The 48,584-nt window shown below is 68.6% G+C and carries 48 protein-coding genes; 22 read left to right on the plus strand and 26 right to left on the minus strand.

The genetic code is table 11. The annotated features are described in order from the left end of the window. Positions 1–168: 168 nt before the first annotated feature. Positions 169–963, plus strand: a complete 795-nt coding sequence (locus AADR41_RS20715; RefSeq protein ID WP_446751081.1) for a TetR/AcrR family transcriptional regulator — start codon at positions 169–171, stop codon at positions 961–963. Here the strand turns inward: AADR41_RS20715 and AADR41_RS20720 are convergent. Next, positions 924–1,514: a cysteine hydrolase family protein gene (locus tag AADR41_RS20720; protein ID WP_342282877.1), complete on the minus strand. Its 591-nt coding sequence runs from the start codon at positions 1,512–1,514 to the stop codon at positions 924–926. The two genes, AADR41_RS20715 and AADR41_RS20720, sit on opposite strands and share 40 nt — an antisense overlap. 235 nt (positions 1,515–1,749) lie before the next feature. Between AADR41_RS20720 and AADR41_RS20725 the strand changes: the two genes are divergently transcribed. Together AADR41_RS20725 and AADR41_RS20730 are read left to right on the plus strand one after the other, a co-directional pair. Continuing rightward, positions 1,750–2,778 (plus strand): GlxA family transcriptional regulator, encoded by a 1,029-nt coding sequence (locus AADR41_RS20725; protein WP_342282878.1) that lies wholly within the window; start codon positions 1,750–1,752, stop codon positions 2,776–2,778. Between the two features lie 37 nt (positions 2,779–2,815). Then, positions 2,816–3,568 (plus strand): hypothetical protein, encoded by a 753-nt coding sequence (locus AADR41_RS20730; protein ID WP_342282879.1) that lies wholly within the window; start codon positions 2,816–2,818, stop codon positions 3,566–3,568. Positions 3,569–3,683: 115 nt separating this feature from the next. On the opposite strand, the gene AADR41_RS20735 is transcribed toward AADR41_RS20730, so the two are convergent. From AADR41_RS20735 to AADR41_RS20745, 3 genes are all read right to left on the minus strand, one after another. Then, on the minus strand, positions 3,684–4,388 hold the full coding sequence (locus tag AADR41_RS20735; protein WP_446751082.1) for a GntR family transcriptional regulator: 705 nt from the start codon (positions 4,386–4,388) through the stop codon (positions 3,684–3,686). Between the two features lie 197 nt (positions 4,389–4,585). Continuing rightward, positions 4,586–5,254 carry a class I SAM-dependent methyltransferase gene (locus AADR41_RS20740; protein WP_342282880.1) on the minus strand — a complete coding sequence of 223 codons (669 nt, stop codon included), beginning with the start codon at positions 5,252–5,254 and terminating at the stop codon, positions 4,586–4,588. Positions 5,255–5,435: 181 nt separating this feature from the next. After that, entirely contained in the window at positions 5,436–6,752 is a 1,317-nt protein-coding gene (locus AADR41_RS20745; protein ID WP_342282881.1) for an amidohydrolase, read from the minus strand. Positions 6,753–7,009: 257 nt separating this feature from the next. Here AADR41_RS20745 and AADR41_RS20750 point away from each other — a divergent pair, with 257 nt between their 5' ends. The 3 genes from AADR41_RS20750 (at position 7,010) to AADR41_RS20760 (ending at position 9,722) form a co-directional block, all read left to right on the plus strand. After that, positions 7,010–7,588 (plus strand): chloramphenicol phosphotransferase CPT family protein, encoded by a 579-nt coding sequence (locus AADR41_RS20750; RefSeq protein ID WP_342282882.1) that lies wholly within the window; start codon positions 7,010–7,012, stop codon positions 7,586–7,588. A gap of 288 nt (positions 7,589–7,876) precedes the next feature. Beyond that, positions 7,877–8,623: a DUF4232 domain-containing protein gene (locus AADR41_RS20755; RefSeq protein ID WP_342282883.1), complete on the plus strand. Its 747-nt coding sequence runs from the start codon at positions 7,877–7,879 to the stop codon at positions 8,621–8,623. A 325-nt stretch (positions 8,624–8,948) separates the two neighbouring features. Then, the gene (locus AADR41_RS20760; RefSeq protein WP_342282884.1) at positions 8,949–9,722 is read left to right on the plus strand and encodes an SAM-dependent methyltransferase; all 774 of its coding nucleotides are present in this window, start codon (positions 8,949–8,951) and stop codon (positions 9,720–9,722) included. Positions 9,723–9,773: 51 nt separating this feature from the next. Here the strand turns inward: AADR41_RS20760 and AADR41_RS20765 are convergent, their stop codons facing one another. The 3 genes from AADR41_RS20765 to AADR41_RS20775 are packed head-to-tail and all read right to left on the minus strand — an operon-like array spanning position 9,774 to position 12,419. Then, on the minus strand, positions 9,774–10,343 hold the full coding sequence (locus AADR41_RS20765) for a transcriptional regulator (protein ID WP_342282885.1): 570 nt from the start codon (positions 10,341–10,343) through the stop codon (positions 9,774–9,776). Continuing rightward, positions 10,344–12,026, minus strand: coding sequence for a helix-turn-helix transcriptional regulator (locus AADR41_RS20770; protein WP_342282886.1), 1,683 nt, complete (start codon positions 12,024–12,026; stop codon positions 10,344–10,346). 60 nt (positions 12,027–12,086) lie between these two features. Then, positions 12,087–12,419: a hypothetical protein gene (locus AADR41_RS20775; protein ID WP_342282887.1), complete on the minus strand. Its 333-nt coding sequence runs from the start codon at positions 12,417–12,419 to the stop codon at positions 12,087–12,089. Positions 12,420–12,555: 136 nt separating this feature from the next. On the opposite strand from AADR41_RS20775, the gene AADR41_RS20780 reads away from it, so the two are divergent. Continuing rightward, positions 12,556–12,768, plus strand: a complete 213-nt coding sequence (locus AADR41_RS20780) for a DUF5988 family protein (RefSeq protein ID WP_342282888.1) — start codon at positions 12,556–12,558, stop codon at positions 12,766–12,768. Positions 12,769–12,780: 12 nt separating this feature from the next. On the opposite strand, the gene AADR41_RS20785 is transcribed toward AADR41_RS20780, so the two are convergent. From AADR41_RS20785 to AADR41_RS20810, 6 genes are all read right to left on the minus strand, one after another. Next, on the minus strand, positions 12,781–13,368 hold the full coding sequence (locus AADR41_RS20785) for a TetR/AcrR family transcriptional regulator (RefSeq protein ID WP_342282889.1): 588 nt from the start codon (positions 13,366–13,368) through the stop codon (positions 12,781–12,783). Between the two features lie 312 nt (positions 13,369–13,680). Then, positions 13,681–13,830, minus strand: a complete 150-nt coding sequence (locus AADR41_RS20790; RefSeq protein WP_342282890.1) for a hypothetical protein — start codon at positions 13,828–13,830, stop codon at positions 13,681–13,683. A 41-nt stretch (positions 13,831–13,871) separates the two neighbouring features. Further along, positions 13,872–14,870: an AraC family transcriptional regulator gene (locus tag AADR41_RS20795; RefSeq protein WP_342282920.1), complete on the minus strand. Its 999-nt coding sequence runs from the start codon at positions 14,868–14,870 to the stop codon at positions 13,872–13,874. Positions 14,871–15,038: 168 nt separating this feature from the next. Then, positions 15,039–15,905 (minus strand): NmrA family NAD(P)-binding protein, encoded by an 867-nt coding sequence (locus AADR41_RS20800; protein WP_342282891.1) that lies wholly within the window; start codon positions 15,903–15,905, stop codon positions 15,039–15,041. A 140-nt stretch (positions 15,906–16,045) separates the two neighbouring features. Further along, positions 16,046–16,927, minus strand: coding sequence for a 3-hydroxyacyl-CoA dehydrogenase family protein (locus tag AADR41_RS20805; RefSeq protein ID WP_342282892.1), 882 nt, complete (start codon positions 16,925–16,927; stop codon positions 16,046–16,048). 155 nt (positions 16,928–17,082) lie between these two features. After that, positions 17,083–17,706: a sigma-70 family RNA polymerase sigma factor gene (locus AADR41_RS20810; protein WP_342282893.1), complete on the minus strand. Its 624-nt coding sequence runs from the start codon at positions 17,704–17,706 to the stop codon at positions 17,083–17,085. A 78-nt stretch (positions 17,707–17,784) separates the two neighbouring features. Here AADR41_RS20810 and AADR41_RS20815 point away from each other — a divergent pair, with 78 nt between their 5' ends. Continuing rightward, positions 17,785–18,654 carry an alpha/beta fold hydrolase gene (locus tag AADR41_RS20815; protein ID WP_342282894.1) on the plus strand — a complete coding sequence of 290 codons (870 nt, stop codon included), beginning with the start codon at positions 17,785–17,787 and terminating at the stop codon, positions 18,652–18,654. 45 nt (positions 18,655–18,699) lie between these two features. Here the strand turns inward: AADR41_RS20815 and pip are convergent, their stop codons facing one another. Then, positions 18,700–19,659: a prolyl aminopeptidase gene (gene pip, locus AADR41_RS20820; RefSeq protein ID WP_342282895.1), complete on the minus strand. Its 960-nt coding sequence runs from the start codon at positions 19,657–19,659 to the stop codon at positions 18,700–18,702. A gap of 193 nt (positions 19,660–19,852) precedes the next feature. On the opposite strand from pip, the gene AADR41_RS20825 reads away from it, so the two are divergent. From AADR41_RS20825 to AADR41_RS20855, 7 genes are all read left to right on the plus strand, one after another. Then, on the plus strand, positions 19,853–20,914 hold the full coding sequence (locus AADR41_RS20825) for an alpha/beta fold hydrolase (RefSeq protein WP_342282896.1): 1,062 nt from the start codon (positions 19,853–19,855) through the stop codon (positions 20,912–20,914). Positions 20,915–21,023: 109 nt separating this feature from the next. Further along, positions 21,024–21,287, plus strand: coding sequence for a hypothetical protein (locus AADR41_RS20830; RefSeq protein ID WP_342282897.1), 264 nt, complete (start codon positions 21,024–21,026; stop codon positions 21,285–21,287). Between the two features lie 341 nt (positions 21,288–21,628). Next, a complete protein-coding gene (gene abc-f, locus AADR41_RS20835) occupies positions 21,629–23,338 on the plus strand; it encodes a ribosomal protection-like ABC-F family protein (RefSeq protein WP_342282898.1) in 1,710 nt (569 codons plus the stop codon). Positions 23,339–23,422: 84 nt separating this feature from the next. Further along, positions 23,423–25,240, plus strand: a complete 1,818-nt coding sequence (locus tag AADR41_RS20840) for an ABC-F family ATP-binding cassette domain-containing protein (protein ID WP_342282899.1) — start codon at positions 23,423–23,425, stop codon at positions 25,238–25,240. A 1-nt stretch (position 25,241) separates the two neighbouring features. Further along, positions 25,242–25,805, plus strand: a complete 564-nt coding sequence (locus tag AADR41_RS20845) for a CGNR zinc finger domain-containing protein (RefSeq protein ID WP_342282900.1) — start codon at positions 25,242–25,244, stop codon at positions 25,803–25,805. A 365-nt stretch (positions 25,806–26,170) separates the two neighbouring features. Beyond that, positions 26,171–27,151 carry an ABC transporter ATP-binding protein gene (locus AADR41_RS20850; RefSeq protein ID WP_342282901.1) on the plus strand — a complete coding sequence of 327 codons (981 nt, stop codon included), beginning with the start codon at positions 26,171–26,173 and terminating at the stop codon, positions 27,149–27,151. Next, positions 27,151–27,897: an ABC transporter permease gene (locus tag AADR41_RS20855; protein WP_342282902.1), complete on the plus strand. Its 747-nt coding sequence runs from the start codon at positions 27,151–27,153 to the stop codon at positions 27,895–27,897. The genes AADR41_RS20850 and AADR41_RS20855 overlap by 1 nt, the downstream gene beginning before the upstream one ends. 534 nt (positions 27,898–28,431) lie before the next feature. Here AADR41_RS20855 and AADR41_RS20860 read toward each other — a convergent pair. Further along, positions 28,432–29,067: a ScbR family autoregulator-binding transcription factor gene (locus AADR41_RS20860; RefSeq protein WP_342282903.1), complete on the minus strand. Its 636-nt coding sequence runs from the start codon at positions 29,065–29,067 to the stop codon at positions 28,432–28,434. 456 nt (positions 29,068–29,523) lie between these two features. On the opposite strand from AADR41_RS20860, the gene AADR41_RS20865 reads away from it, so the two are divergent. After that, the gene (locus AADR41_RS20865) at positions 29,524–30,414 is read left to right on the plus strand and encodes a ScbA/BarX family gamma-butyrolactone biosynthesis protein (protein ID WP_342282904.1); all 891 of its coding nucleotides are present in this window, start codon (positions 29,524–29,526) and stop codon (positions 30,412–30,414) included. 85 nt (positions 30,415–30,499) lie between these two features. On the opposite strand, the gene AADR41_RS20870 is transcribed toward AADR41_RS20865, so the two are convergent. Continuing rightward, a complete protein-coding gene (locus AADR41_RS20870; protein ID WP_342282905.1) occupies positions 30,500–31,351 on the minus strand; it encodes an SDR family oxidoreductase in 852 nt (283 codons plus the stop codon). A 128-nt stretch (positions 31,352–31,479) separates the two neighbouring features. Between AADR41_RS20870 and AADR41_RS20875 the strand changes: the two genes are divergently transcribed. Further along, positions 31,480–32,151, plus strand: a complete 672-nt coding sequence (locus tag AADR41_RS20875) for a ScbR family autoregulator-binding transcription factor (protein WP_342282906.1) — start codon at positions 31,480–31,482, stop codon at positions 32,149–32,151. Between the two features lie 26 nt (positions 32,152–32,177). On the opposite strand, the gene AADR41_RS20880 is transcribed toward AADR41_RS20875, so the two are convergent. The 6 genes from AADR41_RS20880 to AADR41_RS20905 form a co-directional block, all read right to left on the minus strand. After that, positions 32,178–33,710, minus strand: coding sequence for an FAD-dependent monooxygenase (locus AADR41_RS20880; RefSeq protein ID WP_342282907.1), 1,533 nt, complete (start codon positions 33,708–33,710; stop codon positions 32,178–32,180). 141 nt (positions 33,711–33,851) lie between these two features. Further along, positions 33,852–34,241 (minus strand): DUF6009 family protein, encoded by a 390-nt coding sequence (locus AADR41_RS20885; RefSeq protein ID WP_124723573.1) that lies wholly within the window; start codon positions 34,239–34,241, stop codon positions 33,852–33,854. Next, complete coding sequence (locus tag AADR41_RS20890; RefSeq protein WP_342282908.1) at positions 34,238–35,767, minus strand: DNA primase family protein; 1,530 nt, start codon at positions 35,765–35,767, stop codon at positions 34,238–34,240. The genes AADR41_RS20885 and AADR41_RS20890 overlap by 4 nt, the downstream gene beginning before the upstream one ends. Further along, the gene (locus tag AADR41_RS20895; protein WP_342282909.1) at positions 35,764–36,876 is read right to left on the minus strand and encodes a bifunctional DNA primase/polymerase; all 1,113 of its coding nucleotides are present in this window, start codon (positions 36,874–36,876) and stop codon (positions 35,764–35,766) included. Before AADR41_RS20895 ends, AADR41_RS20890 begins: the two co-directional genes overlap by 4 nt. Positions 36,877–37,602: 726 nt before the next feature. Beyond that, positions 37,603–38,871, minus strand: coding sequence for a ParB/RepB/Spo0J family partition protein (locus AADR41_RS20900; RefSeq protein ID WP_342282910.1), 1,269 nt, complete (start codon positions 38,869–38,871; stop codon positions 37,603–37,605). Then, positions 38,868–40,118 carry a ParA family protein gene (locus tag AADR41_RS20905; protein ID WP_342282911.1) on the minus strand — a complete coding sequence of 417 codons (1,251 nt, stop codon included), beginning with the start codon at positions 40,116–40,118 and terminating at the stop codon, positions 38,868–38,870. The genes AADR41_RS20900 and AADR41_RS20905 overlap by 4 nt, the downstream gene beginning before the upstream one ends. Before the next feature lie 1,039 nt (positions 40,119–41,157). Between AADR41_RS20905 and AADR41_RS20910 the strand changes: the two genes are divergently transcribed. The 3 genes from AADR41_RS20910 (at position 41,158) to AADR41_RS20920 (ending at position 44,017) form a co-directional block, all read left to right on the plus strand. Continuing rightward, complete coding sequence (locus tag AADR41_RS20910) at positions 41,158–41,793, plus strand: hypothetical protein (protein WP_342282912.1); 636 nt, start codon at positions 41,158–41,160, stop codon at positions 41,791–41,793. Positions 41,794–41,838: 45 nt separating this feature from the next. Beyond that, complete coding sequence (locus AADR41_RS20915; protein ID WP_124723568.1) at positions 41,839–42,252, plus strand: hypothetical protein; 414 nt, start codon at positions 41,839–41,841, stop codon at positions 42,250–42,252. Positions 42,253–42,496: 244 nt separating this feature from the next. Further along, on the plus strand, positions 42,497–44,017 hold the full coding sequence (locus AADR41_RS20920; protein WP_342282913.1) for an alpha/beta hydrolase: 1,521 nt from the start codon (positions 42,497–42,499) through the stop codon (positions 44,015–44,017). Between the two features lie 169 nt (positions 44,018–44,186). On the opposite strand, the gene AADR41_RS20925 is transcribed toward AADR41_RS20920, so the two are convergent. Continuing rightward, positions 44,187–44,735 (minus strand): DUF1062 domain-containing protein, encoded by a 549-nt coding sequence (locus AADR41_RS20925; RefSeq protein WP_342282914.1) that lies wholly within the window; start codon positions 44,733–44,735, stop codon positions 44,187–44,189. A gap of 231 nt (positions 44,736–44,966) precedes the next feature. Here AADR41_RS20925 and AADR41_RS20930 point away from each other — a divergent pair, with 231 nt between their 5' ends. Next, on the plus strand, positions 44,967–45,815 hold the full coding sequence (locus AADR41_RS20930; protein WP_342282915.1) for a class I SAM-dependent methyltransferase: 849 nt from the start codon (positions 44,967–44,969) through the stop codon (positions 45,813–45,815). Positions 45,816–45,878: 63 nt separating this feature from the next. Beyond that, positions 45,879–47,237 carry a hypothetical protein gene (locus AADR41_RS20935; protein WP_342282916.1) on the plus strand — a complete coding sequence of 453 codons (1,359 nt, stop codon included), beginning with the start codon at positions 45,879–45,881 and terminating at the stop codon, positions 47,235–47,237. Between the two features lie 4 nt (positions 47,238–47,241). Here AADR41_RS20935 and AADR41_RS20940 read toward each other — a convergent pair whose 3' ends face one another. The 3 genes from AADR41_RS20940 to AADR41_RS20950 form a co-directional block, all read right to left on the minus strand. Then, positions 47,242–47,685 (minus strand): hypothetical protein, encoded by a 444-nt coding sequence (locus AADR41_RS20940; RefSeq protein WP_342282917.1) that lies wholly within the window; start codon positions 47,683–47,685, stop codon positions 47,242–47,244. 123 nt (positions 47,686–47,808) lie between these two features. Beyond that, complete coding sequence (locus tag AADR41_RS20945) at positions 47,809–47,904, minus strand: hypothetical protein (RefSeq protein ID WP_342282921.1); 96 nt, start codon at positions 47,902–47,904, stop codon at positions 47,809–47,811. Between the two features lie 12 nt (positions 47,905–47,916). Then, positions 47,917–48,045, minus strand: coding sequence for a hypothetical protein (locus tag AADR41_RS20950; protein WP_342282918.1), 129 nt, complete (start codon positions 48,043–48,045; stop codon positions 47,917–47,919). Positions 48,046–48,584 lie beyond the last annotated feature (539 nt).

Raw genomic sequence — 48,584 nt, forward strand, 5'->3', positions numbered from 1 at the left:
CTCTCCGCCCGTCGGCCCCCGCTCCCTCCCGGGTCGTGTCCGGTGAGGTGGCGGCCTGTTGGTTCGTCTACGCCGAGGACTGCGATGCGCATGATGTCGGGCCATCCCTTCGTGTGGTTCGCGGAACGCCCTTGACTGTCCCGGTCACCGAACGCAGGCTCAACGCTGATGAATAACGCCCAGCCCGCCTCCGCCCGCACCCGAGGCCGCCCCCGTGGCAACCCGCCGACGCGCGAGTCGATCGTCTCCGCGGCCGGGACGCTGTTCCTGGAGCGCGGCTACCGGCGCACGACGCTGCGCGCGGTGGCCGGGGCGGCCGGGGTCGACCCGGCACTGATCGCGTACCACTTCGGCTCGAAGAAGGGCCTGTTCGCGGACGTGATGCAGGTCCAGTGCGCCAACGCGCTGGCGGTGGACGATGTCCTCGGCGGCGATCCGGCCACCCTCCCCGACCGCCTGATCGACGCGGTGACCGCTCTGTGGGAGGACTCCGACTTCCGACAGCTCAGCACCCGGGGCGACGAGGCCGCCGAGGTGATCCGCGAATACCTGGAACACGAGTTGCTGGCCCGGCTTGTTGAATTTATCGGCGGCCGGAACGCGACCGCACGCGCCACGGCCGTGGTGACGATCCTCGGCGGCCTTATCTACACCCGCTACCTCAATCCCCTCCCCACCCCATCGGCCCTCACCCCGTCCGAGACCCGTCGCGTCCTCGCCCCGGCGCTGCGCGCGGCGCTGGGCGCGCGGCACGAAGCAGGGCGGAACACCGGAGTGCCCCCGAAGACCGGTCCCGGCAGATCGGTCCCGGCGGGTTGGAGAGGTCAGACAGGTCGGACGGATCAGTCAGGTCAGGCGGATCAGCCAGCTCAGACGGGCCGGACGGGCCAGACGGGCCAGACGGGCCGGACGGGCCAGACAGGTCAGGTCAGGGACTTCCCGGAATCGACGACGACCCCGTAGAGGTCGGAGATCGTGGCGAGCGCGCTGCGATGGATCTGGTCGGCGGTCAGCTCGGTGCCCATCGAACGCAGCGGGCGCGTCGCGCAGGCATCGGCCACCACCGTGGGCCGGTTCCCGCGCAGGAACGCGCCCTCCGTGGTGAACGTGACACACATGTGCGTCATGAAGCCCGCGACGACGACGTCCTTGTTGCCGGCGGCGTCGACGTGCTCGGCCAGGTCGGTGTCGACGAAGGCGTTCGGGGCTTTCTTCACGACGACGGGCTCGCCCTCGACCGGCGCCACGCTCGGGTGGATCCGGCCGATCTCCGCCCGGATGTCGTACGGGGTGCCCTCGCCGCCGTCGTTGATGACGTGGATGACCTTCGTACCCGCCTCACGGGCCCGGCCCAGCAACGCGGCGGCGGAGTCGAGCGCGGCCTGCCAGCCCTCCAGCTCCATCACGCCACCGACGTAGGTGTTCTGGTAGTCGACCAGGATCAGGGTCGAATCGGCGAGCGACGCGGGCGTCTCGTCGAAGCCGTTGAGTTCGCGCAGAGTCGTCGTAGCCATGGAATTACCGCCTCGTGTCGAGCCAGGATTTTTCGCCCACCCACTCGGTGAGCCGCATCCAGAACGCTAAGGTCGGCCCAGGCGTGTCTGCAATGCCATCTAACATGCAGATACAGACATCACGGGTACCGCCATCGCTGGTGCCGACAACGCTGGTGCCGACATCGCGGATACCGACCGGCGATACCCACATCGCAGTCGGCGACATCGCAGGTACCGACCGGACGGAGACCGCATGAGCACCATCGAACGACTCGTCGTCATCGTTCTCTTCGAGGGCGTCGACCTGCTCGACGTCACCGGCCCCCCGGAGGTGTTCGCCCTCCTGCGGCGCGAGACGGACGACGAGACGGGCTACACCGTGCTCCTCGCCGCCGAGACACTGGACCCCGTCACCACCTCCGCCGGCGTGCGCATCCTCCCCGACATCACCTTCGAAGAGGCGGCCACGCGAAGCATCGACACCCTCCTGGTGCCCGGATCGGTGGAAGTGGACGACCGGCGCCGCGTACACGCCCTCACCGACCCCACCGTGGTCGACCGCGTGCGGGCACTCGCCGCCAGGACGCGGAGAGTCACATCGGTCTGCGTCGGAGCACACATCCTCGCCGCCGCCGGGCTGCTCGACGGCAAGCGCGCCACCACCCACTGGTCGACCGCGCAACAACTCGCCGCCGACCATCCCGCGGTCGAGGTCGACGCGGACCCGATCTTCATCCGCGAAGGCGACGTGTGGACCGGAGCGGGCATCAGCGCCTGTCTCGATCTCTCGCTCGCCCTCGTCGCCGACGACTTCGGCGAGACCGTCGCGCTGCGTGTCGCCCGGCAACTCGTGATGTATTTGAAACGGCCGAGCGGGCAGAGCCAGTTCAGCGTCCCCCTCGAACCCCTCTCCACAACACGGCGCATCGAGGACCTCCGCCACCACATCATGGGCAACGTCGGCGCACCGCTCACCGTCGCGGACCTCGCCGCGTACGCCCATGTCGGCGAGCGGCAGCTCACCAGGATCTTCAAGGCCGAGCTCGGCATGACCCCGAGTGCGTACGTCGAGTCGGTACGTGTCGAGAGGGCGCGCAACCAGCTCGAATCCACCGACGCCACGCTCGAACGCATCGCGTCCACCTGCGGGTTCGGTACCACCGACACCCTCGTCCGGGCGTTCCGCCGGAGACTCGACACAACACCGACGGAGTACCGGCAGCGCTTCCGGGCCGGCCCCGACGTTCCGTCGTCACGGGGTGGCCGACGGCGGAAGGACTGAGAGAACCGTCCCGTACAGCCCCTATAGGTTGACGCGCATGACGCACAACGTGGACGAGTCGCAGGACGCCGCCGCCGTCGTGGCGGCGTGGAACCGGATAGACACATGGCTGATGGCGCACGTCCCGATGTCACGCGCGACGTTGCGTCCACCCGCGACCGCCGTGCGGCTGGCCGCTGCCGAGCAGAACACCGGTCATGCCCTGCCCGCCGGGCTGAAGGCGTTGTGGCTGCTGCACGACGGCACGCATGAGATGCCCGCGCATCTGGCGACGTTCGAGATGATGGCCGGCTACCAGGAGACGCTCGCCCTTCCGCTGCCCCTCAAGCTGCGGTGGCTGTGGGACATGGGGGCGGGCAGCGAGCTGTACCCGCAGGCACCGGACCCTGCCGAATTCGAGCGGGAGCCCGGCTACGCGGAGATGCTCGGGCGCCCGCTGCCCGAGCAGATCCGGTGGCTGTGGGAACGCGGCGGCCGGCCGCTGCCCGCGCTGCTGGTCGGTGACAAGGAGGCCGAGGAGGACCTGAACACCTTCCTGCACGGGGAAGGGCTGCTGCGGATCGACCGGGCCACGGATCTGCACGCCATGATGGTCTCGACCGGCGAGTGGCCCGGCAGCTGGCTGCCGTTCACCGCGGACGACCCGGACGATCCGTACGCGGGAACGTTCCTCGACACCGGGACCGGGAAGGTCGGCCGCTGGGGGCTGATGGACGTGCCCTCCCCCGGCAAGGAGACCCTCGCCCAATACCTGGCGCGCGCGGCCGACACGCTGGACCGAAGGGCATAGGGAACAGTCCCGCTTCGTCGAGAAGTGTTGCCATGTGCGGCATCGCATCACGGACGTTCGGCCGGTCTGTCATGTGGTGCCACTGTCGCGGGGGTACGCCTGCTCCCGAGCCCCGCTAGGGGGTGTCCGTCACCGAGCGCAGTGCGAGCTCCCGGCTCTTGCGTACGTGAAGGAGAGTGATCGCCGCGGCGGCGTCGCAGTCTCCCGCGGCGATGCGTTCGTACATCTCACCGTGTTGGGCACGCATCGGGGCGGGTTCCGTGTTCAGGCCGAAGAGCAGGCGCAGTTGGCCGTTCAGCCGCTGCATGAGCTGGGCCAGCAGCGGATTGTCGGCGAGCGCCACGATCCCGTCGTGGAAGGCGGTCCCGGCGCCGTTCTCCCGCGTCCGGTCCCCCGCCGCGGCCGCCGCCTCCGCCCGTTCCAGGACCGCCCGCAGCTCAGCCAGCCCGCCGGGCTCGTCCGGTGCGGCCAGGGCCACGCGGCGGGCGGCGAGGCGTGAGGCCTGGATGGCCAGCGGCTCCCACACGTCGTACAGGTGCTCCACCTCGGCGCGCTCCAGCCGGCGCACCCGTACGCCGCTGTGCGGCAGCAGGTCGAGCAGCCCTTCCTCCACCAGGGCCCGCAGCGCCTCGCGCACCGGCACCCGCGACATCTGGAGGTCCTGGGCGATCTCTCGCTCCACCACCCGGCTGCCCTGGGCGTAGCTGCCGTCGATGATGCGATCCCTGACGGCCCGGCGCGCGACCTCGCTCAGCGGGATGCGCGTCGCCGGGGCGGACGGCTGTTCCCCGTCGCCCTTCCGGCCGGTGCCTGCCGTCACGTGTGCCGTCCTCCCTGTGCCTTCCCGGCCTGTCCCGGCCGCCCGGACCTCGTCCGGGGCCGTCCCGTCACCTTATGCGCGTACGGGGGCGACGGGACGCCACCGGGATCGGCGGGGGCAGAGGGACCGGCGGGGGCAGAGGGCAAACAGGCAGGCGGGCGTTGGGGCCGGGGAGCCGGTCAGCACCCGTCCGGTGTTCAGGCGGGGCGCTCGGCCATGATGACCAGGCCCGGCCCGGTCTGCTCATCCGCAGGGAGCCGGAGTTCGGCGACCGGGCGAAGTCCGGCCTGCTCGATCAGGTCCATGAACTGTTCCGGCCGCCATTTGTGCGTGGTCCAGCGAACGGGCACTCCTCCGTATGCGTCGGTGCGTACGAAGTCCTCGTCGCCGACGTGCGTCGCGGTGATGAAGTGACCGCCCGGCTTCAGGGCACGCGCGAACATGGCGAAAACCTGAGGAAGGATGTCGCGGGGGAGGTTGAAGAGGGACCACCACCCGAGCACGCCGCCGAGGGAGGCCTCCGCAAGGTCGAGGTCGGTGGCGGAGGAAACGCTGAAGCGGCATTGCGGATGGAGACGGCGCGCGTTTTCGATCATGCCGGGCGAGAGGTCGACCCCGGACACGTCGAGTCCACGCTCTGCGAGGTAGGCGGTCACCGTGCCGGGCCCGCAGCCGACGTCGAGGACGGGCCCGAGATCACTCACCGTGTCGGCGAAGGCATCGATCGACGCCTTGAGCCATGGATGGCGGCGAATGTCACCCATTCCCGTCGTCACCACCATGTTGGCGTAGTTGTCAGCCACCCGGTCATAGGACTCACGGACCGTGTCGAGGTCTGCCGGACGGTCAATCTGGTGTGAACGCATCGGCCCACAATAGGGCGACGGCCTCGAAGAGCATCGGCTTACGGCCATTGGCACCGGGAGGCCCGGAATCCTCCCGGCGCCAACGGCCGTTGAGTCCTTCAACGGCCCTTGGACCGTCCAACGGCATCGGAGCGTCCAACGGCGTCGAGCCGTTCGGCGAGAGGCTCCGGGCCGAGAGTCGTCAGACCAGTCGGCCGTCGCGGGCGACCACGCGTCCGGCGTGCACCACCATGTCGCGTGCCGGCATGTCCACCACGACCTGCGGCAGGCATTCGGCGCGCAGCAGCACGAAGTCGGCCGGCGAGCCCGGGGAGAGGTCGGCGCGGGGCAGCCGCATGACATCGGCACCGCCGTGCGCACCGGCTTCGAAACAGGCGGACAGTTCCTTGTCGAGGCGCACGTCCGTGACCCAGCCGAGCAGGTGGGTCCGGTGGAACATGTCCGCGTTGCCGAAGGGGCTCCAGGAGTCGCGCACCCCGTCCGAGCCGAGCCCGACCCGTACGCCGTGTTCGCGCAGCTTCTCGATCGGCAGGACCAGCGACGCGCTCGGCGCCACCGTGGTCAGAGCGATGTCCAGATCGCTCAGGTCCGCGGCCGTCTTCGCCAGTTCGGCGTCGGAGAGGCCGGGCAGGCAGAAGACGTGACTGACGGTCACCCTGCCCTTCAGGGACAGTGCCCGGGTGCGGTCGATGATGCCGCGCAGCACCGTCAGGCCGGTCTCGCCCCGGTCGTGGAGGTGGATGTCGACGCCGACGCCGTACCGGTCCGCGAGGCCGAAGAGCAGGTCCAGTTGCTCGTCCAGGGCGTGGTCGAAGCTGATCGGGTCGAGCCCGCCGACCATGTCCACGATCCCGCTGCGGGCGGCCTCCCTGAGCAGCTCCGCGGTGCCGGGGGTACGGATGACGCCGTGCTGCGGGAAGGCCACGATCTGTACGTCGAGCGCGTGCTTGAGCCGTTCGCGTGCCTGTCCCAGACCTTCCACACAGGCCAGGCCGTAGGCCGGGGCGATGTCGGCGTGCGCCCGCATCGCCCTCGTACCCCGGGTCACGGCGTGCGCCATGAGCCCGTACGCCCGCTCGGCCACCGGTCGCCGCTGGCTGCGGAACAACTCGGCGTCCTGTTGGGCGAGTTCGGCGATGCTGTCGGCCGGCTTGCGCGACACCCAGTCGCCGCCCCACGTCGTCTTGTCGGGGTGGATGTGCGCGTCGACCAGGGCCGGCAGGGCGATGCGCCCGCCGCCGTCGATCACCTTGGCGCCCCTGGGGGCCCGGTCACGGGTGATACGGCCGCCGACGACCGTGAGGTCCACCGGCTTCGCCGCGCCCATGGGCCGCACGTCGCGGAAGACCACCGCGTCGCGGGACTCACGGCGTGATTCACCGCGGGAGTCGGCCACGGCCGACGAGACACCCGCGGACATGGCGACACCGGTACCCGCCAGTGATGCGGCACCCGCGAGGACACCGCGTCGGGACGGCGGGAAGGGAGGGGGCGTCATGGGACTCCTTCGGCTCTGTCTGAGACATCGGGGCCGCGCCCCTTGTCCGTTCCTTGTCCATCAGATGCGGACCGGAATCCAGTTTGTATACCAAGGCGAGATTCCAGACAAGAGCCCCCGGGATCGTCGCAGCATTTACCCCAAATGATCCCTACAGAATCCCCCGCTTCGCACATATTGGTATACGAAGACCGGTGAAGCAGCGGACGTATGCACTTGATCCAATGAACGATCCGAACGGCGAAAGGAGTTGGGCAATGCATCGGAACCCGCAGACGGCCGACGGGCTGATCATCTTTCTGAACGGCACGTCCAGTTCGGGCAAGTCGAGCATCGCCAGGGAGCTCGCAGCGATCCTCGGTGAACCGTGCTTCCACATGCCCGTGGACGCGTTCCATGCCATGCGGTCGACGCCCGAAATGCCCCCGGACCAGCTGAGCAGCACGCTCAAGCGCACGTGGATGGGGTACCACCGCGCGGTCGCGGGCATGGCCGCCGCGGGCAACACCGTCGTCGTGGACCACGTCCTGAGCGAGCCCTGGCGTCTCCAGGACTGCCTGGCCCTGTTCCCCCCTCAGAACGTCGTCCTCGTCGCGGTGCGCTGTCCACTGCCGGAGCTGGAGCGGCGGGAGCAGGCGCGCGGTGACCGTCCGGCCGGGCTGGCAGCCCGCCAGTTCGACCAGGTCCATTCCCACGGTGTCCACGACTTCGAGTGCGACACCAGCAGTGCGAGCCCGGCCGAGTGTGCCCGGGACATCAAGGAGTTCCTCCGCCGACGGACCACACCCACCGCGTTCGAACGCATGCGGCCGGTGAACTCCGGGTTCGGCACATGAGGTTCGGCACAGCCACCGACGCGGAGCGGGTCGGCGAACTCGTCGCGGCACACGCGGCACACGCGGCACACGCGGCACACGCGGTGCCGGAGCAGGAGGTGATCCGTACCCACGCATCTCTGGAAGAGACATGCATGCAGTCGCTGAGCACGTCGGCGAGTGCGTCAGTGGTTCATCAGCCGGACGTCAGCAGAACGGCAGGAAGGGGGCCAAAGCTATGAGCAGACCAGCCGCCGCACCCGGCAGCAACTGCACATCGCACCGACCTCATCACACGGGGAGCCCCACATGCGCACGTCCATCCGCCGCCCTGCCGTACTCGCCGCGACCGCCGTGGCCGCCCTCAGCCTGACGCTCACCGCATGCGGCGGCGAGGACGGCTCGAAGGACAACGGGGCCGCCGCGTCCGTCTCCGCCGAGCAGGGTACGAGCGGCAGCAGCAACGACGTCGTGCGCACGACGAGCTCGGCCACCACCACCTCCGGCACCGTCGTTCAGGCCGTCGCAGAGAAGAAGGCCGCCGCCAACGAGACGGCCGTCGTCGAGAAGAAGGCCACCGCCAAGAAGAAGACCGTCGCCAAGAAGAAGGCCGGTGCAAAGGCCCCGGCCTGCACCGTCAACGACGTGAAGATCTCCGCGGCCAAGCAGCCGGGCCTGCCCACCACGCACATCACACTGACCGCGACCAACGTCTCGGGCCACGCCTGCACCCTGCTCCAGTACCCGCTGCTCGGGTTCGGCGACCTCCCCCAGACCTCCAAGGACGTCCCGGCGGTCGCCAAGAGCAGGCCCGGCACCCCCATCGTGCTGAACGCCGGCACCCCGGCCTACGCGGCCGTGCGGATCAACAACGGCGGTGTCGACGAGAAGAACCACGCCGTCAGCTCCTTCTACGTGAACCTCTTCGCCGCCGACGGCCCGGCCGAGGGCAGCAGGACCGTCGCCGCGCCCAAGGGCGGAATCGCGGTCGACGACGCGGCCGCGAAGACCGGCTACTGGACGTACGAGCTGCGCAACGGCGCCGACGAGTTCTGAGACGGCGTCCCGCGCGGTACGCGTTCGTAGCGGCAGCGCCGCTTACACGCAGGAGCCGCGCACCACATGCAGCAGCGCCCCGGACACTCCCCCGTCCGGGGCGCTGCGCCGTCAGCAGGAGCGCGAGGGCGTGCATCGGAGACAGCACGCGATGACGAGGTCCGGGTCGAACGGGAGAGCGTCGGTCTGTGGCCGTACCGGCTCCGCCCCGGGTCCGTCACGGCTCCGCCCCGGGTCCGACCAGGTCCAGGACGGCGGACCAGGTGACTCGGCAGGGCGATAACTCGGTGTCGTGGGCAGGTTTGACGGCGCTACTCTGCGCCGCATGACCGAAACCGATCTTCCGCCGCGTCTGACCCGGCTCACCTTCCACGGTCCGCTCTCCGAGGCGCGAGCCGCGCGGATCGTCGAGCGGCTCGGCCGGGCCGCCCCGGCCCGGGTTCTGGACATCGGCTGTGGCTGGGGAGAGTTGATGCTCCGCGTGCTCGACGCGGTGCCGGGGACGACCGGGATCGGCATCGACCTCAACGGCAAGGACCTGGCCCGGGGACGCGCGAATGCCGCGGCCCGTGCGCTGTCCGGCCGCGTGGAGTTCGTCGAGGGGTCCGCCGTGGATACGTCCCACGGGCCCGCCGACCTCGTCCTGTGTCTCGGGGCCAGTCACGCCCTCAGTGACGAGGAGCCGCCCCGGCACACGGCCGACGCGCTGCGTGCGCTGCGCCGGATCGTCACGCCCGGCGGACGGGTCCTGCTCGCCGAGGCCTTCTGGCAGCGCTCCCCCACCTCCGCCGAACTGGCCGCGATGTGGCCGGACGCCCGTGCCGACGAGCACCACGATCTGGCAGGCCTCGTCGATGTGGCGGTGGCCGCCGGATTCCGGCCCCTCTGGATCGAGACGGCCGACGAGGACGAGTGGGAGGACTTCGAGTCCGGCTACCAGTCGGACGTGGAGGAGTGGCTGGCCACTCACCCGGACCATCCGCTGGCACAGGAGACGCGCGAGCGCGTCGACCAGCACCGGGCGAGCTGGCTGAGGGGCTACCGCGGAGTGCTCGGGATGGCCTACCTCACGCTGATCCCGGTGGACGGAACGGCCTGAGGGCGTCGGGCCGCTCCTCCAACGGGCGCCGGAAGAGATTGGCCGGGCCGGCTACGCGGCGAAGCCGATGTTGGTGACGTACTCGTACTGACCCCACTGCGACCCCAGGTCGACGATGGTGTCCTCCCAGGCGTCGTCCAGCCCCTGGTCGTCGCCTGACGCCCAGGCCTCGACGATGCGGTCCCAGCGGCGGACGTTCATCGTGCGGTACTCCACCATCCGCTGGAGCGGTCGCGGCACCTGCGACTGGTTGAGCGGATGGATCTCCACCCGTGTCCCGCCGTTGGCGTTCAGGCGCCGGAGGAGGTGGCGGGCGACGTTCTGGCGGCGCACCTGGCGGTAGGCGGCCTCAATGCGTTCCAGGTTGGCCTTCGTCGGACTGCGCCTCTCGTCCAGCCATGCCTTCAGCGTGCGGTCGGTCACCGTCAGTCCGGCGTCCCTGGCCGCCCGACGGCTGTGTTCCGTCCTCGTGAGGTAGTGCAGACGCGCCATCAGACCACGCTTCACCGTCACCGGAGTGACGATGCCGCCCGACAGCTCGTCGAGTTTGCGCGCGACGGCGTCGCTGCCCTTGATGCCCCGGGCGCCGAACTTCCCGAAGTCGATGGTCCTCTCGGGCATCTACTTCTCCTCCCCCGACATGTTCCCGGCGTCCTCGTCCGTGTCGGCACCGGTGTCCGTGTCCGTACCAGCACCAGCACCAGTGACAGCACCAGTGACATCGACACCATCGACTGCATCGGTGCCCGCGGTGTAGACGTCCTTCATCTTGACCTCGGTCACACCGCGGCCCTCGGGAAAGACATGGTGCCAGTCGCCGATGACGTGGAGCTCGTCGGTGCCCATCGCTCGTACGACGGTGAGTCCCTCGTCGTGGGCCTTGAGTGCCTTCATCCAGAGGTTGGAGAACGCCTGGCTGCGGATGATGTGCATCCAGTCCGGGCGGTAGAGCTCCCGGTTGTAGTTCGACTCCCCCATCGTGGAGACGAACTTCGAGTACATCGCCTTCACGTACTCCAGCGTCACTTCGTCGCCGGCGGCGATCGCCGTGTCCCTGGCCTCCTTGAGGGCGACGCGGAACTTCTCCAGCAGGTTCTCCGTCGCCCCGGACGTGTACGACTCATGGATCTCCGGGGGCTCGCACAGGGCGTGCTTCGGGCCGGAGAGGCGCAGCAGGAGGCGCAGAGTCGGTTCGGTGACCCACAGCGGGCCGGGCTCGTCCCGGTTGCCGATCGGGTTGGGCAGCACGGCTTCGTGCTCCCACGCGGGCGGGGTGATGAGGTGAACGCCGGCGCGACGGCGGTCGTGGGCGAATCCGGCGCTGTGTTCCAGCTGGCCGAGCGGGAGATGGGTCTTCAGGGCGGAGAGGTAGGCGCCGTTGATGTCGAGCGCGGTCACCTCGTGGCGGCCGGGCGGCAGTTCACGACGGGTCCACTTCGGTCGTGCCTCCCAGATCCGGTCCGCGCCCTTGGAGGTCTGCTTACGGAGGATGTCCGGGATCCACGGGTGCGCGACGATGTCGTACCGCGCGCCCTTACGGGTCTCGTCGAGCAGCCGCATCGCGTCCGGGATCGCCCGCTTCAGCAGCGCCGCGAGAGCTGCCTCGACGTCGCCCCGGTGCTCGGCGAGCGCCGCCTGAACGGTCTGCCCGATCAGGTCCGCGGGCCCGGACTGCTCCTGGAACGCGCGCTTGGCCGGGCTCCGGGGGCGCTGGACGGGACGCGGAGTGGTTACGGGGGCCGAACCGGTGGGCTTCGTGCCGGTGGGCTTCGTTCGGGTGGGCCGCGCACCGGCAGGCCGCCCATCGTCCGACTGCCCACCGGCCGACTGCGTACCGGTGGCGTTCAGGGGGCAGCAGTCGGACGGGTCCAGGTGCTGGGCGAAGCCTGCCACCCGGTGCGTGGCCGGTGCTCCGCACAGCACGCACGCCTCGGGAACGACGAGGGATTCCACCTCGTCGCCGGCTTCGTCCCCGGCCTCGTTCTCGTTACCGCTCTCGTCCCCGCCCTCGCCCTCGTCCTCGTTCTCGTTCTCCGCGGGCGGCACTTCCGGTGTCGGCCCGGTGGGGAACTTGGCGGCCAGCCCGTCCAGCAGATACGCGTACTTGGTGCGGATCTCGTCCGACGGATCGCGGCCGCCCTCCCACGCACCGACCGTGCCGGGGCTCACGCCGAGCGCTCGGGCCACCTGGGCCTTGGAGAGCCTGGCCTGCTCCCGCAGCTCGCGCCGGACGTCCGCCGGCGGGAGTTCGGCCTGCGGGCCGACGTCCGCGAGCAGCGCGTCAATGGCGTCGAAGTCACTCACCGGAGCGCTCCCTTCGCGGCGGCTGAAGTGTCATGGGGCCCGTCAGTGTCATGAGGCCCGTCAGATGTAGGTGACGGGGTTACGGGACAGATGCGGACTACCGGTCGGGCGGCCGACGCGGGGGTCGTCACGCAAGAGCTCGCCCTCAAGAGCGTAACGGTCACCGTGCTTGGAGATCCCGATGATCCTCGCGACCGCCAGGACCGTGCCCTCGGTGTTGATGATCTGCACCTCGTCCTGCGACAGGGCCCGGTCCGCGTTGAACTTCCAGATGCCGCGGCCGGCTTCCCACGCCTCGTCCTCGCTCATGCCCCGGCGCCACCCGAGGGTGGTCCGCATCAGACGGTCTTCCGGGTCCGCCGCGCGCTCGGCACCGATCTGGATCTGCAGCACCCGCGCACCTCCCGGAATACTATTCAACTTGTTACGAAGTTATCATGCGCGCCGTCGGAGTGGGGCGCGGCCGGCGACGGTGGATCTTTCGGCGCGTCATGGAGGAGCCGGGCCACCACCCGGAGAAACTCTCGCCATGACCGACGCACCGAAAGCAGTACTCGAAGGCGGCCCCGACGATCTCCCCGACCGGATCGTCCCCCTCACCGCACCCGGATCCGGGCCCGATATCAAGATCCCGTTCCGTGGCGGGTACGAACACTTCAGGGCCACCGCACGCCACCGCGAGACGGCCGAGGGGCAGTTGCCCGTCTACGAATGGTGGGAGCGCACGGAGATCCCCGGGTAGGACCACCTCCGCTCAGGCATTCTCGGCCGCGTCGCGGGGCAGGAGACGCCGGCACAGCTCGTCGATCAGTTCGCCGGCAGAACCCGCGAGGACGTCGGGCACGGTGAGGTCGTCCACGATCATGCCGTACACGGCGAGGTACAGCAGGGTCACATCGACCCGGTCGCCGGGCAGCCCCGCGTCCAGATGGAAGCGGATGTTCTCCTCCAGCGCCACGCGGAAGATCCTGTTGAGCTCGGCGCCCAGTTCGGGGCGGCGGACGCCCTCCAGGCGCAGCTCCAACATGGCGAGGTAGCTGCTGCGATCGGCGTCCATGCGCCGGTAGACGTCGCGCAGAAACTGCGCGACCAGTTCGGGGGACGACGGGGCGGCCAGAGCCTCGGCGACCTCCGCCGGGTCCGGCGTCAGTCGCTCGCCGGCGCGTTCCATGATCTGCCGCAACAGTTCGGCGCGGTTGGCGAAGTAGTTGGAGCAGGTGCCGACGGGCACCTGCGCCTTGGCGTCCACCGCCCGCAGGGTCAGCCCGCGCGAGCCCTCGGCGGCCAGCACCTCGATGGCCGCGTCGAGCAACGCGGCACGGCGGGCCGGGTTCTGACGCATGAGATCCTCCAAAGACGTTGACACCACTTCAAGTGAAGTACTACATTCAAAGCACTCCAAACGGAGGGTACATCGCAGTCACACACAGGAGTCAACTTGCGAGTTCGTTTCACCGCCCGACACGGCGCCGGCACCTTCACCGAGTTCAACCTCGGCGGCCGCGGCCCCCAGCCGCTGAAGCCCCGTTCGGTCCCCCGTCCCCGACCGCTCCCCAAGCCCGGCACCCGGCGGTGACCGGGGCGGGAAGCCCAGCACAGCGCAACCAGGCCGCGGATGGCCGGTGTCGGTCGGCACAACACGACCACCGGACGATCAGTCCGGAACACCGGCCGCTCCGCGGCCGTTCGGTTTCAGGCAGTACGCCAGGCAGTACGCCGAGCAGCCCGGGGCGGCGGTGCACAGCGGGGTGCGCATGATGCCGGTCGCCTCCCGGACCCCCTTGAACGGTCCGCCGCCGTCCATCACCTCGTTGAAGTCGACTGACGTGAGCGGACCCCGTGCCGTCAGCCGCCGCTGCCCAGCACCACGGTCCGGGACGGTGTCGCCGCGGGCAGGACGACCCGCGAAGCACCACTCCTGCGGTACTCCTGCGGGCTGACCCCCCGCACCCTCTTGAAGGCCGAGCTCAGCGCGAACGCGCTGCTGTAGCCCACCTGATGCGCCGCCGTGGCCACCGTGACGTCCGATTCGCGCAGCAGGTCGGCGGCCATGGCCAGCCGCAAGGAGGCCAGGTACGTCATCGGCGGCTCCCCCACGACCTCGGTGAAGCGGCGGGCGAGGCCCGCCCGGGAGACGCCGACCTTGCGGGCCAGCGAATCCACCGTCCACGCATGGGCCGGATCACCGTGCAGAAGCCGAAGCGCGGGCCCCACCCTGGGGTCGGACCGGGCGTGGTACCAGGCCGGCGCACCGGCGTCCGGCTCGGCGAGCCAGGTGCGCAGCACACTGACGAAGAGCAGGTCGAGAAGACGGTCGAGGACCAGCTCCTGTCCCGGCTCGTCGCGGCCGATCTCCTCGGCCAGCAGGCCGACGAGCGGGGTTTCGCCGAGGGCGGCGGGCCGCACCAGGAGTGTGGGCAGGGCTCCCAGCAGCCGGCGGCCGATCTCGCCGGGCGCCTGATACGTACCGCTGAGCATCACGGACGAGCCCTGCCCGAGCGGGTCGCCCCAGGTCCGCACCCCCAGCGCCATCGTGTCGGTGACGTCCTCGCCGACGGTGGTGTTGCAGCGCTGGTCGGGGCCGACGGTGATCTGGACGGGGGTGTCCTGCGCGTCGGCGATCGTGTACGGGTCGGGGCCCCGCAGCACGGCGATGTCGCCGGGACCGATGAGGGCCGGCACCCCACCGTCCGGCATCACCCAGGCACTGCCCTGGACCATGGTGGCCAGGGAGATCGGAGCGCGGTCCTCGACACGGAGCGACCAGGGCGGGTCGAAGACGGACTTGAGCAGAAAGGCTCCGCGCGCCTTCGGCCCGTCCAGGAGTCCGGTGAGCACGTCCATGTGGTGATCTCCCATTCGGCCTGCGATACGGCACCGGTCCGGATCCGTACCGACGATCCGTACCGACGATCCGGACCGGGCGACCCGTATCGACGATCCATGCCGACGATTCCTGCCGGCGATCCGTACCGGCGCTCTCAAATGGTGCCAGGCCGCTGCCGGGCGTCGTCAGACGCTCCAGACACCGGTGGCGGCGGCATCCTTCGCGAACGCCGAGAAGTCGCGCGGCTTGCGGCCGAGTACCTCCTCCACACCGTTGACGACATCGGCGTTGCGCCCGTCGAGGATCAGGGAGAACAGGTCGGCGAACTCGACCGGCAGCCCGTTCTCCCGCAGGAACGCCCGGTAGTCGTCGAGGGTGACCGGGGTGTACGCGATCTCCCGGCCGGTGATCTGCGACAGCTCGGCGGCCACATCGCGGAAGCTCAGCGACCGGGGCCCGGACAGCTCGTACGTCCTGCCGATGTGCCTGTCGTCGGTGAGGGCGGCGGTGACGACATCGGCGATGTCCTCGACATCCACGAACGGCTCCACGGCATCGGCGGTCGGCAGTATCAGCTCGCTGGCGAGTACGGGCTCCAGGAAGAAGCTCTCGCTGAAGTTCTGGTTGAACCAGCTGGCCCGTACGACGGTCCAGTCGGCGCCCGATTCCTTGAGCTTGTTCTCGCTGTTGACCGCGCCGTCCTCACCGCGTCCGGAGAGCAGCACCAGCCGGCGCGCGCCCTTCTTCACGGCGAGCTCGGAGAAGGCTCCGACGGCTTCGGCCGCCCCCGGGAACCCGAGGTCGGGGTAGTAGGTGACGTATACGGATCCGACGCCGTCGAGCGCCGCCTCCCAGGTGTCGGGGTCATCCCACACGAAGGGCGGCTCACCGTTGCGGGATCCCACACGCACCGGCAGCCCCTGTGCGGTGAGCCGCTCCGCCACCCGGCTCCCGGTCTTGCCGGTGCCGCCGATCACCAGGATCGTCTTCGGGACGGCCTGCTCGGTGTTCTGCTGGGTGCTGCTCTGCTGAATGTTCTGTTCGTTCGTCATGCAGATCAGTCAACTCCGACGCGGCGAGACGAACCATAGCCACAACGCTCAACTACATACGCGTGCGTCTACGCACGGCAGTCAACGGAAGTCAGCGGCGTTTCAGCAACGGTCAGGCGTTGTCGGCGTTTCAGCAACGGTCAGGCGTTGTCGGCGTTGTCGGCGTAGTCGTCGTAGAAGCCCTGGCCGGTCTTGACCCCGAGATGCCCGGCGTCCACGTACTTCTTCAGCAGTTCGCGCGGTCCGGCGGGCAGGTCGGGGCGCTCGACGGCGTAGTGGTTCTCGATGTCCAGAACGACGTCGAGGCCGACATGGTCCATCATGCGGAACGGGCCCGCGGGCGTGCCCATGTTGATCTGCCACATCTCGTCGACGTCCTGCGGAGTGGAGACGCCCTCGGCGACCACCGCCAGGGACTCGCGCTTGATGGCGGCCCAGATGCGGTTGAAGATGAAGCCCGTCGACTCCTGATGCGCCTCGAAGGGGTACACGCCGTAGCGCGGCAGTTCGCGCTCCAGCAGGTCGATGATCGCCCGGTCCGTGTGGCCGTCGGACATGATGTCGATCGCGTTCTGCTTGGGCGGCATGTAGAAGTGCATGTTCAGCACCCGCTCGGGGTGCCTGACCTCGTCGATGAACTGGCTGGTCGGGTACGAGGAGGAGTTGCTGGCCAGGATGGCGTCGGGGTCGGCGAGACGGTCCAGCTCGCCGTAGACGCTCTTCTTCAGATCGAGGCGCTCGGGGACGGCCTCGACCACGAGCCAGGCTCCGGCGAGCGCCTCCGCCATGTCGTCCGTGACACTGGCCCGCCCCGGGGAGCCGCCCTCGATCCCGGCGGCGACCTCGGCCACGTTCTCCGCCACGTAGGCGCGTGCCGCCTCGCCCGCTTCCTTCGACTTGTCGTAGATACGGACCTCACCACCGCGGGTGGCGAACATCAGGGCGATTCTGCGGCCCAGGGTGCCGGATCCGATGACGGCGACCGGACGGTTCTCGACATCGGTAGGAGCGGTGAAGGCCATGTTCTTCCTGCTCTCGGGCAGACAGCGTGCGTCCCCGGTGTGCGGCCGCCGGGCTCCTCGACAGTCTCGGCAGCTCCCCCGGCAGCAGCAACCGATGTAGCCCCGATGTAGCCCCGACGGATGAACGGTGTACGTGGACGGCCGCGCCCGAAGGGTCAGGCCCCGCCCCTGAGCCGGTCGCGCTGGATCCGGTGCGCGAGGGTGCGGCGCACGGAGGCCGACACGGTGGCGGCGGCAGACGTGGTGGCGGTGGGCTTCGAGGGGATGTCGAGACCGCGGCTGATCCTGTCGTACGCGTCCTGGTACCCGGCGGGCAGCGCCGCCCGGTGCAGTCGCAGGTCCTCCTCGACGAGGCGTCGCAGCTCGTCGACGTTCTCGGGGGTGAAGCGCTTCTTCCCACGCGCGACGGCATTGACGTGACGGGTGCAGCGGGCGGTGTCGGAAAGGGTCTCCGAGATCTCCTCGGCGAGGGCCCACAGCCGCCCTTCGAGCCATGGGGTGTCGTACTGGTCGAGAGAGAGCTCCATCGGGGGCGTCGATTCGTCGTCCGGCCGGTGCTTCGCCATCTGCTTGGACACGGCGGGCTGACTCATCGCCGCGAGCCGGGCGATCCTGTCCTGCGTCCAGCCGAAGCCGATGAACAGCTTGATCATCTCGGCGCGCAGCTTCCGCATCTCCTCGCCCGCGCGGATGACCTCGTTCATGTCGGCGAGCATCCGCCCGGCCTGTTCCTCGGTCAGCGTCCCGGGGATCCGGTGAGTGCTCTCTTCGCCTGCCATGAGTCGGTTATACACCGCGCGGAACCGACACCATAACCGGGTTGTACAACCTGGTTATGACTGGCATGGTTCCCTGCCATGCCCACCTTCTTCGCACCTGACGGAACCCGGCTCGCCTACCGCGTACACGGAAACGGCGGCAGTAATGGCGACGGCCACGGCCGTGACGACGGCCACGACGCCCCGGTCGTCTGTGTCCCCGGAGGACCTGCCGACTCCCGCTACCTCGGCGATCTCGGCGGCCTGTCGGCGCACCGCCGGCTCGTCGTCCTGGACCTTCGCGGCACCGGACGGTCCGCCATTCCCGACGACGCCTCCTCCTACCGCTGCGACCGCCTCGTCGCGGACATCGAGGCCCTGCGCACCCACCTGGGACTCTCCCGGATCGACCTGCTCGCCCACTCCGCCGGAGCGAACCTCGCAACGCGGTACGCGGCGCGCCACCCGAAGCGCATCGGCAGGCTCGTCCTGATCGCGCCGGGCACCCGGGCTCTCGGCATCACGATCAGCGGGGAGGCCAGGCGTGAACTCGCACGACTTCGCGGGGCGGAACCCTGGTTCCCGGCGGCGTTCGCCGCGCTGGAGGCGATCACCGGGGGAACCGGCAGCGACTGGGAGGCCATCGGCCCCTTCTTCTACGGGCGGTGGGACGCCGCGGCACGGCAGCACCTGACGGCGAGCCGACCGGAGAACGACGAGGCCGTCGCGCATTTCGCGGCCGAGGGCGCCTTCGCGCCGGATGCCACCCGCGCGGCACTCGCCGGACTCGGGGCTCCCGTCCTGCTGCTCGCCGGGGAGTTCGACGTGAACAGCCCGCCCGGGTCGGTGGCCGAGGCGGCCGGATCGTTCCCCGATGCCGCACTCGTCGTACAGCCAGGGGCAGGCCACTACCCCTGGCTCGACGACGCGGACCGGTTCGTGGCAACGGTCGCGGCGTTCCTGGAGTGACGCGCGGGTACGCACGCGCTCGCGCACCCGGCTGTCGCGACCGTTCTACCGTTGCGCGAACCGGTCGAACGCCGCGTACAGGGCCTCGCTCATGGCGGCGCTTCCCTTGTGGCCGGAGTCCTCGATGACCACGAGCTCCGAGCCGGGCCAGGCGTGGGCGAGTTGCCAGGCCGTGTCGAGCGGTCCACTGATGTCGAGGCGGCCGTGGATCAGGACGCCGGGGATGCCGGCCAGGCGGCCCGCGTCGCGGATCAGCTGCCCCTCCTCCAGCCAGGCCCCGTGAGAGAAGTAGTGCGAACAGATCCGTACCAGCGCCAGCATGGCCCGGGGCGGCCTGCCGCCATACGGGTTGGGGCTTCCGTTCGGCTCCGCGGAGAGGACCGCGTCCTCCCAGGCGCACCAGTCGGTCGCGGCCTTGGCCCGTACCTCCGGGTCGGGGTCGCCCATGAGACGCGCGTACGCGCCGAGGAGGTCGCCGCCGCGGTCGGCCTCGGGGACACCGTCCCGGAATCGCTCCCACGCCTCCGGGAAGAACCGGCCGGCGCCCCGGTAGAGCCAGTCGATCTCACTGCGGCGGGTGCTGGTGACAGCGGCAAGGACGATCTCCGACACCCGCTCCGGGTACTGCTCGGCGTACGCGAGTGCGAGCGTGGAACCCCAGGAGCTGCCGAACAACAACCACCGGTCGACACCGAGATGTTCGCGCAGCTGCTCCATGTCGGCAATCAGGTGCTCGGTGGTGTTGAGCGTCATGTCGGTGGTGTGGTCGGCGGCGTGGGGCGTGCTCCGGCCGCAGCCCCGCTGATCGAACAGGATGATCCGGTAGCGCTCCGGGTCGAAGGACCGGCGCGGGACCGCCGAGCAGCCCGAACCGGGACCTCCGTGGACGACGAGAGCGGGCTTTCCGTCGGGGTTTCCGCAGGTCTCCCAGTAGATGAGGTTGCCGTCGCCGGTGTCGAGCATTCCGTGCTCATAGGGCTCGATCGGCGGGTGCGGGGCCGTCATGTCCGTTTCTCCTTCGTGGAGTTCGTCGAGTTCGTCAAGTTCGTGGCGTTCATCGAGTCGTCGAGTTCGTCGAGTTCGTCGATGCACAAGCCGGACAACATACACGCGGGCCGAAATCGTCACCTGTTTGACTGGTGACGAACTGCGTGGGACAGTGCGGCATCCGCACTTCGACTCGTACGGAGGGCTTCGAATGATCAGCAGGCGCACCTTCGGCAAAGTCACGGGACTTGGCACCGGCACGGCCGCCGCCTCCCTGACTGGCCTGGCAGTCTCCCCACCCGCGGCCGCCGCCGCGCAGGACAGGGCTGGGGCATCGGCCACTCCCACGGCCGGCCCCCGTTCGCACACGTCATTCGCCCCCCTGAAGCAGGTCAGGGCCGGCCTCCTGAACGTCGGCTACGCCGAGGCCGGACCCGCTCACGGCCCCGTGGTCATCTGTCTGCACGGCTGGCCCTACGACATCCACAGCTTCGTCGACGTAGCCCCACTGCTGGCGGCGGAGGGATACCGCGTGATCGTTCCCCACCTCCGGGGCCACGGCACGACACGCTTCCTCTCCGCCCGTACCTTCCGCAACGCCCAGCAGTCGGCGGTCGCGCTCGACGTCATCGCCCTGATGGACGCCCTCAAAATCGAGAAGGCGGTGCTCGCGGGCTTCGACTGGGGAGCGAGGACCGCCGACATCGTCGCGGCGCTCCGGCCGGAACGCTGCAAGGCCCTGGTGTCGGTGGGCGGCTACCTCGTGACGAACCTCGCGATGAACCTGGAGCCGCTGCCACCCTCGGCCGAACACGCCTGGTGGTACCAGTACTACTTCGCCACGGAGCGGGGCCGAAAGGCCATGGCGGACCCCATGAAGCGGCGCGACCTGAACCGGCTCGTATGGGACACCGTCTCCCCGACCTGGGACTTCGACGACGCCACCTTCGAGCGCACGGCCGCGTCCTTCGAGAATCCCGACTACGCCGACATCGTGATCCACAACTACCGCTGGCGGCTGAGCCTCGCCGACGGGGAGCGCCGCTACGACCGCTTCGAGAAGCAGCTCGCCGCGCGGCCGGTGATCGAGGTTCCGGCCATCACCCTCGACGCCGAGCGCGACCCCTTCACCGCACCGGACGGGGACGCCTCGTACCGCGACAGATTCGCCGGCGCCTACGACCACCGCACCCTCAAGGGCATCGGCCACAACCTGCCGCAGGAAGCACCCGCCGACTTCGCCCGGGCGGTCATGGATGTGGACCGCTTCTGACCGCACCACCCAGAATCGTCACCGGCTTGACAGGTGACGAACCTGGTGTGACCCTGATATCAGCCCGGCGCTACGGCGCGATCCGCAACCGATCGAGCGGAGTCCGGCCATGAACACCAGCACCACCAGCACCACCAGCACCGCAAAGACGGCTGGCGCCGCGAACACCGCGAACACCGTGAACACCGAGATCACGGTGGACAGCGCGGCAGCGGCCCGGCACGAGCGGTTCGGGAAGCTGCCCGAGCGGGTGCCCTACCAGGACATGATCGAAGTGCGGCCCGCCTCGCCGAACGAGTCCGCGAGGGACGCGTACGACCCGGAGGGTTCCTGGATGTCCTTCTCCTGCCTGGCTGCCGACCTCGGCCTGTAACCCCCGCGCCCGTCCCGCATCTGTCCCGAGCCCGCCACCGCCCCCGGCCCGCCACAGACCTGTCCCAGACCCGACCCGGGCCCCCTCGCACGATCCCCTCCGCTCGACAGGAAAACCGCGAGGGGGCGCCGGGGGGCTGCTGTTAAGCTCGCAAAAGCGTTGATCGCGTATCGAGGAGACCAGACATGGTGGGTGACGACGACATCTCGGGGTGAGACCCCGACCTGTCAGGCCACCGGCCGATGCCCAGGAGCATCGCCGCCGTGGCCGTTCAGTCGTCCCCTTCTTCCATGTTCTGGGCAGCATTCTGCGTCTGCCCGTATCTCATTCGAGGTATCTCCATGTCCGACGCCGCCATCATCTGCTCGAACCTCTCCTTCGCCTGGCCCGACGACACCCCGGTCTTCGACGACCTGTCCTTCGCCCTGGGCAACGGCCGGACGGGCCTGGTCGCGCCCAACGGCTCCGGCAAGAGCACCCTGCTCAAGCTGATCGCCGGCGAGCTGCGGCCCGGCGCCGGCTCCGTGTCCGTGGGCGGCACGCTCGGCCATCTCCCGCAGACCCTTCCCCTCACCGGTGATCTCACGGTGGCCGAGGTCCTGGGCATCGCCGCGGTGATCCGGGCCCTGGACGCCGTGGAGTCCGGGGACGTGAGCGAGGAACACTTCACGGTCATCGGCGACGACTGGGACATCGAGGAACGCACCCGGGCCCAGCTGGACCGGCTCGGCCTCACCGGCCTCGCCCTCGACCGAAGCCTGAACACACTCAGCGGCGGCCAGGTCGTCTCGCTCGGCCTCGCGGCCCAGCTGCTGAAGCGGCCCGACGTACTGCTGCTCGACGAGCCGACCAACAACCTCGATCTCGACGCCCGCCACCGGCTCTACGACGTACTGGAGGACTGGAACGGCTGCCTCCTGCTGGTCAGCCACGACCGGGCGCTGCTCGACCGGATGGAGCGCACCGCCGAACTCGAACACGGCGAACTCCGCTTCTACGGCGGCAACTTCAGCGAGTACGAAGAGGCGGTGCGGGCCGAGCAGGAGGTCGCCGAGAAGAACATCCGCAACGCCGAACAAGAGCTGAAGCGGGAGAAGCGGGAGATGCAGCAGGCCCGCGAACGCGCCGAGCGCCGCGCGAGCAACGCCGCCCGCAACCTCAAGAGCGCGGGCCTGCCACGCATCTTCGCCGGCAACATGAAGCGCGGCGCCCAGGAGTCCGCGGGCCGGTCCGGCCAGTTGCACTCGTCCCGGGTCTCCGACGCCAAGGCCAGGCTGGACGAGGCGGGGCGCGCCCTGCGCGACGAGCAGCGCATCACGCTGGACCTGCCGGACACCGTTGTGCCGGCCGGGCGCACACTCGTGCTCGGCGAGCGGATGCAGGTACGCCACGGCGGCCGGGACCTGTTCACCGAAGCAGGTGTCGACCTGTCCGTCCGGGGCCCCGAGCGCATCGCGCTGACCGGTTCCAACGGCTCCGGGAAAACCACGCTGCTGCGGCTGCTCAACGGCGAACTGGAGCTGGACGGCGGGCAGATCAAGCGGGCCGACGGCCGGATCGCCTACCTCTCGCAGCGGCTGGACCTGCTGGATCTCGACCGTACGGTCGCAGAGAACTTCACCGCGTCCGCACCGCACCGGACAGAGGCGGAACGGATGAATCTGCTCGCCCGCTTCCTCTTCCGGGGCCCCCGGGCCCATCTCCCGGTCGGGGTGCTGTCCGGCGGCGAGCGGCTGCGCGCCACGCTGGCCTGCGTGCTGTGCGCCGAACCGGCTCCGCAGCTGCTGCTCCTGGACGAGCCGACGAACAACCTGGACCTGGTGAGCGCGGGCCAGTTGGAGAGCGCGCTGGGCTCGTACCGGGGAGCGTTCGTGGTGGTCAGCCACGACGAGCGATTCCTCGCCCGGATCGGCGTGAACCGGTGGCTGCGGCTGGCCGACGGCAGGCTGACGGAGACCGGAGCGCCGGAGACAGGAACGCGCGGAACAGGGACTCAGGAGGCGGGAACACACGAAACAGGGACGCGGACGACGGGAACGCCCGAGATGTGAGCCGCTGATGTGCCGACCGGGCCCGCGCCCGAGGTGGAACACCACCCGGCGGGCCACAGCACTGCTCACATCAGGTGGACCACCATGTCTCGACCGTCCCTGCTCGCCCACGACGTCGTCCGCACCCTGGGAGCCAGGCGGGTTCTCGACGGCGTCTCCCTCACCGCCTCCCCCGGCCACCGCATCGGGCTGATCGGGGAGAACGGCGTCGGCAAGTCGACGTTGCTGCGGCTGCTCGCCGGAGTGGACGAACCCGATGCCGGGAGCGTCACCCGCCCTGCCGACCTGGGCTTTCTGCACCAGGAGTTGCCGTTCGACGACGCGTCGACGATCGCCGACGTGCTGGACGAGGCGCTGCGCGAGGCCCGCGACGACCTGGCCGAGCTCGAACGTCTCACCGAGCGGCTCGCCCACGTTCCGCAGGACTCCCCCGACTGCGCCGAGCTGCTCGACGCGTACGGCCGACAACTCGAACAGGCCCAGGACCGGGAGGCCTGGGACGCCGACCGGCGGTCCGCGATGGTGCTCGACGGGCTCGGCCTGGGCGCGTTCCGGCACGACCGGACGCTCGGCTCCCTCTCCGGCGGGCAGCGCGGCCGGCTGGCGCTGGCCGCGCTGCTGGTCCGGCGCCCTTCGGCGCTGCTGCTGGACGAGCCGACCAACCATCTCGACGACGGCGCCGCCGCCTTCCTGGAGGAGCAGGTGCGCGGTCTGCCCGGGGTCGTCGTGGTGGCCAGCCACGACCGGGCCTTCCTCGACGCCGTCTGCACGGATCTGGTCGACCTCGACCCGGCCATGGACGGCCCGGTCCGCTACGGCGGCAACTACAGCGCCTACCTGGACGAGAAGCGCGCCGAGCGGGAGCGCTGGGAGCGGCGGTACGCCGAGGAGCAGGAGGAGCTGTCGGCGCTGCGCCACTCGGCCGGGGTCACCGCACACCTCGTGGCGCCGGACCGGGAGCGGCGCGACAACGAGAAGATGGGCTACGGCCATCGTGCCGGGCGGGTGCAGAGCCAGATCTCGCGACGGGTGCGCAATGCCACGCGCCGACTGGACGGGCTGGAGCGCAGGCAGACCGGTGAGCCGCCGCAGCCGCTGCGATTCCACGGCACCGCGCTGACGGCCACCGCACCCACCGAGACCCCGGCGGTCGATTCCCTCGTCTCCCCCGGCTCTCCTGACTCCTCCGACTCCCTCGGCTCTCCTGACTCCTCCGACTCTCCCGGCTCTTCTGGCCCCTCCGGATCCCTTGCCTCCCCCGGCTCTTCTGGCCCCTCCGGCTCCCTCGCCTCCCTCGTTTCGCTGCGCGATGTACGGGTGCCGGGCAGGCTCGACGTCGCACGGCTGGACGTACCGGCGACCGAGCGGCTCCTCGTCACGGGCGGCAACGGCACGGGAAAGTCGACGCTGTTGTCCGTGCTCGCCGGGCGCCTCGCGGCCGAGGGCGACGTGAGAAGACGACCGGGGCTGACAGTGGGCCTGCTGGCCCAGGACACCGTGTTCTCCCGCCCCGACCGGACCGGCCGGGAGACCTATGAGCGCTCGCTCGGCGCCGAACGGGCGGAAGAGGTCCCGCTGCGCTCGCTGGGGCTGCTGCACGAGGCGGACCTGGACAAGCCGGTCGGTCAGCTGTCGGTCGGTCAGCGCCGCCGGCTCGCGCTGGCGCTCCTGGTGGCGCGTCCGCCGGAGCTGCTGCTGCTCGACGAGCCGACGAACCACTTGTCCCCTCGGCTGTGCGACGAGCTGGAGGCCGCCCTGGGAACCGGGCCCGGCGCGATCGTCCTGGCCAGCCACGACCGCTGGCTGCGCAGACGCTGGCAGGGCCACGAGATCCGGCTGAGCCCCGGCCGCGCGCACGGTGACGAGCCTTGCCCGCCCGATCGTCACCTGCCAGAATGGTGATGTGAACCTGGAACATGTCTTCGTATGCGGAAATCCGGCGCTCGACTTCGCCGCGACACTCCGGGCACGGCGCTCGGTGCGGTTCGAAATGCTCGTCACGCCGGAGCGGCTGAGGGCGTGGTACCTGGAATCGGGCATCGTCGACGCGGTCTCCCCCGGCGGCGGGGCCGACGTCGACCGCGCGATCGCCGTACGGGAGGCCGTCTACCAACTGGTCACGGCCCGCCGCCTCGGTGAGGAGTACGCCGACGACGCCCTGGGCGTGCTGAACGGTGCGGCGCGCAAACCGCCCGCCGCACCGCAGCTCACCGCCTCGGGGCGCTGGACGGAAGCGACGCCGGACGAGGCCCTGTCCACCGTGGCGCGCCAAGCGGTCGAGCTCCTGAGCGGGCCGGACGTACCCCTGCTCAAGGAGTGCGGCAACCCCGAGTGCACCCGCATCTACATCGACCGCTCCCGCGGGATGCGGCGGCAGTGGTGCGGCATGGAATCCTGCGGGAACAAGATCAAGGCGGCCGCGTACCGCGCCCGCAAGAAGAGCGCGCACACGGCGACCGCGCAGTAGCGACCGGCCGACAGCAACCGCCGGCCAACAACAACCGGTCAGCAGCGACCGACCAACCGCAACCGGTCGGCAGCAACCGGCCCGCCCCGGAATCCCCCCGCCGTGCGTAGCCGAAGCCACCACCCGGCACGCACCACCACGGCACGTCGTTTCCGGCCATCACCCCACCGGCACCATTCCTGCTGTACGGAATCACCGACTACCGACCACCAACTACCGAACGGTGAATCGGGGCACGGTGATCCATCCCCCTCAAGAAGTCGCGGATCACCGTAACAACGTGCGGTACAGGATGCGTTCTGCACGATTGAAATCCCTACATCCCTGTCTACCGAATACCCGGCCGCCTCATTAGAGTTCCGATCATGACAACAACACACGGGGCGATACCGGTGGTTGAATTCACCGGAGCTGTCAAGGAGTTCGGTGCAGTGCGCGCCGTCGACGGACTCGATCTCACCATCGGACCGGGCGAGAGAGTCGCCCTGCTCGGTCGCAACGGCGCGGGCAAATCGACGGCCATCGGTCTGCTGCTGGGGCTGGACGACCCGACCTCCGGCACGGTGGAACTCTTCGGGAAGCCCCCGAGCCATGCGGTGAGCGACGGACGGGTCGGCGCGATGCTGCAGGATTCCAAGCCGGCTTCCCGGGTGACGGTGCGTGAGCTGGTGTCCTTCGTGACCCGGACGTATCCCGATCCGATGCCGGTGGACCAGGCGCTGGAGCTGGCGGGCCTCACCGGGCTGGCCGGACGGCGCGCGGACAAGCTCTCCGGAGGTCAGGCCCAGCGGGTCGGCTTCGCGGTCGCGCTTGCCGGTGACCCCGATCTGCTGGTGCTGGACGAGCCGACGGCCGCGCTCGACGTGGAGGCCCGTCGGCTGTTCTGGCAGTCGATGCGTGCGTTCACCGACCGGGGCAAGACGGTGCTGTTCTCCACGCACTACCTGGAGGAGGCGGACCAGAACGCCGACCGGATCGTCGTCATCGACCGCGGGCAGCTGGTGGCCGACGGAAGCGGCGCGGACATCAAGCACACGGTGGGGTCCAGCATGGTCTCCTTCACCGTGCCCGACGGGCCGCTGCCGGACGGCCTGGCCTCGCTGCCGGGCGTGCTGTCGGTCGAGGTCGTGGACGGCCGGGTGCGGCTGCGCACGTCGGACTCGGACGCGACGGTCGGCGCCCTTCCGGGCGTGCTGTCGCCGCGAGGTCTCGAAGTCGCCCCGGCGGGCCTGGAGGACGCGTTCCTGGCCCTGACTGCGCACCACTCGGGCCGTGACACGGACCGCCCGCTCGTTCCCTCCGCCTCGTCCGATTCCGCTGTCCAGACCCCGAAGGCAGGCGCGTGATGGCCAGTTCGGTCGCCCTCGTTTCCAACTACGTGAACCTTGAGCTGCGTCGTACCTTCCGTGACACCGGCTTCGTCGTCTTCGGCATCGGCACGCCGGTGCTCATGTACATCATGTTCACCAATGTCGGCGGCGGCTCCGGCGGAACGGACGACTGGGCCGTCACCGCGATGGTGGGGCTGGCGGCGTACGGTGCGCTGAGCGCCGGACTCAGCTCGGGCACGGCGGTCGCCGAGGACAAGGCCGTGGGGTGGCTGCGGCAGCTGCGGATCACACCACTGTCTCCGGCGCAGGTGGTCCTCGGGCGTGCGGTGACCGGCTCGCTGATGGTGCTGCCGGCGATCGTGATCGTCCTGCTCACGGCCATGATCGTCAATGGTGTGCGGCTGGATGCCTGGCAGTGGGTCGTACTGACGCTGCTGCTGTGGATCGGCTCGCTGCCGTTCACCATGCTCGGGATCGCCAACGGCTACCAGCTCTCGTCCCAGACCACGAACGTCACAAACATCGTCTGCAACCTGGCGCTCGCGCTGGTCGGTGGGCTGTGGTTCCCCATCACCGAGTTCCCGGGCTGGATGGCTTCGGTGGCCAAGTGGACGCCGGGTTACCGCTTCGGCGAGCTGGGCTGGAACACGACGGACGGCGAGGCGCCGAGCATGACGGGCATCGTGGTGCTGGTCGTCTGGCTGCTGATCTTCGGCGCGTACGCAGCCCATGCCTACCGCCGTTCCGGCCGCAAGGCATAAGCGATAGGCCATAAGTCATACACCACAGAGGGCAAAGCACAGACACAGAACATAAAAGCACAGGGGACAGAAAAACCGCGGACAGAACCGTCACTCCGGGGCCGACCACAAGTCACATAAAGCTCTGCCGTCGCATTTACCGCACGCGTGGCCGCCATACACAAAGTTCAGCAACCCGAGTCAACGCAAATCGAATCAACGCCACCCGTATTCACGTCACCCTCATTCATGTCACTCGCATTTCTATCCACTGCAAGGCATCTTTCCGGCCACGAAGCAAAAAGGCGGGCGCAGTTGGATACGTCGGAAATACTGACGGTGTTCCACATGTCTCGGCACAGGATCACCGCCAACCCTTCGCGCAATACATCGCCGAGGACCCGATAGGGCTCGCCAGGACAACCGGCGGTCCTTTTCCTTGATCGGCAGCCCACCCGGCCCGCCCCGGGCAAGACAGCCGACCGCCTCGGCCGAACATCAGGAAGCCCCGGTCCTTCGCACCGCACGAAGGACCCGGGGCTCCGTCAACCACACCTACGGACTCCGGGTTCCTCCGGCCTCGATTCCGGCGAGACGTACCGCCGGCACCAGAGACGGCAGCAGCAGCCGCCAGAACCGAGCCACCGTCGACGCCGCGAGCCACGTTGAGTCCCGCACCCCGAGCACCTCGAATCCCACGGTCGCGGCCACCACGGCGGTGCCCACGTCCCTGATCTCGGCCTCCCGGCACAGCTCACCTTCGGCCTCGGCCCGTTGCAGCGTCTCCTCGACCCAGCAGCGCCAGCGCTCCCGCAGGTCGACCCGGCGCACGCGGGACGTCTCGCCGCTCAGCGCGAATCCGACGCGCAGCACCACATCGACGCGGAGCGCGTCGGCGAGCGCGTGGGTAACGTCAACGAGAAGCTGCACATGGCTCGCCCCGAGTGGCAACGTGCCGCTCGTGACGGCCACCAACCTGGTCAGCGCCACCTCCTCGACGACGTCCACCAGGGCGGCCTTGCTGGCGAAGTGAAAGTGCAGCGCCCCGTTGCTCACCCCCGCTCGCGAGCTGATCGCGGTGAGCGACGCCGTCGAGATGCCATCACGGTCGAAGACCTCGGCCGCGGACCGGATCAGGGTGTCACGCGTACGCACCGCACGTTCCTGTTTGGCCATCAACTGCTCCGTCATTGCCAGAAGTTGCCGTGCTTGCCAAAGGACAGGCGGCAACTATAACAAACCGTACATGCGGTTTTTGAAGGATCCCGCCTCTTCCCCTGAAATGCCGAAGCGGCCCGGCCCGCGCGCCAGAACACCGCGATGTATCCCGATCCACACAGCCAAGGACTACACAAACCCCGACTCCAGAACGCGCCGGCCAGGACCGTTCCTCCAAAACAGGCGAATCGGAGTGAACCCCTCCGCTGTTTTTGGGCTAGAAGGGGCCAAGAACACTAGAAATTAAACCGGCTGGTCTGTATTTTCGGGCCAAGGAACAGCCCTTACCACACCTCTCGCACCCGCCCAGGGGGAGCAATGTCTGCGAGCACGTTTCAGGTCGAACGGGCAACGTTCGACAGAGAATTGGCAAGGGGCGCCAAGGCGTCCACGATCAAGCCTGGCGGCTTCTACCCCACCACTTTGACTATGACCGTTCCCAAAGAACTCGTACACCGGACCACCGTCGATGAGGTCATGCTCACCGGCTGGGACCGCATCGACGACACCCACTTCGTCGTGTCCGCCCACTGGCCGCGCGGCCACAGCTTCTTCACCCCGGTCGCGGACGGCCACCACGACCCGCTCATAGGCTGCGAGACGGTCCGCCAGATCGGCATACTCCTGGGGCACGCGGAGTTCGGGGTGCCCTTCGGCCACCAGTTCCTCGTCTGGGACCTCGCCCTCTCCGTATGTCCGCAGTATCTGCTGATGGGGTACGAGCCGGCTTTCCTCAGCGTCGACGTGCACTGCACGGAGATCAACCGGCGGGGCCGGAACCTGTCGGGGCTGCGCTTCGAGGCGGTCTTCCACCATGACGGGAACATCGTCGCGACCGGTGGCGGCTCCTTCTCCTGCATGGCGCCCGCGGTCTACCGCCGGGTGCGCGGAGCGCGCATTGCCGACGGCAACCCGAAGCAGCTGCCGCTGAGCAGTCCGGCAGCCCCGCAGAGCGTCGGACGCATGTCCCCCATGGACGTGGTGCTCTCCCCCACCGACGAGCAGAACCACTGGCAGCTGCGGGTGGACACCCGCCACCCCGTGCTCTTCGAGCACGCGGTCGACCATGTGCCCGGCATGGTGCTGGTCGAAGCCGCCCGCCAGGCCACGGCGGCGGCCCTCGGCCGGTCGTCCTACCTCCCGCTCGTCATCGCCAATGAATTCAAGCGGTACGTCGAGCTGGACTCTCCGTGCACGATCGAGGCGACCGTGCTGCCCGGCACCTCCCCCGAGGGCCACCGGAGTGTCCTGGTGACCGCTCATCAGGACGGTGCGCCGGTCTTCAGCTCCACGGTGACCGCTGGGTCGCACGGGGTCTGATCCGTGCCGAACAGCGACTTGGCCATGCCCGACGGCGGCTGCCCACCGGGGCGGCCGCCGTCCATGTGCCCTCATCCGTGCACCCTCAGCGGTCCCCGTTCCCGAAGGCACCCAGATGATCGCCCGCCCAGCCGCGGAAGGTCCCGGCCGGCCTGCCGAGCAGAGTGGCGACCGTGCCGTCCACCGCCGTCTTCGCGCCCTCACGGCCGCGCTCCGCGCTCTCCAGCAGCGCATCGGCGATGTCGGCCGGATAGCGTGCGCCCAGCGCCGCACGCGCCCGCTCAGGGCTCAGCTCCTCGAACCGGAGCGGGCGGCGCAGCAGTTCCGCGAGCTGGGCCGTCTGCTCGACCGCTGAGAGCGCCTCCGGCCCGGTCAGGGTGTGCGTCCGGCCCGCATGGCCGTCCTCGGTGAGGGCACGTACCGCCACCTCCGCCACATCGCGCGGATCCACGCAGGCGTTGCACGACGCCCCGTACAGGGCCCGTACGACGTCGTCCGAGCGGATGGAGCCCGCCCAGGAGAGCGCGTTGGACATGAACGCGCGGGGACGCAGCAAGGTCCACTCCATGCCGGATCCGCGCAACAGCTCTTCGTTACGGCGTTGCCACCGGGTGATCAGGTCCTCGGCCCGGCTGTCGTCCACCGCGGCGGCGGACAGCTTCACCACGTGCCGCACCCCCGCCGACCGGGCGGCCCGGAGGAAGCCCGCGTCGTCGTCACCGCCGGGGTTGGTCACCAGAAAAACGGTGCGAACACCACGCAGAACACCCACCAGTGATCCCGGATCCGAGAAATCTCCGTGGACGATCTCGACCGCCTCACCCGCTCCCGTGACCCGTCCCGGATCCCTTGCCATGATGCGAACTGCCAGGTCAGCAGGGATCCTTCGGACAACTTCCCGCCCGATGGTCCCCGTGGCACCGGTGACAAGAATCATTGGTTTTGCCTCTCTTGCCCGACATTCTTCCGCCCGGTAAGGCCAAGGATGCGGCCTGTAAGATACGAACTGGACGGTTTCTTTACCGGCCACCCGACGTTCACCACCCTGAGGAGGGAGGAGGCAGAGTGGCTGAGCAGCTACGAGCCATCCGTACCCGTCAGACGATCCTTTCGGCAGCGGCCAAGATCTTCGAGGAACACGGGTACCAAGCGGCCACGATCTCCCAGATCCTCACCGAGGCAGGAGTCACCAAGGGCGCCCTGTACTTTCACTTCCACTCCAAGGAAGACCTGGCCCAGGGCGTCCTCGCCGAGCAGGACCAGCGCATCATCGTCCCTCCCCGCGTCTCCAAGGTGCAGGAGATCGTGGATGTCGTGATGCTCCAGGCCCACCGGCTGCAGACCGACCCCATGGTCCGGGCCGGCGTGCGGCTGACCATGGACCAGCTGGCTCAGAACCTCGACCGCAGCGGCCCGTTTCTGCGTTGGGTCGAGGTCGGCCTCGACCTGCTGCAACAGGCGCAGGCCCAGGGCGAGTTGCTGCCCCACATCTCGCCGTCCGAGACGGCCGACGTCATCGTGGGCTCCTTCGCCGGCATCCAGTCCATGTCGCAGGCCGTCTGCGAGTACCGCGACCTGGTGGGCCGGGTCTCCGCCCTGATGCGCCACGTGCTGCCCAGTGCGGTGGTGCCCTCGATCCTCGCCTCGCTCGATCTTTCCGAGGGCCGGGGAGCCGCGGTCTACGACGAGGCGTTGAAGGCGGCCGAGATGCGAGACCTGGTCGAAGCGACCGGCTGAGCACCGCTCGTTCCTGCGGGGCACCGTCAACGGTGCCCCGCAGCGACGGCGCCCTCGGCGAAGTACGCCGACAGCGCCTCCTTCAGATCACGACCGCCCGGCGCCCAGGCGATGTAGCCGTCGGGCCGCACCAGCAGCGCGTCGTACGGCACCTCGGCGGTGGGCCGGGCACACACCACATTCAGGATCCCCGCCCATTCCCCGCCCGTCTCCCGCCGGGCGGCGCCCTCCTCGCCGAAGAGCAGCAGCAGCGGCCTGCCCTCGCGCAGCAGCCCGATCACGTCGGTCTCCCCGTCCGCCGTGCTGAGCACCACATTGCGCAGGAACGTGCCCGTCGCCCCAGCGCGGGCCCCGCCGTCCCGGTCGTCCGGGAGCACCGTGTCCTGGGCACTGATCAGACCGCCGAGATGCCCGTGCGCACGGTCCGCCGACAGGATTCCGGTGAACACCCGCCGCAGCGCGTCGAGTTCGGGACCGGGCCGCATCAGCGCCAGCTGCGCCTGCGTCTGGTCGATGACCTGCCGGGCCACCGGGCGGCGCTCCAGCTCATAGGTGTCCAGCAGCCCCGCACCCGCCGATCCGTGCACCGCCAGCGCCAGCTTCCAGCCCAGGTTGAGGGCGTCCAGCACACCGGCGCTGAGGCCCTGGCCGCCGATCGGGAAGTGCACATGCGCCGCGTCGCCCACCAGGAAGACCCGCCCCTTGCGGTAGTTCTGGGCCAGCCGCGCGAAGTCGCTGAACCTGCTGAGCCAGCGCGGCTCGTCCATCGCGATGTCCCGGCCGGCGATCCAGGACACCTCCTGCCGCAACTCCTCCAGAGTGGGCGGCAGTTGCCGGTCCGCGTGGGCGCCGGTGCAGTTCAGCGTCCGGATGTGTGTCCTGCCCTCCTCGTCGCGCTTGGCCACGATCCAGCCACGCGGGGTCTGGTGCCAGCCCTTGGTGAGATCGTCCGGCTGCGCGAGCGTGACGGTTCCCATGAGCGCGGACACCGTCGCCGGGTGGGTGTCGGAGGCGATGCCCGCCCGGCCCCGGACCGTGCTGCGGGCGCCGTCGGCCCCCACCACGTACCCGGCGAGACAGACCACGCTCCCCTGCGGCCCATCGGCCGTGACCCGCACCACGGCGTCCTCCTGGACGAGCTCGGTCACCCGGTGCTCGCGCAGGATCCGCGCCCCGGCCGCCAGCGCCCGTTCCTCGAAGTGCCGCTCCAACTCCGCCTGGGGGCACTTGAGGATCGGCTCGGGCTCGCGCGCGGGAGCCGTGATGACCAGTCCCGGCAGCCCCGCGAAGTGGAAGGCACTCTCTGCCGCGCCACCGGTGTACGGATACCCCTGCCCCGGCAGGTGGCCGCGCCGAGCCAGCGTCTGCACCGCCCGGGCGTGCAGCGTGGTCGCCTTGGGCTGCTCGGACACCTCGGCCCTGGGCTCCAGGAGCACGGTGTCGACTCCGTACCCGGCGAGCTCGGCGGCGATGAGCATGCCCACCGGTCCCCCACCGACCACCACGACCTGTGCCCGCACCAGCTGTTCCCCCTGCACCGCGACGCCTCCCCTGGCCATGGTCCATTCCCGTGAAAATATACCGGACGGACTGTTTTTGATCCATCCGCCGAGGAAACCGGCCGGCGCCCCTCACGCACTGCGCCCGACACCGGCCCAGGAACCGTAGAGCCGAGGCTGAAGCTGAAGTCGAGGATGAGACTACGGCTGAAGCTCCCGCATCGTGGACGACATCGGACCGCCCTCCGAGCGCTCGGTCTTGTGCCCCTTGCTGCCCGGCGCCAGCGTCCGCACATCCACGGCCTCCGCCGGCGCCCCCCTCGCATACAGCCCGTCTGGCTCGGTGTCCCGGTCGTGCGGAAGCAGCCAGAACACCCGCCGCCGGAACGTACCCGAGGAACGGGACGGCTTGGCCTTCGGACCCAGCAGGGCATACCCGACCATCCGGCCGTCACGGTGGTACGCGGGTCTCCCCCGCCGGGTCGGCAACCGGTCCAGGCTCTGACGGACATAGTCGAGCCGACTGATGTCCTCAAGCCAGACGAGATCCATCTCGTCGACGATCTCGTCCTCTGCGATGAGGGCACTCATACTGTCTCCTCGTCCGCGAGCAGGCCGATGCCCGGGTAGTACTTGCGCTGGTTGGAAAGGATCATTTCCTTCGGTGACGCCAGTCCCACCACCTCGCGAACACGTGCCGCGAAAGCCCGGGACGATATCGCCGGCGCCCCCTCATTCTGGCACCAGCTCCTGTAGGCCGCGTAGAGCTGGGATTGCTCCGCGCGCAAATCGGCTTCGAGCCGACAGGTCTCGTGGACGAAGCGCCCGGTGTGGTCCTCGGTCTCGGCGTATGCCGTTGTCGCGATGCGGACCCGCTCGGGGCCCGTCAGGTCCTTGTCGCCCCCCAGATAGCGACGGGCGCCCTCGATGAGCCAGTTGAGGATGCCGGGACCTTCCTGGGTGACGAGGATGTCCGCCAGGTTGTCGATCTTGCGATCGTCGGAGACCACCCGCTCGAACGGGATCAGCCGCATACGCCGCCAGAACGCGAAGCCGCCCGTACCGACCTCGGGCCGGTGATTGCCGAGCAGCCACATCTTGTGCGTCGGCTCGAAGCTGAAGAAGTCCTGCCGCATCCGGCGCGCCTTGATCCGGTCGCCACCGGTCAACAACTTGACCCGGGCCTCGTCGAAGCGGTCCCCCGGCTTGACCTCGCTGCACACGATCACGCGCCTGCCGTGCAACTCCGCCAGATCGGTGGGATGCCCCTCGTACGGACGCGACATCAAGAACCCGGGAGGCGCCGCGTCCGCGTAGTCCCCGAGCAACTTCATCAAGACGTCCAGCAGTACGGACTTGCCGTTCTTCCCGGAGCCGAACAGGAACGGCATGACCTGGGCGCCGACATCCCCGGTGACCGAGTAGCCGAGCAGCAGCTGGAGAAAGTCGATCATCTCCGCACCGTCCGGCCCCTCGCCGAAGGTGTCGGTCAGGAACCGGTTCCAGCGCGGTGTCGGCATCGGCTCCGGCGCGGCCGAGGTCGACCGGGAATGGAAGTCCTTCGTGGGCTCGGCAGGACGAATGCGCCCCGAACGCAGATCGACGACGCCCGCGGGCGTGCACAGCGCGTACGGATCCGCGTCCAGCCGCGCCGCGTTGAGCACCATCCCCGGGGCGGACTTCGCCTGGGTCAGCATCGCGTTCATCCCGCTGGTGCTCAGCGTGCGGCGGCGGTGCTGCTGCAACGCGGTCGGTGTGTAGACGCCCCGCGGATCCGTGGTGGCAATCGACTCCGCCAGATCACCCGCCGACCACATCACCGTATCGTCCTCGTCGATCTGCCACCGGGTACCGTCCCACCGGTACCAGCCGATCCCGGGCACGTGCCGGTAGTCGTTGCAGTAGAGCTTGACGAACAGCTTGGCGTTCCCTCGGTCGGTCAACGTGTCGGGCAGCAACCCGTCCGCCGTCGCCTCGCCGTTCCCCTGCACGGCGGCAGCCTGATACCGCGCGGACTCATCGCTCTGCCGGGGCGCCGGAACCGGCTGCGCAAGGATCTGCGCGGCCACCGCCTGGACGTCGAAGGCAGACAGGGCTCTTTCCTCGTCCACACTCACGCCCGCCCCCCGAGGGACAGCGGGCGGGACAGACCTGCGCTCAGACCACCCCGGATGATCGCCAGACAGCGCCGCTGCTGCCCCGGACGGGCCCGCTCGGCCGCATCCTGTAACACCCGCGTCGCCTCGTCCTCGGTGAGATGTCCCGCCGCGACCAGACCTCCTGCGGTGTACGCGGCCCGGTTCAACTTCTCGGAGAAAGCGGCGCCTTCGGGTACCACCGCACACGCGGCGATCTCGGCGAGAACTCCGGTCAGTACCCGCTCCCCCGCACCGCGGCCGCCACCGGCCGCGAGAACCGCCTGCCGGGCACGGGGCGGCACCGGCCGGGTTCCCGGCACGGAGGCGGACGGCAGATGCCCGGTGCGCTCCAGTTCCCTGGCGAGCCAGGCGGGAAGCGCGGCCGGTACGCGTGCGGGCCCCACGGGCCGGTAGACCCCCGCAGCGGTCATGGTCCCGGGCGCCACGATGTACCCGCCGTGCGCCCGGACGTCGACCTGCCAGGCGAGCGCGCGGCCGCCGCCCGACCCGGAGGAGCACTGCCACCGGTGGCCGCTGTCGTTGCGGTACCACACGTGGAGCCCCCCGGACGGGGTACGGACACGCAGCGTCGACTCGTCGTCCGCCGGGCTGGCAACGCCACGCAGGGCGGCCAGCACGCCCAGTGTGTGGAAGCCGTTGGCCAGTCCGGTCAGGTCGATGCCTGCGGAGATCCCGACGCCCGGCAGCAGCCGGTCACGGTCGGGGAGCTCACACGCATGCGCATCGATATCGATGACCACGAGGCCGGCAGGGCCGGTGGCGACTCCCACCCCGAGATCGGGCCGGGATCCCCACCACTGCTGGATCCGGTCGAAATCGAGCGTCGCCGCATGAAACCCATGACACCAGCGCCCCTCACGAATACAGTCGCACCCCCCTCGGGCATGACCTTGAACGCGGCACACCTCACAGTTGCCCACAGGCGTTTTACGGCCCGGAGCAAGAGGATGAACCGGCCACCCCTGGCGCGCACACCACGAGGCAGTTGTCAGAGGCTGCGAAGCGACCGATGCAGATCTTGCGAACTGCCGTTGGTCGCTGCGCGAAACCTGCAGCTCAGCTGCCATTCACTTCCCCCATCAGCGACTGAAGCGACTCAACTCCCAAAATCAGATTAGCGAAATCTGAGGGAGAGGAGAGGCACATGGGACAGAACAGGTGTACGCATCTGCAAGATGCCCAGCAAACGCACGACGGAGGGCCCAGAGACCGACGGTCGCTCAGTCGCTCGCCGGCAGGCACACAGAACCGCAGGTCAGAGGCGTATCCGACGCAGAACAGCGACTGAAGCGACTCAAGGTCGCTATATATGACGCACACACGCGCTCACACGCACACGCACGAATGTCTCCATATACCTGAAACTTGAGTCGCTTCAGTCGCTGTTCCCCCCAACACACCCCTCTGACCTGCGACTTTCCCTCACAGGACGAAGCGACTCAGCGTTCATTCAGTCGCTGACGTCCAGTCGCTGAGGCCGCTCCCCCACCACCCGAGCCGCTCCGAACCCGCCCCTGTCGAGGCTCAAGCGTCTTCCCCTCACAACTGCTCCCACCAGCACATACCAGCCAGTCGCGCCTGCCGGAGGTCATCAAACTGCAGGCCGGACAAGCGGAGTTCTGTCGCACCAGCAACCAACACACCTGCCCTGCCGGACAGTTCCTCAGCCGGCCCGCCACTACAGGCCGGCCCACAGCAGGCCATCCCAGTGAGCGGGCCCTGACCGTGGCGGGAGGCGGGCCAGGAGCCGGAGTCAGTACCCCAGCACCTCGGCCCCCTCCCCACCGGACCACTCATCGAACCGAGTTGGAGCCCTCAGCAAGAATCCTGTCGACAAGGATCTTCCGCTGGTCCTCGTCCATCTTGCGCAGAACAAGATCGGCAACCTGATGACCGTCGTGCCAGGGCATCTTCGTAACCTTGCCGAGCGCGACGATGCCTGACTCCCCCGGGGCCAGCTGAGCCGGAGCGACCTGGCGTCCGGCGTGCTCCGACCGCTGCCCGGGTACTTCATCGTGTGTCGCCGACACCTCTTCCGGAGCATCGGGCCTATCACGCCGTGATAGATCGGGTTCCCGAGCTCCCGGATTATCACGCCGTGATAGGCCCGCCTGCTCCTCGCTCGGGCTATCACGCCGTGATAGATCGGCTTGGCTCTCACCCGGATTATCACGCCGTGATAGCCCTGCCGGAGCCTCCCCGGGATTATCACGCCGTGATACTGCCGTCCCCTGTCCCCCGGAGCTGCCCGGAACGACAAGACCACCTGACGTATCGGCCCCGCCCCTCGGCTCATCCGCAGCCCCGCTCTCCGAGCTATCACGGCGTGATAGCTCGCGTACCGCCGAGCGTCGCTGAACACCTGCGGCAGCCCGTGCATCTGCCTGCTGGCGCTGTTCATCGGGCGGCAGCTTGGAAAGATTCCGTACGTGCTCGATCTTGCGGCGCCCCTCCACCAGGTCCGCCTGCAGCTGAGGATCGAGGTCGAGAACGGAAAGCTTCGAGGAGATGGTCGACTGGGCGATACCGAGTCTCTTGGCGGCCTTGGTCTGAGAACCGTAGAAGTCGACGAGCGTACGAAGCGCCTGTGCCTGCTCCAGCGGGTTCATGTCGTCACGGTGGACGTTGGCGACGAAGGCCGCCTCAAGCAGCGCCTCGTCGGTGGAGACAAGTGCGTTGTCGACGCTGACCCGAATCTTTGCAGCACCCGCGAGACGTGCCGCGGCCAGACGCCGATGGCCGTCGACGACGATGTACCGGGCACCCTCGTCGAGGTCCGCCGCACGGTGCGGACGCTCCTCCAGATAGGCCTCGATCGAAGCCACCGTCACAGCGTTGACAAGGCCGATCTCCGCAATGCTTTCTGCCAGCCCGTCCAGATCCCGCAGTTCCTCGCGAGGGTTGTCGGGGTTCTGGCTGATGAGGTTCAGAGCGAGCTCGGTCGGATCGGGAACGCCGGCCGTCGGCACACCCGTAGCGGCACCGATCGCGGCCCGCCGGGCGCTGATGGGGCGGGCCTGGGCGAAGGAGGAACCGGCCCCGAGGTTCTTGGCCTTACTCACTTGCTGATCTCCCGAGCGAGGGCGCGAAGCGCAACGGACTGTTCGCATCGGGGTGCATAGGCAAGAAGGGGCCGCTTGGCACGGACGGCTTCCTTCTGTTCCTTGAGGTCTCCGATGACGCCCACGACTCGCGGATCCTTTATGGCCATCCAGGACTGGAGCGAGGAGGTGGCGATGTAACCGCGCCGGGCGTCGTAGTGATTGACGACGAGGCCGAGGTAGTCGACGTCGAGAGCAAGGTCATTGCGCATGTCCTCGATCTGTGACGTGAGCAGTTCGTAGGCGTCGGCACTGCTGTCCTCGGCCTGGACCACGATGAGAACACCGGAGTTGCCCGGCACTTCCTGCGGGCGGCGGCGCCCGTAGTAGGTGGCGGCGTCCATGCTCAGCCCGAGGCTCGGAGGGCAGTCGATCAGGATGACGTCGTAGTCGGGCTCGACCGCGGCGAGGGCTCGTTCGAGGGCCGACTCCCGTGCACGGACGGAGGCCAGTCGTACATCGAGGAGAAACGCATCGGTGCAGGCAGGCAGAAGATGCAGTCGCCCACCGAACCGGTCTTCCTCGATCGGCACGATGAGATCGCTCAGTGAGCCCTTGCCGTCACCAGCCATGTGATTGGTGAGAGAGTCCCCGTCCATCGCCAGGGGAGCGTGGCCCAGCTGCTTGGTGAGGTGTCCCTGGGGGTCGAAGTCGACAAGCAGAACACGCTGCCCGAGCCCGGGCAGGTCTTCCAGAGCGAGCGGGTCGGTGGCAGCCTCCTCGTCCTCTTCGAGGAGTGCGGCAAAGTGCTTGGAGACACGAACCGGCACCAGGGCGGTGGAGTCCTCCGCGAGTGCCTCACCGGTTCCGGCCGTGACGGCGGTCTTGCCGACGCCGCCTTTCTGATTGCAGATGACGACGCGTCGGACGATGTCGGGGCGCTTCACCACAGGTGCGGGATGGCTGTCCAGCCAGACCCGCACGGACTGGGCCAGACCCTGGATCAAGGAGACCCCGCGGCGCTTGCAGTCCGAGCGGAATCCGGCCCACAGGGGAGAGGGCAGGAACGTTGCGAACGACTCCGCGCCAGAAGTGTCGATGGGGGAGAGGTTGGATCCGAGACCGCGCCATGCAGTGATGCCGGCTTCGACAGCGTCCTGCATGTCGATGCCGTGCTGAACGGCGCGGACCTTGAGTTCCTGGCGAAGCCAGGAGGGAAGCTTCGAGACGACCTTCTCTCGGTCGCCCCTGGTGTCGGGTGTCGTCATAGTCCGTCACTCTACTAACGCCATAGATCAATTGAGCACGCGACGCGTTAGCTGTGTCGTCTTTTTCGTTGTGGGGGAGTGGCCCACTATCAACCAACCTAAGCTATAATGCGGCACCTTTCGTACCTACCTGCGTCGCCAACAATGCCGCTCAGCTTTCGCGCAGACCTGCAAAGACAGCAACTGGATGTGCCGCAGGGCATCTTGTCCATCGGGGCAGCCGCATCCGCCCGGACTCAACGGCCGAATCATCGCGGCCCGCCGGGTTCGTGGACCCGCGGGCGGTCAAAAGCGGCGCAGTGGCTGGTCCGAGTGGGTGGCTCGGGTGGGCACTCCTGCCGCAGAGTCCGTGAAGCCATCGTCGGGGCTGGCTTTCGTCGGCTGAGGTTCAGTCGGGCGAGTAGATGGCTCAGCTTGTGACGTCCGCTCAGGAACCCTGGCTGAGGCCCGTGCCAACGCCGGCGATTCATCGCGGACACAGGCACACACCCCGCTCCGCGCAGACCCGTACGTCGGGTGCGAGTCTTCTTTTATAAGAGGCGCCGAGCCCCCAAAACGCTCTGACCTGCACATATGCAATGTTGATCATGCTCTGGCCGACACATTTGGCAGGTCGAAATGTTAACCTGGCCAGCACATTTTGCCGCAAAAGTAAGGCTCAGCCTAACTTTTCGAATGGGCCGCACGCGTCGGGGAAACCGCAGGTCAGGGGAGTGCCGGTTCCGGACGAACACCCCGGCCCATGACACCGATTCGATCAAAATGTGCTGCAGAACGAAACCGGAAGTTAGGCTCAGGCTAACTTCCGCCGCCTTCTTGCACTGAAAGTTCGGCTCAGGCAAACTTTTGAAGCGAGCGCGTCGCCCTCTCAGACTCGAAGCGTGTCGAGCCGTCAAAAGTAAGGCTCAGCCGAACTTTTGGGATAGCCTCGGACCGCCTGAGCAACAAGGAGGGTCCAGTGACATCTGAAACGCCGTCGCGCCAGCCGCGTCGGCCCCGAGCAGTGCCCTCTCCCGCATCCTCGCCGGAGAGCAACGCCGTGTTCGACGACATCCTGAACCTGTTGGGTGAGCAACTCGGCACGACTGCCCCGGAGACAACACAGCCGAAGGCAGGGAAACGCAAGCTCAAGGGCGTCACCTTCGAGTACGAGAACGACCCTCGATCCGTCCACAGCTTCGCCGGAGGCGCCGGCTACAGCCTCGCCAGCAACTGGTTCACACAGCTGCTGCCCCAGCTCTTCATCGCCAACGGCATCACGAAGAGCCAGCTGTGCGTGTTCCTGTACGTAGCGGGCGGACAGCGGCCCGGCACCGGCATCGCGGAGTACACCCAGCAAGAGATCACCGACGGCCTGAACGGACTCGCGGCCAAGAAGCCCGGCGCCAAGATGATCACCCGCCCCACCGTGAACCGCGCCGTCCGAACCCTCTGCGAATACAAGTGGCTCGAACCAGCAGGAAACGGGCGAATCCGTCTCAACGTCACCCTCTGGTTCCAGGGCAACAGCACCGCCCAGCACGAAGTGCTCGCCCAGATCGCCGCCGACCACGATGACGATCCGACAGCGTTTCCGCACAGAATTGGTCCGGAGCTGGTTCACCACCAGGAAGCGCTGGACCTTAACCTGGATGGCGAAGTGCCCGAGCCTGTCAGAAGGAAGCGCACAGGGTGATGCTCGCTACCACGACAAGCCGATTCGATACGGAGGAAGGCACCGATGGCCGTTGCAGTCATGTCGCCGCTCGTCGCTGAGCGCATCTGGGCGCTGCCCATCGGAGCCGCCCCGGTGAAATTCCTTCAGTACCTGATCTTCCGGAGCGAGAACGGCGGCGCACTCCCGAGCCAGCGCGAGATGGCAGTGGAGTACAAGGTGAAGCCGCCCACCGTCAGCGCACTGATGGAGCCGCTGTTCGAGCTCAACCTCGTGCTGCGCTCCCGCGCCGAAGGCCGCGGGGGCAACCGCTACCGACTCCACCCACTCGCCGCCAAATACGAGAGCGTGACGGACATGGAAGCCGCCTTCGCGTACGCCCTCGAAGAGATGAAGAGCGGCAAGCTGCCCACCATCCACCTACCGGAATACCGAGCAGCACCCCCGGCCGAAGGCCGCCCCGACCTCCGCATCGCCTGATCCGACAGAAGACAAAACAGAGGCCCCGCCATCTGGGATGGCGGGGCCTCTGTGCCTGAACAACAAGTTGTGCGCCCCACTATACCGGTACGCGCGACAGTCGGCGAGGCGCCGCCGTCGACAGCCCCTCACGCTTGACCGCACTGGTGCAACCGGCCTTCGAAAGCAGGCTCCGAACGCCTTGTTACGTTCCCACCATGTGCCCATGGAGACGCCGTCATACGGGGCCGAAACAGTGACGCGCATGAACACGAGCATGCGTGTGGAACCGAGCCCACACACGAGACGCCGGGGCATCTCCGTACTCCTGACCCTGTCCGCCGTGGCCGCCGCCCTGGGCGCTCCAGGAATGGCGGCCGCCCAGGAACCGTCCGGCACAACCGCCTCCGTCCCGCCGATCCGCTGGGGTGCCTGCCCCAAGGCCGAACCGCCCTACCCCGACCCCAGCCCGAGGGCCCAGTGCGGGACGGTCGAGGTGCCGCTGGACTGGTCGAAGCCGAAGGGTCCGAAGACCGGCATCTTCGTCGCCCGCTACCGGGCCACAGACCCCACCCGGCGGATCGGCGTCCTCATGTCGAACCCGGGCGGCCCCGGGGCCGCCGGAGCCGACGACGCCCTGTACGCCGACGACCCCGTCAGCGGCTACTCCGCGGCCATGCTCCAGCGCTTCGACATGATCGGCTTCGACCCACGAGGCATCGGCCGCAGCGGTGCGGCCGACTGCGACGAGACGATCCTCGACTCGATACCGGCCCGCCCCCGCAACCCGTCCGAGTTCGAACGACTGCGCACCTTGAACGGCCGTCTGGCGGCCGACTGTCTGAAGCGGACGGGCCCGCTCGCCGCCCACATGGACGGTGAGAGCGTCGTCCGCGACATGGACGCGATCCGTGCCGCCATCGGCGAACGCCGGATCAGTTTCCTGGGCCACTCCTACGGCACATTCCTCGGCGAGCGTTACGCACGGCTGTTCCCGGGCAAGCTCCGCGCACTGGCCCTCGACAGCGCGATGGATCCGGACCGGCCGAACGCCGAGCGATACCTCATCGACGGCAGCGCCACCATTGACAGCACCCTGAAGCGGCTCGCGGCCTGGTGCAAGAAGGACACAGCCTGCGCGCTCAAGGGCAAAGATCTGACAGCCGTCACCGACACCCTGTTCGCCCGCGCCGACGCGGGCACACTGCGAGAACCGGGCCCGGACGGACCGACACGGACCAAGGTCGGCCCCGACAAGCTGTCCGACCTCCTCACCTTCGCACTAGGCAAGGGGAGTCCGGAGAGCACGGCACAGCAGCTGGCCGCCCTGTACACGGGAAAGGGCGAGGTCCGCTGGCTCCCCACCGGCACCGATCCGGCCTTCCGGCTCGTGCTGTGCCGGGACTACGACTTCCGGATCCACGACTACGCCCAGTACCGGACCATCCTGAAGAGGGCCGCAAAAGCCGCCCCGCACACCCGTTACAACGCCCAGGCCCTCGACACCATCCTCGGCTGCCAGGGCTGGACCATGCCGCCCAAGCCCCGGCCAGCCCGCATCAAGGGCGAACTCCCACCCGTCCTCGTGGCCAACGCCACCCACGACCTGGCGACGCCCCTGCCGGGCGCGCGGCGCATGGCGAGCTCCTTCCCGAAGGCGTCCCTGTTCACGATGGACGTCGTGGGGCACTGGCTCTACCGCAGAGGAGGGACGGAGAAGGCGGTACGAGTGATCGACACCTACCTCACCAGCCCGAGAAGCACACTTCAGCCCCAGGGGCACTAACGGGTCCGGGCTCACGCAGACCAACACGGCGGGCACGCAGATCTGCTGTGCGAAGTGCATCGACGATAGAGCGAGCCAGTGAGCAGAGGCCGCCGTAGAGCCCGACCACGGCGGCCTCCAGGGCTTGTCCGGCGGCTCTCGCCGGACAAGCCCCGGGCCGGGGGAGGGCTCAGCGCTTGAGCATGAAGGCGAAGTCGCCGGAGAGCTTGCCACTCAGCCGGACCGCCGAGACGATCTTCCCCTTCGCGATCAACCTCCCGACCTCGGCCCGCGAAAGACCACAACCTTCAGCGATCAGCCGCACCGGCCGGACCGGGATCCGCGCCGCGAAGCGGACCGAGACGTCGATCACCTCACAGTCCAGATGATCCGATCCGCCGGTGTCGAGGCGCCAGGCATCGGCCCAGTCGAGAGCGATGCGATTACGGCGCTGTACGACCGGATCCTGGAGCAACTCGGCTGCCAGACCGACATCATTGCCATGCAGCCGGTCCAGCAGCTCAGGCTGTACGGAGCGCACATTCACCCGCTCCAGGACCGTGAGCTTCGCCGTCTCCCCGCACGAGGTACAGAGCACGAGAAGCCAAACGTCGATGAGCTTGTGGTTCGCATTGACGCGAAATTTGCCGTTTGCCCGGAAACGCTCGGACGGGCACGTATGGCAACGTCGGAGAACGACCGGCAGGCAGGTGGGTATGACCACCCAGTTTTCGAGCACAGAAATACACCGATTTCAGTGAGAAGTCCGCAGCAAAAAGCAGCGCGGCGCACAAGCGCGACGCGCGACAGATCAGCACTCGGGAGGTCTCACACGGTGTACAACGGAATGTCCTTGCCTGGACGACTTGGCTCGGCGGCACGGTAACGACCCACGACGGCGCTGTGCCACTGGTTTTCGATCGGCCCTCAGCTCAACGCGGGATTACGGAACAGCGCTTAGCCTGGCGCGATGACTGATGAGCAGGAGCGGGTCAAGCCGTCGGGAGTGTGGGCCACGGCGGTGGGGGTGGCCAGGGTGCGGGCGCTGGAGACTGAGCGGGAGAGCGCGCTGTTCCGCGACCCACTGGCACAGGCTTTCGCCACCGCCGGCGGCCTGTGGCCCTCTTCGCCGCCGCCCGATGACGAGGCCGCGCGGCGCCGCCGTACGGCCGTGTCGTTCTCCATCGTCATCAGGACGAAGTTCCTCGACGACGTGTTGCAGCAGGCCTCCGCATCCGGGGTCCGGCAGGTCGTACTGCTCGGCGCCGGCATGGACAGCCGGGCCTTCCGGATGGACTGGCTCAAGGGCACCCGGCTGTTCGAGGTCGACACTGCCGCGCCACTGGAGTTCAAGGCGTCGGTGCTGCGCCAGGAGCGAGCGGTCGCACGCTGCGAGCGGATAACCGTCGCGGTGGATCTGCGTGAGGACTGGCCAGGCGCGTTGGCCGCCGCAGGGCACGACCCGGCGCTGCCGACCGTGTGGATCGCCGAAGGACTACTGATCTATCTGCCCCAGGACGCGGTGGAGCTACTGCTGACCCGGATCAGCACGCAGTCGGCGGCAGGAAGTCGGATGGGGCTGACGCTGGGCTCGCGCGGCGTGATCGAGCGCTTCGCCGCGGACGCCACGCCGGGATCGGCGGCGGCCATGTGGGTCTCGGAGATGCCCGAGGATCCCGTGGGCTGGCTGGCCGGGCACGGCTGGGAGGCCGACAGCCACACGCTGCGCGAGCGCGCTGCCGCCTACGGACGCCCGATCAGCACCCCTCCGCAGCGCGAGGAGCGGCCCGGCGGACTGATCTCGGCGGTCCGCCGGTAGAGCGCCTACCAGGGGCCCTGGACGATCGCTTCCGGGTAAGAGGGGAAGCGTACTTCCGGACTCGTGCCGGTGATCGGTGTCGACATCGGGCCGGGGCCCACGGCATCCGGTGTATGCGGTCGCAAGGCGGAGGAGGCACCGGCCACGCAACCGTTCGAGTTCGACAAGAGTCTAGTGACCGGAAGCATTTCTCCTGGAAGTCATCGCCCGCTTTTCCGCGTCCCAGCAGAGGATCTCTCAATGTCGATTCCCCGGCACAACCGTCGCGCCTGCCGTGCTGTTGCTGCCACCCTCGGCGCTGCCGGGCTGATCGTACTGGCTGCGGCTCCTGCCGCCTTCGGTGATGAAACCGCACCCGAGTTGGTCGTTGGAGGCATCGAGCCGGTCAGCGGGGTGAAACCTGGGAGCAGCTTCGATCTGTCGGCAACCGTGGCGAACAAGGGCACCAGGGCGGCCGAGAGCGTATGGGTCTCCTACGGCGTCACCCGAGGACTCGACTTCACAGAGGTTCCCTCCAACTGCCGGACACAGCAGGTCCCGTCCTACGACGAGATGCCCGAGAGATGGATCGCGGTGTGTGCGTTCGACCAGGTGGTGGAGCCGGGCACCGTCTACACGCCCGAGAGGCCTCTCCGCGTCGAGGCACTGGACCGTGCGCTCAACGACGAGCTGCGAGTGAATGTCTGGGACGTCGATCCCGGAGCGGACGAGAACGGCACCCAGCCGGTGGCGGGAACCGCGCCGGCGGTGAAACTGGTCGAGGGACAAGCCGGGAGCGAGGGGACCGCACGAGTTGTCAATGTGCCCGTCAGCTCCGTAAACACGGCCGACTACCAGGTGACGGGTGCCGCGCTGAAGGGAAGCGTCGGTGACACGGTGAAGATGAAGGTGAAGTTCGTCAACGCCGGGCCCGCCTGGATCCTGACCAAACAGGGGGAGCGGTCCGTCAGCGTCATGGTCACGCCTCCCGCCGGAACATCGGTCGTCAAGCCCGGCCAGTTCTGCCGGGCGAAGGGTAAGGTGTACGTCTGCGGCATGCGGTCACTGAACGAGGGCAGCCAAGAGACCTACACCTTCGAGCTGAAGATCGACAAGCGGGTGGCGAACGCCAAGGGCCAGGTGGCCCTGAGCACCGAGGCACGGCCATTCGACCCCAACAAGGTCAATGACAAGGCCGACATCACGCTGGACGTCACGGGTGGGGAGCCGACCGGCTCGACGGGCGGCTCGGCCAATGTCTCGGGCGGCTCGGCCGGCGGGTCGTCGACGGCCGGCGACGACGGGACCACGACGAACGGCGACACCCTGGCAGAAACCGGCTCCTCGACGCTGCCTATCACGGGCGCGGCTGCCGCAGCGGTGGCTATGGGCGCGGGCATGCTCTTCATCGTGCGCCGTCACCGGACCCAGAGCCTGGGCTGACGACCTAGCGGCGATCGCTTTCACAGGCGTCGAGACGTACGGCGGACAGGTAGTGCGTGCTCTGAGGGTTGACGTCTGCGGACAGCAGGAGCTTGCGGTCCGACGGGTCGAGAACCTCGGTCAGTTCATGGATGGGGTAGCCGAAGAGGTCGAAGTCGCCGAAGGCAACCGGTATGTCGGCGGCTCGGTCCGGGACGCGCTCGGTCCGTTCGACGATCAAGTGCCCCATGGTCTGCTCGGTGCAGGCCGTGCAGGCATAGGCCGTGACCAGGATGTCGCAGTGAACGAAGAAGAAGGTCCAGTGCGCTCCACACATCCACCCGCCGGGGCGGATGTCCGCCAGAGTCGACGCCGTCCACTGCGCCGCATGCGCGGTCATGCCGAATCGCAGGACGCCTGCGTTCGCTGGGAGGACGAGCCCGGTGCCGGGTATCAATCGAAAGGTCACCCGAATAGTGTGCAGGGACGCGGCGGTTGGGCCACCCTGCCTGTGTTCAGTTCGTCCTTCAGCGGAGTCGTCGGCCCGGAGCGAGCACACCCCGACCATCGCCCCTGTACGGCCTCCTTCCCGTCACGCGGCCGCGGTCTGGGTCAGCAGATCCAGGGTCGGTACCAGGACCAGGACATGCCGCGCGCCGAGTTTCTCGGCGGCCGCGACGGCGATCAGGGTCTTCCCGGATCAGGTCGCGGCGGTGACCTGGGTCCGCAGCCCCTCGGCCGGCAGATGCCCGCTCGCAGGCGTCTGAAGCGCCCTCAGAACCGCTTCGACCGCCTCGACCTGATGCGGGAACAGCTCCTTCAGCGTCACCAAAAATTTCCTCTCCTCGACCGCTTCAATGTATTTCCGGGCGTGAAATGGACCCGGATCCCTGTGCAAAGCATGCATTTTTCGGCGACAACCAGGACACAGACAATCGCCCCCAGGGCCAGCGGCAGGACGTCGGCTCAAACTCCTTAACCCAGCTGGCCATCCAGAGTGACGCACATCAGTGGAAGTGTTTCCGAACCACCAGTCCGGCACCTGCACAGGGCCCGCTCCTGCCAACCCTTGAACCCTCCTGACAGAGACTCAAGAGAACCAGAGAAACGGACAGAAAACCTCCGGCCCTCACGACCCGTCACCACAACCCCCAGCAAAGATCACCCCAACTCCCAGCCAGCCCAAGGGCCGTGCGGAGCATGGCCCACCGCCCGGATCGCGGAGCGATCCGGGCCGCAGTCAACGAAGTTGACTGCCCGGGCCACGGAGTGGACCGGCAACCCCGGACGAAGTCCGGGAACAACGCACGGAGTGCGTTGTCGTCTTCCGCCGCGTAGCGGCGGCGCGTCGTGTCTGCGGAGCAGACC

The sequence above is a fragment of the Streptomyces sp. CLV115 genome (genome assembly GCF_038448545.1).
GTDB lineage: Bacteria > Actinomycetota > Actinomycetes > Streptomycetales > Streptomycetaceae > Streptomyces > Streptomyces sanglieri.

What these genes read in the sequence shown, in the direction of transcription:
- AADR41_RS20800 (WP_342282891.1), bottom strand. Translation starts at nt 15,905, where the DNA reads ATGACGAACGAACAGAACATTCAGCAGAGCAGCACCCAGCAGAACACC.
- AADR41_RS20750 (WP_342282882.1), top strand. Translation starts at nt 7,010, where the DNA reads ATGCATCGGAACCCGCAGACGGCCGACGGGCTGATCATCTTTCTGAAC.
- AADR41_RS20740 (WP_342282880.1), bottom strand. Translation starts at nt 5,254, where the DNA reads ATGCGTTCACACCAGATTGACCGTCCGGCAGACCTCGACACGGTCCGT.
- AADR41_RS20865 (WP_342282904.1), top strand. Translation starts at nt 29,524, where the DNA reads ATGACCGTTCCCAAAGAACTCGTACACCGGACCACCGTCGATGAGGTC.
- AADR41_RS20715 (WP_446751081.1), top strand. Translation starts at nt 169, where the DNA reads ATGAATAACGCCCAGCCCGCCTCCGCCCGCACCCGAGGCCGCCCCCGT.
- AADR41_RS20730 (WP_342282879.1), top strand. Translation starts at nt 2,816, where the DNA reads ATGACGCACAACGTGGACGAGTCGCAGGACGCCGCCGCCGTCGTGGCG.
- AADR41_RS20805 (WP_342282892.1), bottom strand. Translation starts at nt 16,927, where the DNA reads ATGGCCTTCACCGCTCCTACCGATGTCGAGAACCGTCCGGTCGCCGTC.
- AADR41_RS20895 (WP_342282909.1), bottom strand. Translation starts at nt 36,876, where the DNA reads ATGGCAGCTGAGCTGCAGGTTTCGCGCAGCGACCAACGGCAGTTCGCA.
- AADR41_RS20795 (WP_342282920.1), bottom strand. Translation starts at nt 14,870, where the DNA reads ATGGACGTGCTCACCGGACTCCTGGACGGGCCGAAGGCGCGCGGAGCC.
- pip (WP_342282895.1), bottom strand. Translation starts at nt 19,659, where the DNA reads ATGACGGCCCCGCACCCGCCGATCGAGCCCTATGAGCACGGAATGCTC.
- AADR41_RS20720 (WP_342282877.1), bottom strand. Translation starts at nt 1,514, where the DNA reads ATGGCTACGACGACTCTGCGCGAACTCAACGGCTTCGACGAGACGCCC.
- AADR41_RS20885 (WP_124723573.1), bottom strand. Translation starts at nt 34,241, where the DNA reads ATGAGTGCCCTCATCGCAGAGGACGAGATCGTCGACGAGATGGATCTC.
- AADR41_RS20840 (WP_342282899.1), top strand. Translation starts at nt 23,423, where the DNA reads ATGTCTCGACCGTCCCTGCTCGCCCACGACGTCGTCCGCACCCTGGGA.
- AADR41_RS20830 (WP_342282897.1), top strand. Translation starts at nt 21,024, where the DNA reads ATGAACACCAGCACCACCAGCACCACCAGCACCGCAAAGACGGCTGGC.
- AADR41_RS20725 (WP_342282878.1), top strand. Translation starts at nt 1,750, where the DNA reads ATGAGCACCATCGAACGACTCGTCGTCATCGTTCTCTTCGAGGGCGTC.
- AADR41_RS20860 (WP_342282903.1), bottom strand. Translation starts at nt 29,067, where the DNA reads ATGACGGAGCAGTTGATGGCCAAACAGGAACGTGCGGTGCGTACGCGT.
- AADR41_RS20870 (WP_342282905.1), bottom strand. Translation starts at nt 31,351, where the DNA reads ATGATTCTTGTCACCGGTGCCACGGGGACCATCGGGCGGGAAGTTGTC.
- AADR41_RS20915 (WP_124723568.1), top strand. Translation starts at nt 41,839, where the DNA reads ATGGCCGTTGCAGTCATGTCGCCGCTCGTCGCTGAGCGCATCTGGGCG.
- AADR41_RS20855 (WP_342282902.1), top strand. Translation starts at nt 27,151, where the DNA reads ATGGCCAGTTCGGTCGCCCTCGTTTCCAACTACGTGAACCTTGAGCTG.
- AADR41_RS20810 (WP_342282893.1), bottom strand. Translation starts at nt 17,706, where the DNA reads ATGGCAGGCGAAGAGAGCACTCACCGGATCCCCGGGACGCTGACCGAG.
- AADR41_RS20785 (WP_342282889.1), bottom strand. Translation starts at nt 13,368, where the DNA reads ATGCGTCAGAACCCGGCCCGCCGTGCCGCGTTGCTCGACGCGGCCATC.
- abc-f (WP_342282898.1), top strand. Translation starts at nt 21,629, where the DNA reads ATGTCCGACGCCGCCATCATCTGCTCGAACCTCTCCTTCGCCTGGCCC.
- AADR41_RS20790 (WP_342282890.1), bottom strand. Translation starts at nt 13,830, where the DNA reads ATGGACGGCGGCGGACCGTTCAAGGGGGTCCGGGAGGCGACCGGCATC.
- AADR41_RS20760 (WP_342282884.1), top strand. Translation starts at nt 8,949, where the DNA reads ATGACCGAAACCGATCTTCCGCCGCGTCTGACCCGGCTCACCTTCCAC.
- AADR41_RS20920 (WP_342282913.1), top strand. Translation starts at nt 42,497, where the DNA reads ATGAACACGAGCATGCGTGTGGAACCGAGCCCACACACGAGACGCCGG.
- AADR41_RS20825 (WP_342282896.1), top strand. Translation starts at nt 19,853, where the DNA reads ATGATCAGCAGGCGCACCTTCGGCAAAGTCACGGGACTTGGCACCGGC.
- AADR41_RS20930 (WP_342282915.1), top strand. Translation starts at nt 44,967, where the DNA reads ATGACTGATGAGCAGGAGCGGGTCAAGCCGTCGGGAGTGTGGGCCACG.
- AADR41_RS20745 (WP_342282881.1), bottom strand. Translation starts at nt 6,752, where the DNA reads ATGACGCCCCCTCCCTTCCCGCCGTCCCGACGCGGTGTCCTCGCGGGT.
- AADR41_RS20850 (WP_342282901.1), top strand. Translation starts at nt 26,171, where the DNA reads ATGACAACAACACACGGGGCGATACCGGTGGTTGAATTCACCGGAGCT.
- AADR41_RS20780 (WP_342282888.1), top strand. Translation starts at nt 12,556, where the DNA reads ATGACCGACGCACCGAAAGCAGTACTCGAAGGCGGCCCCGACGATCTC.
- AADR41_RS20905 (WP_342282911.1), bottom strand. Translation starts at nt 40,118, where the DNA reads ATGACGACACCCGACACCAGGGGCGACCGAGAGAAGGTCGTCTCGAAG.
- AADR41_RS20815 (WP_342282894.1), top strand. Translation starts at nt 17,785, where the DNA reads ATGCCCACCTTCTTCGCACCTGACGGAACCCGGCTCGCCTACCGCGTA.
- AADR41_RS20765 (WP_342282885.1), bottom strand. Translation starts at nt 10,343, where the DNA reads ATGCCCGAGAGGACCATCGACTTCGGGAAGTTCGGCGCCCGGGGCATC.
- AADR41_RS20880 (WP_342282907.1), bottom strand. Translation starts at nt 33,710, where the DNA reads ATGGCCAGGGGAGGCGTCGCGGTGCAGGGGGAACAGCTGGTGCGGGCA.
- AADR41_RS20755 (WP_342282883.1), top strand. Translation starts at nt 7,877, where the DNA reads ATGCGCACGTCCATCCGCCGCCCTGCCGTACTCGCCGCGACCGCCGTG.